Origin of the sequence: Leptospira saintgironsiae, from assembly GCF_002811765.1 — a bacterium.
GTDB lineage: Bacteria > Spirochaetota > Leptospiria > Leptospirales > Leptospiraceae > Leptospira_B > Leptospira_B saintgironsiae.
This window is the reverse complement of the sequence record NZ_NPDR01000009.1, coordinates 1-57,671: the sequence shown is the minus strand read 5'-3', so window position 1 is coordinate 57,671 and position 57,671 is coordinate 1. Positions and strand designations below refer to the sequence as shown.

The 57,671-nt window shown below is 39.7% G+C and carries 55 protein-coding genes (1 of these 55 running past the window's edge); 31 read left to right on the top strand and 24 right to left on the bottom strand.

Annotated elements, in window-relative coordinates:
* Together CH362_RS16670 and CH362_RS16665 are read right to left on the bottom strand one after the other, a co-directional pair.
* On the bottom strand, positions 1–152 hold the start of the coding sequence (locus CH362_RS16670) for a DUF3015 family protein (protein ID WP_100711451.1). The gene continues 328 nt to the left of window position 1, outside the view; only the first 152 of its 480 coding nucleotides appear in the window; its start codon is at positions 150–152; the stop codon falls past the left edge of the window.
* 12 nt (positions 153–164) lie between these two features.
* Positions 165–659 (bottom strand): DUF3015 family protein, encoded by a 495-nt coding sequence (locus tag CH362_RS16665; RefSeq protein ID WP_100711450.1) that lies wholly within the window; start codon positions 657–659, stop codon positions 165–167.
* Positions 660–1,253: 594 nt separating this feature from the next.
* On the opposite strand from CH362_RS16665, the gene CH362_RS16660 reads away from it, so the two are divergent.
* Positions 1,254–1,685 carry a YbjQ family protein gene (locus tag CH362_RS16660; protein WP_100711449.1) on the top strand — a complete coding sequence of 144 codons (432 nt, stop codon included), beginning with the start codon at positions 1,254–1,256 and terminating at the stop codon, positions 1,683–1,685.
* Between the two features lie 48 nt (positions 1,686–1,733).
* A complete protein-coding gene (locus CH362_RS16655) occupies positions 1,734–2,858 on the top strand; it encodes a hypothetical protein (RefSeq protein ID WP_125169735.1) in 1,125 nt (374 codons plus the stop codon).
* A 28-nt stretch (positions 2,859–2,886) separates the two neighbouring features.
* On the opposite strand, the gene CH362_RS16650 is transcribed toward CH362_RS16655, so the two are convergent.
* The gene (locus CH362_RS16650; RefSeq protein WP_100711447.1) at positions 2,887–4,068 is read right to left on the bottom strand and encodes a hypothetical protein; all 1,182 of its coding nucleotides are present in this window, start codon (positions 4,066–4,068) and stop codon (positions 2,887–2,889) included.
* 101 nt (positions 4,069–4,169) lie between these two features.
* Here CH362_RS16650 and CH362_RS16645 point away from each other — a divergent pair, with 101 nt between their 5' ends.
* Complete coding sequence (locus CH362_RS16645) at positions 4,170–6,284, top strand: sodium-translocating pyrophosphatase (protein ID WP_100711446.1); 2,115 nt, start codon at positions 4,170–4,172, stop codon at positions 6,282–6,284.
* A 215-nt stretch (positions 6,285–6,499) separates the two neighbouring features.
* On the opposite strand, the gene CH362_RS16640 is transcribed toward CH362_RS16645, so the two are convergent.
* Complete coding sequence (locus tag CH362_RS16640) at positions 6,500–6,982, bottom strand: GNAT family N-acetyltransferase (RefSeq protein ID WP_165780285.1); 483 nt, start codon at positions 6,980–6,982, stop codon at positions 6,500–6,502.
* A gap of 129 nt (positions 6,983–7,111) precedes the next feature.
* Between CH362_RS16640 and CH362_RS16635 the strand changes: the two genes are divergently transcribed.
* Positions 7,112–7,930, top strand: coding sequence for a hypothetical protein (locus CH362_RS16635; RefSeq protein ID WP_100711444.1), 819 nt, complete (start codon positions 7,112–7,114; stop codon positions 7,928–7,930).
* Here the strand turns inward: CH362_RS16635 and CH362_RS16630 are convergent, their stop codons facing one another.
* Positions 7,931–9,328, bottom strand: a complete 1,398-nt coding sequence (locus CH362_RS16630) for a glycine--tRNA ligase (protein ID WP_100711505.1) — start codon at positions 9,326–9,328, stop codon at positions 7,931–7,933.
* Positions 9,329–9,442: 114 nt separating this feature from the next.
* On the opposite strand from CH362_RS16630, the gene CH362_RS16625 reads away from it, so the two are divergent.
* Genes CH362_RS16625 through CH362_RS16610 form a run of 4 tightly spaced genes read left to right on the top strand, consistent with a single transcriptional unit; the run spans position 9,443 to position 13,874 of the window.
* Positions 9,443–11,122: a TonB C-terminal domain-containing protein gene (locus CH362_RS16625; RefSeq protein WP_100711504.1), complete on the top strand. Its 1,680-nt coding sequence runs from the start codon at positions 9,443–9,445 to the stop codon at positions 11,120–11,122.
* Positions 11,119–11,937 (top strand): PrsW family glutamic-type intramembrane protease, encoded by an 819-nt coding sequence (locus CH362_RS16620; protein ID WP_100711443.1) that lies wholly within the window; start codon positions 11,119–11,121, stop codon positions 11,935–11,937. Before CH362_RS16625 ends, CH362_RS16620 begins: the two co-directional genes overlap by 4 nt.
* Positions 11,934–12,842, top strand: coding sequence for a 50S ribosomal protein L11 methyltransferase (locus tag CH362_RS16615; RefSeq protein ID WP_100711442.1), 909 nt, complete (start codon positions 11,934–11,936; stop codon positions 12,840–12,842). Before CH362_RS16620 ends, CH362_RS16615 begins: the two co-directional genes overlap by 4 nt.
* A 36-nt stretch (positions 12,843–12,878) precedes the next feature.
* A complete protein-coding gene (locus CH362_RS16610; RefSeq protein ID WP_100711441.1) occupies positions 12,879–13,874 on the top strand; it encodes an adenosine kinase in 996 nt (331 codons plus the stop codon).
* Here the strand turns inward: CH362_RS16610 and CH362_RS16605 are convergent.
* Genes CH362_RS16605 through CH362_RS16590 form a run of 4 tightly spaced genes read right to left on the bottom strand, consistent with a single transcriptional unit; the run spans position 13,871 to position 17,718 of the window.
* Positions 13,871–15,136, bottom strand: a complete 1,266-nt coding sequence (locus CH362_RS16605; RefSeq protein ID WP_100711440.1) for an LIC11270 family surface protein — start codon at positions 15,134–15,136, stop codon at positions 13,871–13,873. The genes CH362_RS16610 and CH362_RS16605 overlap by 4 nt on opposite strands.
* Entirely contained in the window at positions 15,133–15,954 is an 822-nt protein-coding gene (locus tag CH362_RS16600) for a hypothetical protein (RefSeq protein ID WP_100711439.1), read from the bottom strand. The genes CH362_RS16605 and CH362_RS16600 overlap by 4 nt, the downstream gene beginning before the upstream one ends.
* Positions 15,951–16,778: a tRNA pseudouridine(38-40) synthase TruA gene (truA, locus tag CH362_RS16595; protein ID WP_100711438.1), complete on the bottom strand. Its 828-nt coding sequence runs from the start codon at positions 16,776–16,778 to the stop codon at positions 15,951–15,953. Before truA ends, CH362_RS16600 begins: the two co-directional genes overlap by 4 nt.
* Before the next feature lie 58 nt (positions 16,779–16,836).
* Positions 16,837–17,718: a DUF2225 domain-containing protein gene (locus CH362_RS16590; RefSeq protein WP_100711437.1), complete on the bottom strand. Its 882-nt coding sequence runs from the start codon at positions 17,716–17,718 to the stop codon at positions 16,837–16,839.
* A gap of 134 nt (positions 17,719–17,852) precedes the next feature.
* On the opposite strand from CH362_RS16590, the gene CH362_RS16585 reads away from it, so the two are divergent.
* The 8 genes from CH362_RS16585 (at position 17,853) to lsa25 (CH362_RS16550) (ending at position 26,802) form a co-directional block, all read left to right on the top strand.
* A complete protein-coding gene (locus tag CH362_RS16585; protein WP_100711436.1) occupies positions 17,853–18,962 on the top strand; it encodes an LIC11274 family protein in 1,110 nt (369 codons plus the stop codon).
* 196 nt (positions 18,963–19,158) lie between these two features.
* A complete protein-coding gene (locus CH362_RS16580; RefSeq protein ID WP_100711435.1) occupies positions 19,159–19,956 on the top strand; it encodes a lysophospholipid acyltransferase family protein in 798 nt (265 codons plus the stop codon).
* Positions 19,953–21,428 carry an acetyl-CoA carboxylase biotin carboxylase subunit gene (locus tag CH362_RS16575; protein WP_100711434.1) on the top strand — a complete coding sequence of 492 codons (1,476 nt, stop codon included), beginning with the start codon at positions 19,953–19,955 and terminating at the stop codon, positions 21,426–21,428. The genes CH362_RS16580 and CH362_RS16575 overlap by 4 nt, the downstream gene beginning before the upstream one ends.
* Positions 21,425–21,904 (top strand): acyl-CoA carboxylase biotin carboxyl carrier protein subunit, encoded by a 480-nt coding sequence (locus tag CH362_RS16570; protein WP_100711503.1) that lies wholly within the window; start codon positions 21,425–21,427, stop codon positions 21,902–21,904. Before CH362_RS16575 ends, CH362_RS16570 begins: the two co-directional genes overlap by 4 nt.
* Before the next feature lie 225 nt (positions 21,905–22,129).
* Complete coding sequence (omp85, locus tag CH362_RS16565) at positions 22,130–23,653, top strand: Omp85 family outer membrane protein (protein ID WP_100711433.1); 1,524 nt, start codon at positions 22,130–22,132, stop codon at positions 23,651–23,653.
* 10 nt (positions 23,654–23,663) lie between these two features.
* Complete coding sequence (gene lsa25, locus CH362_RS16560) at positions 23,664–24,350, top strand: surface adhesin Lsa25 (protein ID WP_100711432.1); 687 nt, start codon at positions 23,664–23,666, stop codon at positions 24,348–24,350.
* A 240-nt stretch (positions 24,351–24,590) separates the two neighbouring features.
* Entirely contained in the window at positions 24,591–26,105 is a 1,515-nt protein-coding gene (gene omp85, locus CH362_RS16555; RefSeq protein WP_100711431.1) for an Omp85 family outer membrane protein, read from the top strand.
* Positions 26,106–26,115: 10 nt separating this feature from the next.
* A complete protein-coding gene (gene lsa25, locus CH362_RS16550; protein ID WP_100711430.1) occupies positions 26,116–26,802 on the top strand; it encodes a surface adhesin Lsa25 in 687 nt (228 codons plus the stop codon).
* Here the strand turns inward: lsa25 (CH362_RS16550) and nadB are convergent, their stop codons facing one another.
* Positions 26,803–28,419 carry an L-aspartate oxidase gene (gene nadB / locus CH362_RS16545; protein WP_100711429.1) on the bottom strand — a complete coding sequence of 539 codons (1,617 nt, stop codon included), beginning with the start codon at positions 28,417–28,419 and terminating at the stop codon, positions 26,803–26,805.
* Between the two features lie 39 nt (positions 28,420–28,458).
* The gene (locus tag CH362_RS16540; RefSeq protein ID WP_100711428.1) at positions 28,459–30,279 is read right to left on the bottom strand and encodes a S41 family peptidase; all 1,821 of its coding nucleotides are present in this window, start codon (positions 30,277–30,279) and stop codon (positions 28,459–28,461) included.
* 133 nt (positions 30,280–30,412) lie between these two features.
* On the opposite strand from CH362_RS16540, the gene CH362_RS16535 reads away from it, so the two are divergent.
* Entirely contained in the window at positions 30,413–31,291 is an 879-nt protein-coding gene (locus CH362_RS16535; RefSeq protein WP_100711502.1) for a hypothetical protein, read from the top strand.
* Positions 31,292–31,443: 152 nt separating this feature from the next.
* Here the strand turns inward: CH362_RS16535 and CH362_RS16530 are convergent, their stop codons facing one another.
* On the bottom strand, positions 31,444–32,190 hold the full coding sequence (locus CH362_RS16530; protein WP_100711427.1) for a pyridoxine 5'-phosphate synthase: 747 nt from the start codon (positions 32,188–32,190) through the stop codon (positions 31,444–31,446).
* Between the two features lie 113 nt (positions 32,191–32,303).
* On the opposite strand from CH362_RS16530, the gene CH362_RS16525 reads away from it, so the two are divergent.
* From CH362_RS16525 to CH362_RS16490, 8 genes are all read left to right on the top strand, one after another.
* Entirely contained in the window at positions 32,304–32,747 is a 444-nt protein-coding gene (locus tag CH362_RS16525; protein WP_100711426.1) for a TIGR02300 family protein, read from the top strand.
* A gap of 20 nt (positions 32,748–32,767) precedes the next feature.
* On the top strand, positions 32,768–33,640 hold the full coding sequence (gene miaA, locus CH362_RS16520; protein WP_165780286.1) for a tRNA (adenosine(37)-N6)-dimethylallyltransferase MiaA: 873 nt from the start codon (positions 32,768–32,770) through the stop codon (positions 33,638–33,640).
* Between the two features lie 14 nt (positions 33,641–33,654).
* The gene (gene hfq, locus CH362_RS16515; RefSeq protein WP_100707730.1) at positions 33,655–33,906 is read left to right on the top strand and encodes an RNA chaperone Hfq; all 252 of its coding nucleotides are present in this window, start codon (positions 33,655–33,657) and stop codon (positions 33,904–33,906) included.
* Entirely contained in the window at positions 33,907–34,782 is an 876-nt protein-coding gene (locus CH362_RS16510; protein ID WP_100711424.1) for a hypothetical protein, read from the top strand. It begins immediately after the preceding gene.
* The gene (locus CH362_RS16505) at positions 34,783–35,844 is read left to right on the top strand and encodes a mannose-1-phosphate guanylyltransferase (protein ID WP_100711423.1); all 1,062 of its coding nucleotides are present in this window, start codon (positions 34,783–34,785) and stop codon (positions 35,842–35,844) included. It begins immediately after the preceding gene.
* 281 nt (positions 35,845–36,125) lie between these two features.
* Positions 36,126–36,857 (top strand): hypothetical protein, encoded by a 732-nt coding sequence (locus CH362_RS16500; protein ID WP_100711422.1) that lies wholly within the window; start codon positions 36,126–36,128, stop codon positions 36,855–36,857.
* A gap of 10 nt (positions 36,858–36,867) precedes the next feature.
* Positions 36,868–37,332: a chemotaxis protein CheW gene (locus tag CH362_RS16495; RefSeq protein WP_100711421.1), complete on the top strand. Its 465-nt coding sequence runs from the start codon at positions 36,868–36,870 to the stop codon at positions 37,330–37,332.
* Positions 37,329–39,275, top strand: coding sequence for a hypothetical protein (locus CH362_RS16490; protein WP_100711420.1), 1,947 nt, complete (start codon positions 37,329–37,331; stop codon positions 39,273–39,275). The genes CH362_RS16495 and CH362_RS16490 overlap by 4 nt, the downstream gene beginning before the upstream one ends.
* Here CH362_RS16490 and CH362_RS16485 read toward each other — a convergent pair.
* The 3 genes from CH362_RS16485 to CH362_RS16480 form a co-directional block, all read right to left on the bottom strand.
* On the bottom strand, positions 39,269–39,784 hold the full coding sequence (locus CH362_RS16485; RefSeq protein WP_100711419.1) for an LIC_12238 family plasminogen-binding lipoprotein: 516 nt from the start codon (positions 39,782–39,784) through the stop codon (positions 39,269–39,271). The two genes, CH362_RS16490 and CH362_RS16485, sit on opposite strands and share 7 nt — an antisense overlap.
* Entirely contained in the window at positions 39,781–39,957 is a 177-nt protein-coding gene (locus CH362_RS19280) for a hypothetical protein (protein WP_165780284.1), read from the bottom strand. Before CH362_RS19280 ends, CH362_RS16485 begins: the two co-directional genes overlap by 4 nt.
* A 244-nt stretch (positions 39,958–40,201) precedes the next feature.
* Positions 40,202–40,642 (bottom strand): CBS domain-containing protein, encoded by a 441-nt coding sequence (locus CH362_RS16480; protein ID WP_100711418.1) that lies wholly within the window; start codon positions 40,640–40,642, stop codon positions 40,202–40,204.
* A 349-nt stretch (positions 40,643–40,991) separates the two neighbouring features.
* Between CH362_RS16480 and CH362_RS16475 the strand changes: the two genes are divergently transcribed.
* The 3 genes from CH362_RS16475 (at position 40,992) to CH362_RS16465 (ending at position 44,782) form a co-directional block, all read left to right on the top strand.
* Entirely contained in the window at positions 40,992–42,485 is a 1,494-nt protein-coding gene (locus tag CH362_RS16475; RefSeq protein ID WP_100711417.1) for an ATP-binding response regulator, read from the top strand.
* Between the two features lie 115 nt (positions 42,486–42,600).
* Positions 42,601–43,656, top strand: a complete 1,056-nt coding sequence (locus CH362_RS16470) for a class I fructose-bisphosphate aldolase (RefSeq protein WP_100711501.1) — start codon at positions 42,601–42,603, stop codon at positions 43,654–43,656.
* A gap of 145 nt (positions 43,657–43,801) precedes the next feature.
* Positions 43,802–44,782, top strand: a complete 981-nt coding sequence (locus tag CH362_RS16465) for a cysteine synthase A (protein ID WP_100711416.1) — start codon at positions 43,802–43,804, stop codon at positions 44,780–44,782.
* Here the strand turns inward: CH362_RS16465 and CH362_RS16460 are convergent.
* Complete coding sequence (locus tag CH362_RS16460; RefSeq protein ID WP_100711415.1) at positions 44,779–45,777, bottom strand: LA_0442/LA_0875 N-terminal domain-containing protein; 999 nt, start codon at positions 45,775–45,777, stop codon at positions 44,779–44,781. The two genes, CH362_RS16465 and CH362_RS16460, sit on opposite strands and share 4 nt — an antisense overlap.
* A gap of 142 nt (positions 45,778–45,919) precedes the next feature.
* Between CH362_RS16460 and CH362_RS16455 the strand changes: the two genes are divergently transcribed.
* The gene (locus tag CH362_RS16455) at positions 45,920–46,204 is read left to right on the top strand and encodes an LIC_11321 family protein (RefSeq protein ID WP_165780283.1); all 285 of its coding nucleotides are present in this window, start codon (positions 45,920–45,922) and stop codon (positions 46,202–46,204) included.
* Between the two features lie 61 nt (positions 46,205–46,265).
* Here CH362_RS16455 and CH362_RS16450 read toward each other — a convergent pair whose 3' ends face one another.
* From CH362_RS16450 to CH362_RS16420, 7 genes are all read right to left on the bottom strand, one after another.
* Complete coding sequence (locus tag CH362_RS16450; RefSeq protein WP_100711413.1) at positions 46,266–47,297, bottom strand: LIC11086 family outer membrane transporter; 1,032 nt, start codon at positions 47,295–47,297, stop codon at positions 46,266–46,268.
* Positions 47,288–48,157 carry a hypothetical protein gene (locus tag CH362_RS16445; protein ID WP_244280622.1) on the bottom strand — a complete coding sequence of 290 codons (870 nt, stop codon included), beginning with the start codon at positions 48,155–48,157 and terminating at the stop codon, positions 47,288–47,290. Before CH362_RS16445 ends, CH362_RS16450 begins: the two co-directional genes overlap by 10 nt.
* A 14-nt stretch (positions 48,158–48,171) precedes the next feature.
* Positions 48,172–49,320 (bottom strand): methanobactin export MATE transporter MbnM, encoded by a 1,149-nt coding sequence (locus CH362_RS16440; protein WP_100711411.1) that lies wholly within the window; start codon positions 49,318–49,320, stop codon positions 48,172–48,174.
* A gap of 48 nt (positions 49,321–49,368) precedes the next feature.
* Entirely contained in the window at positions 49,369–50,286 is a 918-nt protein-coding gene (locus CH362_RS16435; protein ID WP_100711410.1) for an MbnP family copper-binding protein, read from the bottom strand.
* Positions 50,287–50,385: 99 nt separating this feature from the next.
* Positions 50,386–50,832, bottom strand: a complete 447-nt coding sequence (locus CH362_RS16430; protein WP_100711409.1) for an LIC_11090 family protein — start codon at positions 50,830–50,832, stop codon at positions 50,386–50,388.
* Entirely contained in the window at positions 50,829–51,140 is a 312-nt protein-coding gene (locus CH362_RS16425; protein WP_100711408.1) for a hypothetical protein, read from the bottom strand. The genes CH362_RS16430 and CH362_RS16425 overlap by 4 nt, the downstream gene beginning before the upstream one ends.
* Before the next feature lie 82 nt (positions 51,141–51,222).
* On the bottom strand, positions 51,223–54,591 hold the full coding sequence (locus tag CH362_RS16420) for a methylmalonyl-CoA mutase family protein (RefSeq protein ID WP_100711407.1): 3,369 nt from the start codon (positions 54,589–54,591) through the stop codon (positions 51,223–51,225).
* A gap of 199 nt (positions 54,592–54,790) precedes the next feature.
* Between CH362_RS16420 and CH362_RS16415 the strand changes: the two genes are divergently transcribed.
* Both CH362_RS16415 and CH362_RS16410 read left to right on the top strand, forming a co-directional pair.
* On the top strand, positions 54,791–55,795 hold the full coding sequence (locus tag CH362_RS16415) for a phosphatase PAP2 family protein (protein WP_100711500.1): 1,005 nt from the start codon (positions 54,791–54,793) through the stop codon (positions 55,793–55,795).
* A 4-nt stretch (positions 55,796–55,799) separates the two neighbouring features.
* The gene (locus CH362_RS16410; protein ID WP_100711406.1) at positions 55,800–57,101 is read left to right on the top strand and encodes an oligosaccharide flippase family protein; all 1,302 of its coding nucleotides are present in this window, start codon (positions 55,800–55,802) and stop codon (positions 57,099–57,101) included.
* A 56-nt stretch (positions 57,102–57,157) separates the two neighbouring features.
* On the opposite strand, the gene CH362_RS16405 is transcribed toward CH362_RS16410, so the two are convergent.
* Positions 57,158–57,671, bottom strand: a 514-nt coding sequence (locus tag CH362_RS16405) for an ATP-binding protein (protein ID WP_133124480.1), incomplete at its 5' end; no start/stop codon positions are given.

Here is a 57,671-nt window from a genome sequence, read left to right as displayed (position 1 = left end):
ACAGTAGCTGCGATCACTTGGTGAACTTTTTTGTTCTCTGTGATTACGATTGAACCCAAACCACATCCTGCAGCGCCGTGTTTAGCGGAAGCAACGTAAAGTGGAGAAGCTACTAAAGCGAGAAATAGAGATACTGCTAATATTCTTTTCATGAAGTTTTCTCCTTAAATTTTGCAGCTCTTAGAGAGCACTGCGTCTTTTCTGATCCCGTCTTTTACCGCGCTGAGTAAAGAAGAAGGAGTGGTTTCTTGGGTATACAATACATCGAAATTTGACTTAGTATATTCTCCTAGTTGTGCAATTCCATTTGTGGAACATCCTAGGAGTCCTGAAAGAGCTTCTAATTTTTCTCCTTTTCCTTGAGCCATTTCAGCTTCCAAAGAATTGAAGTTAAGGGAAACAAATACTTCTTGTACTTTCTCTTTTTGGACTAATCCATCGGTTGCGCATCCCAAAGTTCCGGTTGAAATTCCGAAAGTTTGGCTGCCCGAAGTACCATTTGTAGTAGCAGCCAAAATTTGATGACCACCTTTGTTTTCTTTAAAAACCAGAGACCCGAATCCGCAACCAGCTACACCGTAATCTGCGGCAGAGACTGAAATTCCCGAGGATAAGCAGAGTAATCCGACTAATCCTATCGATAGAAGTTCCTTTTTCATAAATGAACCTCTCCTTCCTTTTTTAATCGGAAAATATATGATTCCCCTAAATGGGATATGTCAACTAGAATACCCTTTACTTGTGTTGTTCTAAAAAAGTTTTTTCCTGGATTTTCATTGAGGCAGGAGTATTTTGTATGAATTATATTTTTGCTGACGCAATATTTCAGAAAGCCTATGGTCTTTTTTACTACGCAAAAAAGATTAGTGAAGATGAATTCATCAGTGTAATTTTCAAATTTTTATTTAATCGGAAATAGTTTATTAAGTTTTCTGCATGAACGGATGAGTTTTTTTTGATTCATGCAAATTATAATTTCGTCTATATAGTTTTAATATAGAATTTCGAATTTTAATGTTTTATTTATTACGGAATTATTTCGAAAAATGAAGGTTAATTGCCTGTGCTCCTGGTTATCTCATTTGGGATAATGTAATTTCGGTTATTCTATATCCGGTCGAAGAGAAAATTCAGACATCTTTTTTAATAAAAAAATCATGTTTTTACGCTACTTTTCTTGGCATAATATCGGTTGACGTATTCTGCCGAAATGACTAATTAGTTCCTACTAAAAAATTTGAGGAAATTTCTTCATGAAAAAATCACTAGTACTAGTGTTAGCAATGGTTGCAGCGTTCTCTATGAACTGTCTTTACAACTATCACGTTAAACACCCTACTTCTATTTTGGTGACTACTGGGAACAACGTTGGTCCTTATACAAGCCAAGGAACTTTCGTAATCCAAGAAACTGGTCTTGGATCTGCAACTTTCGGTTTCTCTGCTTACGGAGCTGCTCCTGAAGGAGTTGGAGCTCGTTTTCCTGAAACAGAAGAGTTAGCAAAAGAATTAAACGAAAAATTAGTAGCTAAAGCAAGAGAATTAGGTTCTAACGCAGTTATCAATGTGCGTTACGGATATGCAAAAAGTCCAATTTTAATTCCTTTTTTGGGACCACTAGCAATCACTAGCTTTGCAGTAACTGGCGAAGCTGTTACTCTCGGCGGAACTGCTCCTAAGAAGTAATTTTTTTTATTCCCAAACAGGAGTTTCTTCTGTTTGGGAATACCTACCTTGAATTTTCCTATAAAACAGTGTAATATGAGTAAATCCTATCTATTTAGGTATATCGTTTTATTTTTAATTAGTTTATCATTTTGTTTTTGTGCTAACGAAGCTTTTGTAGAATTTAAACCTGTTCTTTCACATTCCCCATGCAATAAGTCTTGGAAAAATTTAGAAAATTTATGTGAAGAAGATATTGAAGATCTTTCGTCTAACTTTTCTTTTTGGAAGGATGTAGATCCTGAAAAAATAAGTGCTGAACAACTTACAACCTTGCTTAGGACTGGGAACTCGATTGATTCTCTAAGTATTGCATATTTTCAAACCTGGGCAAATTTACCACGTTCTTCGAAAATTTTAGAATTCTTAAAAGATAGAAAAAAACTTAAAAGGGATTCTATCTTAGAAAGAAGAAAATATTTTATCGCGATTATTCCTGGAATGTTTTACAAAGATAATCCTATTACAGGCGCAGATGGAGCCCCAGTTCGGAATATTTTAGATTCACAAGGTATTCCTAATGGAAATATCCAGATTGATCAAGTTGGTTCTCTGGAAGAAAATTCAGAACAAATATGTAATTTTATTAAAAGTTATAACCGATCAGAACATTTAATTCTTTATTCTACAAGCAAAGGAGGAAGCGATTTTAAATACGCGATTTCCAAATGTGGAAATAAAGATTATTTTTCAAAAGTAAAAGCCTGGTTGAATGTTGCAGGTCTATTAAAGGGAACTCCCTTGATGACTCATAGATCTGATTCATTGATCAAACGTCTTATTTTAAGAATTGGGATTCCAATATATGGTTATAGATTTGATTCCCTTTACGAATTGCGAAAGACAGAAGATTCTCCGCTCTCTCAGGATATAGAATCTCCATCATCAATGTATGTTCTGAATGTTTTAGGGATACCTATGGCTCGGCATATTTCTTTCAGAGGGTTCCCAAATTATTCAGAATTAGCAGTATATGGACCGAATGATGGTCTTACTTTACTTCCTGATGCAATCCAATCTGGAGGAGACGTGCTTCCTCTTTGGGCGAATGATCATTATTTTCTAAAATTTAGAGATCCTTCTTTGTTCTTAGGAGTTTTGGATTGGGTTATTCAGAATATTAAGAAAAAGTGAACGAGAAAAATTGTTCTGAGTAAAAGCCTCACTCTATTTCAGCGAGAGAGTAACCTGTTTCTAAATAGAATTGAAAAGTTTTGTCTAGACTATAAGGTCCTGCATATCTGGAAAGGTCCTTCTCCAATTCCCCGACTTTTAGATTTTTATACATGTCTTTCCATTCTTTGGAAATTATGAGTGCAGATTCTTCTGGTTCTGTTTCTGAGACCGATCTAAGTGCAAATGCTAATACTTCCCAACTGAAAGAAGAATGTTTGAGTAGTACGTTCCATTCTTCAATGCTTGGACTTTTTTTGGTACGAATGATCTCTTCTAAAAGTTCTGTTCCTAAAATTCCTGAATCAGATCCTATTTGAATATAATATCTTCTTAAAGGAAGAAGGTAATCTTTATCCGGAAAAAGATTTTTTCTGAGAGAAAGTAAAAGCGCTCTTCTTGCGAGAGCTGCAGATTCTATAAACCTTCTCTGGTCCAAATATTCCATACTTAAGATATGATGAAAGATTGGTTCGTCTCTAAAGATATTTGCCCTTTGTAACAAACCTTCTTCATATAAATTGGAATCTTTGGATTTATAAGATAAGACACAAAGTCTATGCAAACTTTTGTTTCGAGGAAAGAAGGGTAGGAATCTTTTGCATCTTGCGATGGAATCTTCTATTTTTCCTGCTTTTTGGAAACCGGAGATCTCATCTAATAGAGCTTGTTCTTCTGCTAAGTATGGATTGGAAGATTCTAAGTCTTTTAAAGTGGCTTTATAATATTCGATGTCTCCTATACGAGAAGACCAAAGTAATGCTTTGTATCTGAGGTTTCTATTTTCTGGATCTCTGGATAATATTACCCGAGCAGTGTTCAGAGCCTTATCTGGAAATCTAAGTGAATCGTACAGATCCGTCATTTCTTCCAATAATTTTGTTTGGTCCGGATTTAATCTCAGGCTTGTTTCGTAACTTTTGAGTGCTTCTAATTCTTCTCCCTTTCCTTTTTGGGATTTTCCTAAAATCCAATAGTAACGGAAGTCTCTGGGCTCTCCTGTTTCGTCAGCGATCTGTAATTTTTCTAACGCTTGTTGGTATCTGCCTCTTAGAGCTTCTTCTGCTGCCTGCTGGATCAGCTCTTCCCAAGAAAAGGTTGAACTCAAGGCCAGGACCGATTTTATAGTGCAAATAACTAAAAAGAACCAAATGGAAAGTGTACGTCTCATCAGTGGTAGCCCTCTACGGTCTTCTCCTTAGCTTTGGCAAACACAGTTCCCATCTTTTTAATCCATCGGAAATTTTAAAAAAAAACAAGAGGTTTCCCTGAATGAATTCGGTAACCATTATTCTGGCTTTTGCCGTCCTGGCTATTTTGACCGCCGTTGTTTACGCATTAAAGGTCACCAGGATCCAAATCGGAACTGAGGGCGGAAAAGACCAAGAATCCAAGAAATTAATCGAAATTTCTTCCGCAATCTCCGAAGGAGCTATGGCGTTTCTCATAAGAGAATACAAGACCATCTCTCTTTTTATCGCCTTTATGGCAGTTCTGATCTTCTTCCTTTTGGACAATCCGGAAACTCCGGATTTTAACGACGGGTTGTTTACTGCGATCGCTTTCGTGTCAGGAGCGCTTATCTCCTGTCTTTCCGGTTTTATCGGAATGAAGATCGCGACCATCGGAAACGTTCGTACTGCTCAAGCAGCTAAAACTTCCATGACCAAGGCTTTCAGAGTCGCTTTTGATTCTGGCGCGGTGATGGGATTTGGTCTGGTTGGTCTTGCAGTTTCCGGTATGATCGGGCTTTTCCAACTTTATACTCATTTATTCCAAAACGTAGGAACTCTTTTCCTTATGGAAGCTCTGGCTGGTTTCGGTCTAGGTGGTTCTGCTGTGGCTCTTTTCGGAAGAGTGGGCGGCGGGATTTACACTAAGGCTGCTGACGTTGGTGCTGACTTAGTAGGTAAAGTAGAGAAGGGAATCCCTGAGGATGATCCTAGAAACCCTGCGACTATCGCTGATAACGTGGGAGATAACGTAGGTGACGTTGCTGGTATGGGTGCTGACCTTTTTGGTTCCTGTGCTGAGGCTACTTGTGCTGCTCTTGTGATCGGTGCAACTGCGACTGCTCTTTCTGGAAATACTGACGCTCTATTATACCCACTTTTGATCTCTGCTTTCGGGATCCCTGCTTCTCTTTTAACTTCCTTCATCGCTTCTGTGAAAGAAGGAGGAAATGTGGAGAAGGTACTAAAGATCCAACTTTGGGTTTCTACTCTAATCGTTGGTGCGATCATGTATTTTGTAACTGATAAATACATGGTAGATTCATTCGAGATCGCTGGTAAAACAATCGGTAAATGGAATGTATACATTTCATTGCTCGTGGGTCTGTTCTCCGGAATGTTCATCGGTTTGGTCACTGAGTATTATACTTCTCATTCTTATAAACCAGTAAGAGAAGTTGTAGACGCTTCTAAAACTGGAGCTGCTACAAACATCATCTACGGACTTGCATTAGGTTACCAAAGTTCTGTGGTTCCTGTGATCCTTCTTGTTATCACAATCGTTACTGCGAATATTTTGGCGGGAATGTACGGGATCGCAATTGCTGCTCTCGGAATGATCTCCACAATCGCTATCGGTTTGACTATCGACGCTTACGGCCCAGTTTCAGATAACGCGGGTGGTATCGCTGAGATGGCAGAACTCGGAAAAGAAGTTCGTAATCGTACAGATACCTTGGACGCAGCTGGTAACACTACTGCTGCTATCGGAAAAGGATTTGCGATCGGATCTGCTGCATTAACTTCCTTAGCATTATTTGCTGCTTTCATCACCAGAACTAAAACTACTGGTCTGGACATCTTAGACGCAGAAGTTTTCGGCGGATTACTTTTCGGAGCAATGCTTCCATTCGTTTTCACTGCAATGACTATGAAATCAGTAGGTAAAGCTGCTGTAGATATGGTAGAAGAAGTTAGAAAACAATTCCGTGAGATCCCTGGGATCATGGAAGGAAAAGCAAAACCTGATTACAAAAGATGTGTGGATATTTCCACCACTGCGGCTTTAAGAGAAATGATCCTTCCTGGACTTTTAGTTCTTTTAACTCCGATCGTAGTAGGTTACTTATTCGGAATTAAGTCTTTATCTGGCGTTTTAGCTGGAGCATTGGTAGCAGGTGTGGTTCTTGCAATCTCTTCTGCAAACTCCGGTGGTGGCTGGGACAACGCTAAAAAATATATCGAAAAAGCTGCTGGTGGAAAAGGTTCAGACCAACACAAGGCTGCAGTTGTGGGAGATACCGTAGGAGATCCTTTAAAAGATACTTCTGGTCCTTCTATCAATATTTTGATTAAATTGATGGCGATTACAAGCTTAGTGTTTGCTGAATTCTTCGTTCAACACGGCGGATTGTTACTTCGCATATTCCAATAAGAATTTTCTAAAATTCTAATATTGAAAAAGGGATCCGAAAGGATCCCTTTTTTATTTGAGTGTATCGCATGTTGGAATTCCTACACTGATTCTGAAGAGGAGGATTTTATTGACAGAAGAAGGATTTTGTGATAAGGAGAACGCGCTCTCCCACGAGCCACTCCCCCCAAGCCCAATGCAGGGTGGGGGTTATCTTTACTTCCATGTTGGAATTCCTACACTGATTTTCGAAATCTTACATAGAACGGATCGAATCCCATCTTCTTCCAAAATTCTACGGCAGCTTCATTTTCAGAAATGGCTCTTAATTCTATAGCTAAGATCCCTTTTTCTCTCGCATATCGAAACGTTTCGTTTACGAGAGGTTTCATATATCCAGACTTTCTTTTACCTTGTTTGGTAATAGCCAAGTCTATGAATAAGTTCTTCTCCTCAATGAGATATGGTTTTTCTTCCACTCTTGCAATTAGAAGTGAGACAAGCTCTTCTTCTATGAACCCACCGATAAATAATACTTTGTCTGTGGCCCTGAGTTTTAAGTAGATATCCACCATTTTGGCAGCGGCTCTAGGACGGATCTTAAAAATCCCATCTAAAGGTAGCTTATTGACCATTCTAAAAAATTGATTTATCAATTCAATGGCGGCCTCCCTATTTTGGGGGAGGATTGGTCTTATCTCCAAAAGTTTCTCAGACATTAAAATAAAACTTTGCAAATGACCGGAGTTTGTGGAGTATTTTTTATCGTTGAGGAGATAAGTTTCTCTTCTTTTTGCAAATAAATAAAAAAAGAAACGATTCCGGTTGTTGATTAATACGAAGGCAAAATGATCTTTCGAGCACTTATAATTCTATCCTTTTTCACACTTATCAATTGCGAAAACGGTAAATCTGAACTACCACCTGCAGTTTTGGGATATATCACTTTAGATTATCTTATTTTGACAGATCCGGATCGTTCTTCTGTTTATTTTTCTACAGTAAGATCTCTTGATTTAGAAGTTGCTTATGAAACTGATGCGGAACCCTTTACTGGGAATTATACAGTTGGCAATTCTAATATTTGGAATGTGACTGATAGTAATCTGCAGGATGTTTTTGCAGACAGAGGTTATTCTGTTGCAGTTACTGTGCCTAACGATCTTTCTGAGATGAATGAGATCCCGAATCAGAATAGATCAACTTGGAGTGTGAACCAACTTTTAGATTTAGTTCCTAAATACAGAAAGAAGTCTTCTGATTTTCAATCTACTAGTTTCTTTATCGTATATATAAGAGGAGAGTTGGCGGATGCACCTGGTGTGATTGCTGTTACAATTTCAGGTGTTTTAGGAATTGGGCCTCCGGTGATTTTTGTATTTAAGGATATGATAGATCAGTTTGATTCTGTTATTTCGCCTGATAAAGCAAGTAAGGCTGAGCAGATGACAGTGACCCATGAGCTTGGACATGCACTTGGACTCGTGAACGCAGGGATCCCATTATATTCTTCTCACCAAGACAAAGAACATGGAAATCATTGTACTAATTCATCTTGCGGAATGTTCTGGGCTTTAAGCGACACTAAGGTCGAAACTTTCAGCCCAGCAAGTCCTTTGATCTTTGGACAAGAATGTAGAGATGATATTAGAAACTACAATCCTTGATTAAAGTAACTTATCCGCAAAGTAAGACTTCAAAGAATCTATAGAAATTCTTTCTTGGGACATACTGTCTCTTTCTCTTACAGTAACCGATTTATCTGTTAAAGAATCATAATCTACTGTGATACAATAAGGAGTTCCGATTTCGTCCTGTCTGCGGTATCTTTTTCCGATAGCGCCGCCTTCATCGTATTCTAAATTTCCTAAAGAAGATAAATTTGCATAAATCGATTTTGCAAGTTCAGGAAGTCCGTCTTTTTTCATTAGAGGGAAAATCCCGATCTTCACAGGAGCTACCTGAGGAGCAAAACGAAGAACTGTTCTTGTTTCTCCATCTGGAAGTTTTTCTTCTGCGTAAGCGTCTGAAACAACTGCTAAGAATAAACGGTTTAATCCGAGTGCAGGTTCTACTACATATGGAATATACTTTTTATTAGCAGCCTGGTCTTGGTATTTCAGATCTTCTCCGGAGAATTTTTCATGTTGAGAAAGATCGTAATCGGTTCTAGAAGCGATACCCCAAAGTTCTCCCCATCCGAATCCGTATTTGTATTCGATATCGGAAGTGGCTTCACTATAAAAAGAAAGTTCTTCCTTCTCATGTTCTCTGATTTTCAAGTTTTCTTTCTTTAATCCAAGATGATCTGTTAAGAATTTAACACAATAATCCACCCAATGGGAGAACCATTCTTTTTGAGTTCCTGGTTCGCAGAAAAATTCCATCTCCATTTGTTCGAATTCCCTTGTGCGGAATACGAACTGTCTTGCCATGATCTCATTCCGGAATGATTTACCTATCTGAGCAATACCGAATGGGATCTTGTTTCTGGTAGTTGAGATAACGTTCTTAAAATTGATAAAAATACCTTGGGCAGTTTCCGGGCGAAGATAAATATCTTGTGAATCTTCTGCGGAAGCTCCATGAGAAGTTTTGAACATTAAGTTGAAGTCTCTTGCTTCTGTGAATGTTCCTCTATTACCGCAATTCGGGCATGCAAAGTTTCCGGCCTTGATGACCTCGTTCATTTTCTCCAGGTTCAGTCCTGTTGCGGCTCCTTCTCCCTTTTGGTCTTCCAGAAATTTGTCTGCTCTAATGCGAGTCTTACAATTTTTGCAATCGATGAGTGGATCGTTAAAATTAGAAACGTGTCCGGATGCTTCCCATACTTTTGGATTGAGAAGGATAGAAGAATCCAATCCTACAACGTCTTCTCTCAAGTGGACAAAATGTTTCCACCAGAGTCTTTTTAAGTTATGGAGAAGTTCGGCTCCGTAAGGGCCATAGTCGAAGGTATTGGAAAGTCCTCCGTAAATTTCAGATCCGGGATAAACAAATCCTCTTCTTTTACAAACGGATACAATATCCTTGAGAGAGGAATCTAGGGTTTCTTTTTTCTCCATAGGTCCAAGGATTCTCGAATAGGATTCATGATAAAGTATTAAATTCGTAGGAATTCCTTCAATTCTTGTTTGCTTCCGGAACAAGCTAGGGTCCAATGGACAAGGATATTCGGAATGAAAAAGGAAATTTCGCAGAAGGAAAAACTAGTCTATTGGGGGATCAATTTTCTCTCTTGGACATCTCCCATTTCTATGATTGGCTTCGGGATCTTTTTTCCTCTGGGAGTGATCTTCCTATTTCCTAAAGAGGATAGGGTCCTTAGACCAGCATTCCATTCCGTTTTTCTACAAGTAGTCCTGGGGTTATTTTTATTTTCTCTAGAACTTCTATTTTTAATTTTTCCAAAAGCAGAAGAGATATTTTCCGTATTTGTTTTACTCAGTTCGGAAGAGCCAAGCTCGTCTGGATTCCTTGTTCTAACTCTAATGTTTTTCTTTGGTCTGGCAGTATTTTTCCTACAGGCAAAACATGTTCGAAAAAGTTTAAAACCGGAAGATCCAAGACCTCTTATCTTAAATCCAGTTTTAGTCTTTCTGACCGTTGGCTGTTTAATATTATTTACTCATTATTTAACATACTCTGATCCATTCCGAGCTAAGATGGCAACCTTTGCCGTTTTCTCTGAAAGTGTATGGATCTTCTTTTTTACTGCAGTCGGACTTGCGGAACTTCTATCAGGTAAAAGGCCATTTTTCTTATTTCGCAGACCCTGGGCTTGGTTCGTAAGACAGACTAGAGATTCATTTGCGGATGAAGAGGGTGATCTGCCTGCTTCTGCCAGAAAACGTAAGAATGCAAAAGTGAGAGATGCTATCTTAGCTGGTTGGGGTCATATCTATACGGGACGTTTATGGAAAGGATTTCCGATCCTATTCGTATATCTTCTAGGATTATTATTATTTGCTACATTCTTCTTCTCTTGGTGGGAGCCTGCTTTGGGGATCCGCTTCCTCGCAAGTTTAGGTTTAAAACCTGGGCTTTCCGATAAAAAGTTTTTTGAAGTAGCTTCTTCCTTTTGGATTTGGTCTGCGATCTTAACTGTATTAGTTTTAGTGAATGTGTTTTCTGGGTGGTTATTGCGAAGATCCTTCCAATCAAAAACACCTCTTTTGGGTTTGAGTCCAGGTTTCGAAAACAATCTTGGACTGAGTGTTCTTGTTCACTTAATAGTGATCTGTCTCATTCTACTTATGCCTACCACAATCGCTTTCCAGAAAGAAAGTAAGTCTCGTCCTACGGATCATTTTACACCAGAGAATCACGCTGAATTTTATTTTATAGATCCGAATCTTCCGGACGAAGTGAAAGGATTGAATGGTGGTGTTATCACTGGAACGGATACACCTAATAGCAATCAAGGTGAGAAAATCCCTGAGGAAAAACCTTCGGACGAGGGTAGAGTAAAGGGAGAAGTAAAGAAGATCAAAGGAAAAAAACTTCCTCCTACTTATTCAAATTATATCTCCGCAAAGATGAGAACATTTGAATCCTTTATGGATTATTGGAGAAGTGCTCCTCGAAATTATTCATGCGTTGTAGCTTATACAATCACTCCAGATGGCGAAGTTGTAGATGTGGAACTTGTACAAAATTCTTCTTATCCTGAACAAGACCAGAGAACTTTAGAATTGATAGAGAACTTATCGCCCATGATGCCTCCTCCTGGGACCAAAGGTTATATACGGGTCACTGAACTTTTCTGGAATGGCCCTTTGGACGCTAAGGCAATGCCAACACCTTTGCAGCAGGAACTCGTGAATATGTTCGACGGTCGTTATATGGAGGAATTATGAATTTAGAAGTAATCCTTCTTGCGATTGGAAGTATTTTTCCTTGGGGATTTTATCTCATCTATACTCAACCTAATACTGGCAGAGAGAAACGTTTCTTTTTTATAATATTCTTCGCATTACTTTTGGGTTGGATCTCTACTGAATTAGTTCTTAGAGCAAGCGCTTTGATCTGGCCTGAAACTGAGATCAATACCAAAGTAGCAAAATCAATTCTATCTCAAACTGCATTTCTCGCATTCGTAAAAGCGGGAATGATGGAAGAATTATGTAAATCCATTCTGATCGTAGTATTATCGCTTACATTAGCATATGATTGGAAGAAGAAGGAATTCCTGCCTGAGACATTTTTAGTGGGTGGATTTGTCGCATTAGGTTTTGCAGGAATAGAAAATTACCATTATATTCTAACTGCAAAAGAAGATGATAGGATCCATACTTTCATTTTAAGAACATTAAAATCTTCGAATGCCCATTTGCTTATAAATCTATGCTTTGCACTCTGTCTCATCAAAAGTAATAAAAGACAATTCCCTGATAAATATTGGTATATTCTTTCTGGATTCTTGCTCGCTGTGATCCAGCATGGATTATTCGATTTTTTTGTGATCCCAATTGGAAGATTCGGACATTGGGCAGCGACAGCACTCTTCGTAGGGATCTGGGTCTGGATCGTGAAAGACAGAAGAGTATATATGAAAGAAGAAGATCATAAAATAGAGAAAGAAAAATCTTCCGAAGAAGAAATTTATAATATGCCAAATGAAAAACCTAAAAGGGAAAAAATCTCCCGATCGGTTCCAGAGATAATCCGTTGAAATACAAAGAGATCAGAGTTTCCATTCCGAAAGATTTTGCGGAAGAATTTTCCGCGTACTTGGACGAATGGCAGGTAGCAGGATATTACGAAATCCTATTTGATAGAGAAGAACCCAGAAGACCAGACCAAGAAATTATCGCAGATAATACTCCTATCAGAGTGTATTTGGCAGAAGATGATGTGCAATCAGAAGCCAAAATTTGGATCTACTTACAAACGGTAGCTCCAGAAGATTCTTTTGCAGAATCCAGATGGATAGAAACAAAAGAATACGAAGAAGCTTATAAAGAATTTTATAAACCATTTTCAGTCGGAGTTTTTTGGGTAGTGCCTACCTGGGAAAAGGAAGATTGGGAAAAAAACAAAAAGTCCGAACAAAAAGATTCACTTCCCGTTTATATCAACCCAGGACTTGCATTCGGAACAGGACATCATGAAACCACTCGTTTGGTTTTATCCAGACTTGGCTCAATTGATCTAAAAGGAAAGAAGGTCGCAGATATTGGTGCTGGTTCAGGAATTTTATCTGTAGCAGCAGCAAAATTAGACGCATCTAAAATTATAGCAGTGGATATAGATCCAAATGCAGTTCGGTCTTCTACATTTAATAGGGACGAAAATGGGATCTCTGACCAAGTTTTAGTAGTGGAAGAAGGTGGATTCGATCATCCGCAAGTTTCTTCCGAACAATTTGATCTATGCGTGGCAAATATTACATTCGCAGTTTTAAAGGCGAATATGGAAAAGATCGCAGGACTTCATACGGATCATTTTCTTTTTAGCGGTGTGATAACAGAAAGAAAGGAAGAATTTCTGGAACTTCTATCTTCCCAGGTGGGAGGCAAATCAGTATATGAGACCTCCTGGAATGGATGGGAACTGATAGAATGGACCCGCAAGTAGTATAACGTTTTACTAATATTTAATATCGGAGAAAAAATGAAACATTACGACGTATTCGGAATAGGGAATGCACTTGTGGATATTCTGATCCCTACCGAAGATTCTTTTTTACAAAAAATGGGCTGGAACAAGGGAATTATGACCTTGGTGGATGCAGAAGTACAGGGTGGAGTTCTTACCGCTTTGGACGGACATAAAAAAGAATTAAGATCTGGCGGAAGTGCTGCAAATACAATGATCGCTCTTGCGAATTCTGGCGGTACTGGAACTTATACCGGGAAAGTAAGCGAAGACACTTACGGAGAATTTTACAAACAGGATATGGAGAAGGCAGGGATTTTATTCGAAGTTCCTCCTTCCAAAGAAGGACATACTGGAACCTGTGTGATCCTGACCACTCCTGATGCAGAAAGAACCATGCTCACTCACTTGGGGATTTCGTCTACATTGACCAAACAAGATTTGGATCTGGAAAAACTGAAAGCGTCTTCTTATAGTTATATAGAAGGATATCTTTGGGATGGACCGTCTACCAAGGAAGCTTGTCTTCTTGCAATGGAAGAATCCAAAAAAGCTGGAGTAAAGGTAGCATTTACTTTTAGCGATCCATTCTGTGTAAATCGTTCCAGAGAAGATTTTTTAAAACTCACTAAAGAATATTGTGATTTAGTTTTTTGTAATGCAGAAGAAGCGAAGGCACTCGCTGCAACTGAATCCAAAGAAGATGCTTTAAAATTCATCTCTTCACTTTGCAAAAATGTGATGATGACGGATGGTTCTAATGGAGCATTCGCTTCTGTAAATGGAACGATTAGTCATATAGGTGGATTTCCAGTTCAAGAGCTATTGGATACTACTGGAGCTGGAGATAGTTTTGCTGCGGGTGTGCTTTATGGACTTACCCATAGATTTTCACCTGAGAATGCAGCAAGATGGGGAAATTACGTTGCTTCCAGGATCGTCCAAGAGATTGGGCCTAGACTTTCTGTCAGACTTATGGGAAGACAGGAAGAAATATTAGGAAAAGTTTAAGGACAAGAATAAGACAAAGACATCGTGCTCATATTTCCGTTCTCCGGAACGGAAAATGTGAGCGGAGTTCCTACGATCGTATCTGGAAAACCATCCAGGTTTCCTGTATCAGCTAAACAATACAGTTTATGAGTTCCAGAATTGATGTATTTGATCTTTACTGTTCCATTTCTTGCAGGAGTGGCAGCTAAAGGAAGTTTGCTTAGAACATTGGTTTCATTCTCTCTGAAAACTGCAAAGTAATGAGTCAGGTTCCCAGAACCACCAGTGATAGCTAAAGAGGAAGCTCCGCTCGGATAAATTGTCCTGGATCTGGACAAAATCCCACCACCCATATCAGTTTGACCTGAATGATTCACTTTCCAATCACTGATAGAGATTAAAGTAGCAGCGGTACTTCCGTCAGCAGCTTTGATTGAGTGAACCATTAAGTTTTCTTTAAGGTTCATTCTTACTTCAAAAATATAAGGCTCGTATCCAGGTTTAAAATCCATATCCGCTTCTCCAGGTTGAACCGAATATAGAAGAGGGAATACTAATGGATAACCTGATTTGTCAGTAGTTCCTGCAGGATAAGCAAGTCTTGGAACTATATTAAATCCATAAACACCATAGTTATCAAAGAAAGTTACCTTTGTTAGGTCTACTCCTGGTGAATTTCCCCAACCAGTAACCAAAGAACGGATATAAGTTCCTGTATAATAATACTGGCTTGCGAGCCCGGTATTGGTTCCCGATGTAGGATCATTAGAAGGGAATTCTGCTCCCTCTCCATTTAAGAATTGGATCATTTTGAATTCACCGTTTAGGGAACGGCAGGTATTTGCATTCAATGTATAAGGTTGGGTGCAATACACTTCTCTGTTAGGAGCAACGTTATCCCAGAAAGCTTTTGCAGCTGCAACAGTTCTGATCTGAGAAAGATTGTTTAGACCATCTTGGTATTTGGAAGAAATACGGATCTCACCTATATCAATATAGATGGGAAGATTTGCCATTTTAGGAAGAGCACCTAAATTAAATGTAGGGTCTCCAGAGGCATCTTCATATACATTTCCAGTTCCGTTATTGTATTCTGAAAATTCTAAAGGACTATCAGTGGCATAAGTACCTTTCATTAGAAGTAACATTCTGTTATTGAAAAGAGTACTAACTACCGGATTGTCTGTTGCGTTTCCTTCCCAATGCCCTACCTTACAATCTGAAAAGAATGCTAATAAGAAGGAAAAAAGGCAGAGAATACGATTCGCTTTGGAAATCATAAGAATACGCTCACCATTAAACCGAAATGGAAAAATTCCGTATCCACTTTATTGTAATAATACGGGTTATTCAACCTGGAATCTACAGTAGGACCTACATAAGGATACTTTGTTTCCGCAGGCGAATTTAAATCTGATTCATAAATTTTATTATAATCCAGTCGGATACCGATCCGGAGCTTCTTCCCCGCAACGAAACTTGCCTCGAATCCTGCGTATAGGGTATCGTTCCAGCGAGAAGTGTTTGCGGGTCTTGCAACCACATAGGTTTCTCCAAACCCTGCCTTTACCATAAATGTGATCGGAAGTTCGAATGGAAGTTTATAACATAGGGCAGAATATACCGGGATTGTAGTAAGAGCTCTTTCCGATCTGGACAAATAGTTAGAGTAGGAAGCTCCTACTTCTACATAAAAGATCCAAGGCCAAGGAACTCTGTAAAAAAATCCACCGCCCAAAGTGGTATCTAAATATTTCTGAGCTTCTGATCCAGGAAATGGGTTAGAGGCACCAACCCAGGCGCCGATTTCCTGTTTTCTATTATCATAGAATGAAGGAAGTTCTTCCTCTAATTCTTCGTCGTCTGAGCCTTCTTTTTTATCAGAGCGAGTAAGTCCGGAAGAAGGTAGATTTCCACTTGCTTGTGCCAGGATCAATTCTCCATTCTTAAAACTGTTTCCGATTTTATTAAAATCCATAGGAGGAGAAACAGGGTTTCCTCCCAGGTATTTTACAGTTTTATTATCCAGTTGGTCTGGATAAGCGAATGTTTGCGCCCATGGAAAAAGTAAAAATGCAATCGGCAGTAGTTTTTTCATCTAGGAACCCCGCCGAATTCTTTCCTGTTTTGGTACATACGATCTATCTCAGGAAAAGAATCGTAGTATGCTTTTAGAAAATACAATCCGTAAGGGGGGAGAGTGATCCCTGCTATGGTTCTATCTTTGGAAGAAAGTATTTTCAATATATTCGTCTCTTTGCGCTTCTCTATCGCTATTTCAAAAAGTGTTCCGGTCAGGATCCTGACCATATTATGGAGGAAACCGTTTGCCTTGATCCGTAAACGAAGAAGTCCGGGCTCTTCTTCACTTTCTATAAGGTTAGCATCATAAATGACCCGATTAGTTGTCCTACGGTTCCGCATCGAAGTCGCTTTTGCCAGGCTTCGAAAGTCATGCTCTCCCTTTAGTAGTTCCAGTTCTTCTCTTAAGCGGGAAACGTCAATCCGATGTTGGTACCAGAATGCTCTGTTTTTCCAAACTGGTCTTGGGAACCTTGCGTTTACCAAAAGGTATTCGTATTCTCTTGCTGTACAGGAAAACTGAGAATTGAAGTTTAACGGAACTTCTGTGATCTCATGGATAGCCAGACCTCGGTCGGTGAGTGCATTCATTCCAAGTAGGAACTTCGACAGGTTAGGAATAGGGGAATCCGTCTTAAAGTTTACAATCATTCCCCTGGCGTGGACACCAGTGTCTGTTCTTCCCGCACCCCAGATCCTGGTTTGTTTTTTTAGAAGTATTTCCAGAGCCTTCTCTATTTCTTCCTGAACTGTGGGGGATTGTTTTTGGCTTTGGTATCCGAAAAAACATCCACCATCGAATTCGATCAGTAGGGCATAGTTTCTAGGATCTTCAGTCATAGTCGGGAACAAGAGTGGGATGGAATAAGACTATGGGGAGAAGGGAGAGACAATTATCTTATTTTTCTCCGCCCATTTCCTCTATGATCTTATTATATTCATCATAGAGTTCTTTGGCCATATCAATGATCACGGAAGGTTTGGACTTAGAAGCCTTACCTGAACCGTATAATCTAGAAAGAGTTCTTTTGGCACGGATTAGAAGGTTCAGTTTAGAAGCAGCGTCCGATGCAAGTTCTTCCTTGAACTTCATTGTGAGATATGCGGAAAGATAAATAACTCCGTCAAATCCCCAGTTTTTATCTGTATCAGGTCCGAGTAGGTAGGAAGCAGCATCTACTGGTTCTGAACCGGATTGCATGATTTCCATTGTGTCCGTATACCAGCCCGCAGACTTTTGGTATAGAAGGTCCCGGATCTTATCATAGCCCAAACCTGGAAATTCGGTGTTCACATCATCGAAGTACCAAGCACCTCGAACAGCGCAGACTGCTTTTTTAGGTGTAGGAGCTACTGTCACTTTTCTGGATTGGTAACATTCTATCGCTAATAGATAAGATGCGGCTCCCAGGATCAGATTTCGTTCTTGGTAAAAGTCAGTAGGTCCCATGATGGACTCTATGTTTTTACGCCTGATCTCTGCAGATTCTCTCAATTTTGCGAGCTCATCCGCATCTAGGCTTGACCAGTCCTTAGGAAATGCAGTATAAAGGCAACGTGGGCATACGTTTAGAACGTAATCGTTCGGGGAAACCCTGCCGAACTTTTTGTTTTTTTCGTATAAGCGACGTAATTCCTGGGTGAGTTTGCCTGCGATTAGCCTTCCTCCCCCTTGGAACATACTTTCCCTTTGGTGGACCTCGCTACAGATAGGGCATACCGTATCTTCTTTATTACGAAACGAGATTTTTTTGCCTTGGGCTAATGCAGTTGCTGTCATACGAAGAATTTCCGGAAAAATCGAGCCGGAAGCGTCAATTCTCACCGTATTCTAACCGATAGACTAAGAAGAAAAGCACGATTTTCGGGTTGAACCCGGTCTTCTCAGGAAGATAGTAAGGAAAAGGTCCTACAATGAAAAAACTTCTCGTTTTCATGATTGCGATGTTAGTCGCCCCAGTTCTATTACACGGCGAAGCCGTTTCTATGAAATCGTATAAGAAGAGAATAGAGCTCTTAACATATTTGAGAGCGATAGAGCCGGTCGTAAAAAATTATCCGGGAGAGGTAAAATCCTCCGGAACGGGTCAGGCCCAGGCAGATGGGGAGAGACTCGCGAAGTATAAAGAACTAAAAAGATTGTACCAAGAGGGTCTTCTGTATTTCTTCGAAGGGAATTTCGTAAATTCTTATCGTAGATTTTTGGAATCCCAACTTGGAATGGAACTTCTTCTGGAAGAACTTTCACAAGCTTATGTGGAAAGAACAGAAGAGATCCTAAAAACTGCGATCGAAAAGAAAAATCCAAACAATCCTATGGATAGAGCACTTGTGGATATTTCCGTAGAATATGGAAAAACAAGTTATATCCGCGCGGACATCAAGGAGAATAGAGAAGCTCCTAGTACCCGCAGGATGTACAACCCGAGAGAATTCCATTACGTGGTGAATAAATACACTATTGAAAAAAATATGGAGTTAGGTTATCAATTCTTGGGAGAAGCCAAAGAAGCTAGGAATAACGCACTTAAGATAGAAAAACATTTGGAGAAACACCAAAAACTCCAACCTGAGCATAGAAAACATCGTATCGAAATGTATTTGGGAGCGATCAATCTTTGCAGGGACGCAAGATCTAATGCGATGAATATTTTCAAACTCAAGTATCCTTATGATAATTATTATCTACAAAGATCAGACGCTAAGACTGAAGAGACTCGTAACGAGATCGGTGAGATCACTCCAGGCGAAGTTGTTTCTGTAGAAGGAGTTACTTATGACTTCTCTACAAATCCTTTGGTTCGTGCAGATAATAGAATGAGTCCTGTATTCGATAAAAGAATCCCGGATGATTATCGTAGAGACGCTGTAGATATTTTAGGTAGAGTTTATGACGACGAGATCGACAATAAACTGTATCTTCGTTGGGATGCTGAAACTCGTAAAAAACTTCTGGGAGATAAAATTCCTCCAGGAGCTGCGAAAAGAAAACAAGCAGCAGCTGCAAGCCAACCTAATAAATAAGATCTTTCCATTCTTCTGAAAAATGAAAAGGCCTGTTTCCGAAAGGAGCAGGCTTTTTTATTTCTATAATTCCATTCTACTTAAAGCGAACATTGTAAGTTATGTCCAAGAAGAATTGTTTCATTCTGGTTTCTCGTTTTGAATACTTCTAAGAATTTGCTTTCCTTGTTCAGTGATGTACTAAAGCATAGTTCGCATGAATCCACTCAAGTTTATGGAAAGCCGTTTGGGCAGGTTTTCCCCGAAGTATCGTAAACTGGTATTACGCACCTATGTCGTAACCTTAAGATTGGTACTTACGGTAGCATTTCCGAATATGGTTGCCGGGATTTTTTATGCGATCATAGGTAATAGAGAAAAGCAGTACGTTTCTTTTTTAAAGGGTTCTAAAACTTGGGGAACCGCAGTCATCAAAATGACCAAAACGGATCTCATGATTAAGAATGAAATGCAGATCCCTGAAAGGGGTCATATGATCTTCTTAAATCACGTCAACGAAATAGATTTTCCTTATGATTGCCTAGTAGTGAACAAACCTTATTTAGCAAACCAAGTGATTAAAAAAACTTTAGTGGCTTATTGGTGGATGAAGGCAATGGGATCTCAGGTTTTCGAAACTTCCAAGGCGGCAACGATCGCAGTATCCGTTCGTAATTTGATAAAAGGACTTTCTACTACTTCTTATATAGTATATCCGGAAGGTCATAATTCTTATTCTGAAATTATCCAACCTATGCAAAAAGGGATGATCAAACTCGCGTATGAGAATAAGATTCCTGTAGTAGTGGTCTTAAAATCAGGGATCACCACTTACCAAACAGAACCTATGTTTGCTAAAGTAGCATACAAGTTTATAGGAAGATACGAACCCTGGACTTACGCTAGCTGGGAGAGTTTTAGGGATTTCTTGTACGAAACCATGAGCAAGGAAAAGATCGCATTAGACTCCGAGATCGGAACAGTGCGCGAACCTGTCTCTTCTAAATCCAAGTGATCAAAAGACTACTCATTGCAAACAGAGGAGAGATCTCTCTCCGTATCCAAAAAACCTGCAAAAGATTGGGCATCGAAACTGTAGCTGTATATTCAGATGCGGATAAGGATGCTCCATTTGTAAAAGCAGCGGATTTTTCTTTTTATTTAGGAGAGTCAGAACCTTCTAAATCTTATTTAGTAATTCCTAATATACTTAAGGCCATCAAAGAAACAGGAGCAGATTCTGTTCACCCTGGTTATGGGTTTTTATCCGAGAAGGCTGAATTTGCAAGAGAACTTTCTAAAGCAGGAATCTCTTTTTTAGGACCTAAACCTGAAACTGTGGACCTAATGGGAGACAAGATCCGTTCTCGTGCTGCCATGGAGAAGGCTCGCGTTCCAGTTGTTCCTGGATACGAAGGCGATTCCCAAGAACATTCTGTTTTACTAAAAGAAGCAGAAAGGATAGGATTTCCTGTCATGATCAAGGCGAGTGCAGGCGGCGGCGGAAAAGGGATGAAACGTGTCTTTTCCAAAGAAGAATTTTTGCCTGCATTAGAATCCGCCCAAAGAGAGGCGGGAAACGCTTTTGGGGATGCGAGAGTATTTTTAGAAAAGTATATTATAAATCCTAGACATATAGAAGTTCAGGTATTCGGAGATTCTTCCGGAAAAGTGATCCATCTTTTCGAAAGAGAATGTTCCATTCAGAGAAGGCATCAGAAAGTAGTGGAGGAATCTCCCGCACCTAATTTGCCTTCTGAACTGAAACAAAAAATATGTGATGTAGCTGTTAAGGCCGCTTCTTCCATTGGTTATATTGGTGCTGGAACAGTTGAATTCATTTTGGGAGAAGATGGAGCATTCTACTTCTTGGAAATGAATACAAGATTACAGGTAGAACATCCAGTTACTGAATCTGTAACCGGGTTTGATTTGGTAGAATGGCAGATCAGAATTGCAGAAGGTGTGAGTATTGAAAAACTCACCGAAGGAAAATCTCCTTCTCAGAGTGGGCATGCGATTGAGGTTCGATTATATGCGGAGGACCCTGAGAATGAGTTCTTACCTTCTATCGGAAAGATAGAACTCGCCAGATTCCCAGAGGTCCAAAACTTAAGAGTGGATTCTGGTGTAGTGACTGGTTCCGAAGTTTCCCTCTATTATGATCCGATGCTTGCAAAAGTAATTGGGATCGGAAAAACAAGAGAAGAAGCGCGTAAAAATCTGATCGCAGGTCTCGAAGACACAATTGTATTTGGGCCGATCACAAATCTGAATTATCTAAAAGCAATCTTGGAACATTCTGAATTCGTAAATGGAAACACCAATACTCATTTTTTAGAAAAACATAAAATAGTTTGGGAAGAATCCGGAGAAGAAAAAGAGGCACTCATGAGAACTGCTTCTTTCCTTGCAAACCGTACAGTGAAAACTTCCTCCGTATGGGAAGCCGTCGGGCCGAACGGAGTTTGGGGAGAAATATCTTGAACCGTTTGTTCAGACTCCAATGGAAAGAAAAAGAATATGTATTAGATCTGGGAGATTTTTCCTCCAGACTATTCGGTCCTGAAAAAAAATGGGAGTCCCTTCTTACTCATTATTCTTGGACTAAAGAAGAGGATGGCTCTTATTCTTTGCCTGATGGAAGTGTTGCATTACTTAAAAGTGGAAAACTTTTCATCCATACTAAAGGAAAAACATTCCAATTTGCGATTAAAGGTAGAGAAGTTTCAGATGCACAAGCCGCTTCTTTAGAGATCAAAAGTCCAATGCCTGGAAAGATCATCAAAGTAGAAGTGAAGTCTGGTGATTCAGTTAAAAAAGGACAGACACTTGCAGTTGTGGAAGCAATGAAGATGGAGCATGCATTAAAAGCCGGGGTAGATGCAAAAGTACAAGAGGTACTCGCTCATCCAGGTGATATAGTTTCCCAAGACCAGTTGCTTATTAAATTAGGCGAATAATAAATTTCCCTCACGCACATACTGAAATGTTTTCTAAGAATGAAACATTTCAGTATTGTTAAAAATTAAATTCTTATTTCGAACAAACGGTATGACAATTTTAGAATACGGTTCGATTCGACGCCCCTGACCCTAGATCAAAAGAAAAGGTTCCAGGAATAAATTTGACATCGGGTCAGACACTATTATACATTGCGAATTCCATAAAAATTTTCAGGTTACTGCATGAAGCATTTCCTTACTCGCATAGGCATAATTGCTATATTGGCCTTTGTTTCGACTCAAAGTATCTCCGCTGATCCGGGGCTCTTAGATGGTTGTGAAAAACCACCTGAAAGAACGGATCTACCATTCTTTATTAGTCCGAAAAGACAACTTTGTAAAAAGGATCTAGAAAAGAAGAAAGAAGGTTGGTTTCCGACTGGACTTCCTCTTTTAAATTCAGATCCGAATACAGGGATTGGTTACGGTATTCGTGTATTCGCATATAATAATGGAAAGAAAGAAGATCCGTTTTTCGAATATACTCCTTATAAATTCAGGATTTACGCTCAGTACTTCAACACCACAAAACAACGTCAGTATCAGGATATCGCTTTCGATGCTCCTTATGTGTTTGGAACACAATGGCGTTTGAGAGGAGAAGGTGTTTATGATGCCAATCCGAATACTTTATTCTTTGGTATTGGTGAATCTTCTCTCCAAACCTTAAGTTATACTGACAGGAATCAAGATGGTGGCGCGGTTCATACCAACTCAACTTTTGCTGACCAACAAAGAAACTTGGCCTATACTAGACCGGGTGGACCTGGAGATCCGGTAGATATCAACGGTTCGGTATACAATGGATTTCCGGCGCAAAACGGATTTAGAGTGACAGACACTCAGTATAACCGCTATAATTTGATCTCTCCTACAGCAATGCTAAGTGGAGAAAGATCTTATGTCGGTGGAACTGTCCGACTCGTTGCAGGACTTCGTATGTCCCAGAATATTGTAAGAGCATTTGACGGAACTCTTGCGAATGGAACAGATCCTTACTTAGATGGATTCGGGATCAATTCCGGTGGAAAGGCGATTAACGGTACTACTAAAATTACCGAAGATTATAATTCCGGAAAGATCTTAGGTTATCATGGTGGTATGGTAAACACACTTCGCTTAGGAGTTGTTTATGATACAAGAGACTTGGAGCCGGATCCTAACCAAGGTGTGTTCTTAGAAGCAACCTACGAAAGATCTGCAAAAACTTTCGGATCTAATTTCGATTATTCCAAATACTTTGCTCAAGGAAAATTCTTCTGGAGTCCGTTCCCAAGAGTTTTCGACAAATTGGTTCTCGCAGGACGAGGTGGTTTCTCTGTTACAGAAGGTGACGCACCATTCTTCGAATACCGTAATATGTGGGGAACAGAAGGTGTGATCTCCGGACTAGGTGGACGTACTACATTAAGAGGTTATAAACAAGACCGCTTCGTGGGACGTGCAATGGGTTGGGGTAATATCGAACTTCGTTGGAAGTTTGGATCTCTTTCTGTGGCGGGACAACACTTTGCATTTAACTTAGTTCCATTTATGGACTTCGGCCGAGTTTGGGACGACGAACATAAGGTTGGAACCAAGGATTATAAATATTCTCGAGGTATCGGACTTAGGATCGCTTGGAACCAAACAACGATCATCATGTTCGACTACGCTGTTTCCAAAGAAGATAAACAGTTATTCGTAAACTTCAACCACGCGTTCTAAGGAAAAAGAAATGAGAAAAGTATATTATATAATAAGATCATTATTCACCTTATTCGCGTTTAGTATGCTCGCGATGGGTTGCGAAGAGAAATTAGATCGTAGTCCTTACGGCTTCCGAGAAGAGGATGATAGCGACTTAATAGCAGGAGCGATCTTCTTCCAAAGTTTCACAAACAATGGAGATGGAACAACATCAGATTCGACAAGCGGTTTGATGTGGAAGACTTGTAGCCAAGGTCAAGTATTCAGTGGAGATGCAACTAATTTCAGTTGTAGAGGAGCAAACGGAACTTTATCAAATCCAAGTTCTTTCGGAGCAAAAGAATTACAATATTGTAGTGTTGATCTGAATTCTTGTAACACATTAGGAATTCCTCAAACTCTTACAAATGTATCTCCGATTGGGATTCCCGGAAATTCAGAAGCCTTTGACTCATGTGCAAATGATAACACAGGTGGTCATACGGATTGGAGAGTGGCTAGTTTCTTAGAGTTAAAATATTTAAGCTCTAATAGTCGTAACTTCATGCTATTGAAATTCCCAGATACAATAGAGTCTTTCTATTGGAGTTCCACAGCTAATGAGCAAGATGTGGCTGGTAAAACTTCTAGAGCAGTATCTTTCACCAGAGATAGATTTGGGGAAGATGAATCCTTTAGTAAGACTTCCCGTTACTTTATTCGCTGCGTAAGATAGTTTACAAATTTATAATGCCCTTGTTTGACTGAGCAAGGGCCACTTATATATCTCTTATATCTGGGGCGAAATCGTGTTTTTCTAATGTATGGCCGCTAATTTTTTTATATCCCCTGTGATGAAAGGGAACTTTTGCGTGATGAATGGGGTCATCAAAACCTTAATTCGAAATTTTCAATTGACATAAGCTCTTATAACTTCAATAACTAACGAACTTAAAATCTTAAATCCGGAGTATACATGAGGATTAAAGAAATTAAATCGTTGGTGCTAACGATTTGTTTTGTAGCAAGTTTCAACATAGAAGCCCAAGATTTTATCCCTGAACCGGGATGCGAGAAGCCTCCTGCGCGCAAAAATATGCCGTTTCATATGGATTCTTCTAAACAGCTTTGTTCAAAAGACTTAGCCGTAAAAAGAGAAGGCTGGTATCCTACCGGACTTCCATTAATCAATTCAGATCCACTTGAAGGCGTTGGGTTTGGTGTTCGTGCGTATGCATATAATAACGGTCTAAAATCAGATCCGTTATTCGATTATACTCCTTATAGAGTAAGATTTTTCGCTCAGTATTTTAATACTAGTAAGAACGCTCAATACCATCAGCTCAGTTTAGATATGCCGTTTATTGCGAATACGCAATGGCGTCTTCGTGCAGATGCGTTTCTAACAATTACGCCTACCACTCTTTACTTTGGAATAGGCGAAGGATCTCTTAAGACTCTTAGTTATTTCGATCGTAACCAGCCTGGTGGTGATTATGTTAATAACGCTACTTTCGCTGATCAAAGTAAAAATTTCAGTTATTATAGACCTGGAGGTCCTCAGGACCCAGTTTCCTTCGGCGGAAATACTTATTACGGAGTTCCAAGCCAGCCAGGTTTCGTTGTTACTAACAAAATGTATAACGGATATATCATAGAAACTCCTATGGTCAACCTGAGTACTGAAAGATCTTTCTTTGGTGGAACAGTTCGTTTGGTCGCCGGGATTAAAGCGTCTGAAAATATTATCAGAACCTTTGACGGAAGAAAGGCACCGGGTTACGATCCAGTTCTTGGTATGGATTATGGAGCGAATGTACCTAACGCTAAAACACGTCTGACTGAAGATGCAGAAGCAGGCAAAATTTTAGGTTATCACGGTGGTTACGTAAACGCAGTTCGTCTCGCATTAGTATATGATACGCGAGACTTCGAGCCAGATCCGAATAGTGGTGTTTTCTTAGAAGGAACTTTCGAGAAAAACAGCAAGGCATTCGGTTCCGATTTCAATTTCCAAAAATACTTTGCTCAAGGAAAATTCTTCTGGAGTCCGTTTCCTAAAGTTTTCGACAAACTCGTTATCGCTTCCCGTTTTGGAGCAGGCTTGTCAGAAGGAGATGTTCCATTCTTCGAATACCGTAACATGTGGGGAACGGAAGGTTTGATCGGAGGACTCGGAGGAATTCGTACGATCCGTGGTTATAAACAAGACCGTTTCGTAGGAAGAATGATGGGTTGGGGTAATATCGAAGTTCGTTGGAAATTCGGTTCCCTACGTGTAGGTGACGAATACTTCGCATTTAACTTAGTTCCATTTATGGACTTCGGCCGAGTTTGGGACGACGAACATAAGGTCGGAACCAAGGATTATAAATATTCACATGGTCTCGGACTTCGGATCGCATGGAACCAAGCTACGATCATCATGATCGATTGGGCAAAGTCTAGAGAAGACGAACAATTATTCGTAAACTTCAGCCACGCGTTCTAAGGAAAAAGAAATGAGAAAAGTATATTATATAATAAGATCATTATTCACCTTATTCGCGTTTAGCATGCTCGCGATGGGTTGCGAAGAGAAATTAGATCGTAGTCCTTACGGCTTCCGAGAAGAAGATGATAGTGACTTAATAGCAGGAGCGATCTTCTTCCAAAGTTTCACAAACAATGGAGATGGAACAACATCAGATTCCACTAGTGGTTTGATGTGGAAGACTTGTAGCCAAGGTCAAGTATTCAGTGGGGATGCCACTAATTTCAGTTGTAGAGGAGCGAACGGAACTTTATCAAATCCAAGTTCTTTCGGAGCAAAAGAATTACAATATTGTAGTGTTGATCTGAATTCTTGTAACACATTAGGAATTCCTCAAACTCTTACAAATGTATCTCCGATTGGGATTCCCGGAAATTCAGAAGCCTTAGACTCATGTGCAAATGATAACACAGGTGGTCATACGAATTGGAGAGTAGCTAGTTTCTTAGAGTTAAAATATTTAAGCTCTAATAGTCGTAACTTCATGCTTTTGAAATTCCCGGATACGATAGAGTCTTTCTATTGGAGTTCCACAGCTAATGAGCAAGATGTGGGGGGTAAAACTTCTAGAGCAGTATCTTTCACCAGAGATAGATTTGGGGAAGATGAATCCTTTAGTAAGACTTCCCGTTACTTTATTCGCTGCGTAAGATAATTAAAGAGGCGCTTGCAGGTCCCCATGGACCAGGTCATTGATCAGAATTGTATCATGTCTGGATGGGGATCTGTTTTCCGGATAATCAGTAGAATAATGAAGTCCTCTACTTTCGTGTCGGGCAAGTGCAGAACGGATAATCAACTCGGCCACCAATACTAAATTACGAAGTTCTAATAGAGGATTTGTAACTATTGTCCTGTTATAATAGTCTCTAACTTCTGCATAGATCAGATCCATTCTTCTTTTTGCTCTTTCTAAACGTAGATTAGAGCGAACAATTCCCACATAATTGGACATTGTATTTTTGATCTCTGAAAGATCATGGGAGATCAATACCCATTCTTCCGTATTGACTAGACCTTCTTTATCCCAAGAAGGAATTTGTTCATGCTCAGGTAAGAAGTTTGGCGGATTTTTGCGGATCTCTTCTGCGATACGATTGGAGAATACAAGACATTCTAATAAACTATTAGATGCCAGACGGTTTCCACCATGTACTCCAGTGCAGGAAGCTTCTCCTGCTGCGAATAAATTTTCTATTCTGGTTTTTCCCCATAGGTCTGTTGCAATCCCCCCACACATGAAATGGGCTGCGGGAACAACTGGAATTGGATCAGTAGTGATATCGATTCCTAACTCAAGACATTTTGCATAAATAGAAGGGAAGGATTCTTTGATCTCGGCCGCTGGTTTATGCGAGATATCCAACCAAACGTGAGGATCTCCCGACTTCTTCATTTCTGCGTCTATGGCTCTTGCTACTATATCTCTTGTCGCAAGATCAGCCATCGGGTGATATTTTTTCATGAACGGTTCTCCGTCCATTCCAAGCAATACCGCACCTTTTCCTCTAACTGCTTCAGAGATTAAAAACGAATCTCCTTTTTCGTGATAGAGAGAAGTAGGGTGGAATTGATAAAATTCCATATTTCTGATCTCAGCACCTGCACGATATGCACAAGCAACTCCATCACCGGTTGCAATCTTAGGATTTGTAGTATGAGAATAAACCTGTCCGGATCCACCACTTGCTATAATTGTTTTTTTGGCAAGGATCGGAATTACTTCGCCGGTTTGATTGGAGAGAACATATGCACCGAAACAGATCAGTCCCTTCTTTTTGAGATGGTGAGGAGTGATCAGATCTACCACAGTATGGTATTCTAATATTCTAATATTTGGGTTTTGTTTTACGATCTGAAGGAGAGTTTTTTCGATCTCGTGGCCTGTTCTGTCATGAGCATGGACGATTCGATTTGTTCCATGTCCACCTTCTCTATGAAGATCAAATTCGCCCTCTTGGTTCAGGTTGAATGGGACACCATATTCTAAAAGTTCTTTGACTAGAGGAGGGCCTTCTTCTACCAAAACTCGGACTGCTTCCGGATCACAGAGCCCAGCTCCGGATTCCAGAGTATCTTTTACATGATCCTCGAATTTGTCTCCCTGCGCAAAAACGGAGGCGATCCCACCCTGGGCGTAATTGGTATTAGACTCGTAATCGGACTTCTTGGTCACGATCACAGTCTCGCCTACATTAGAAAGTTTTAATGCTTGGAAAAGACCGGTAATACCGCTCCCAATAACTAAAAAATCGGTTTTAATTCTTGGCATTTCTACAGAGTCGGCGGCTATCACACCGCCGAGATTAGATTACTTACGTTTTGCGCCGGTATTTAAAAGGGCTTCTACGTAATCTATGGAACGGATCAATTGGAAATCAGGCTTGATCGGATCGTTCTTATGTTCTTGTATGAACTTCTCCGCTTGTCCGTTTGATTTCACCCAGCCTTCCAATTTTTTCACATCAAAATGGCTTTTTTCCTCAGCAGAAGAAGGTAATTCAGGAAGGTGATTCCACATATTTTCTTCGCGATAATGGAATGGGAAACTGCCGTCTTCTTCAGAAGAAACATCCACATCAGGTTTAACTCCGACTACTTGGATCGTATTTCCAGAAGGTGCATAATATCTAGATTGAGTAAGTTTGATATAATAAGCTCCGTTTCCTCTTAACTCTTGCAGTTTTTGAACGGTTGCTTTTCCGAAAGATCTCTCTCCCAAAATCAAACCACGACCATGATGTTTAAGTGCAGAAGCTACAATTTCAGAAGCAGAAGCAGACTTTGCATTGATTAGAACTGCAACTGGCAGATCAGTTAGATCTTTTTTGCCAGCATTAGAATCTTCCGGGCTTCTGTTCGGACTTTTTACGGAAACGATTAGTCCGTTAGTTACAAACATATCTGCAAGATCAATTGCCAGATCCAAATAACCGCCTGGGTTATTTCTTAGATCTAGAACCAATGCTTTAAGTTTGGTTCCTTTACTAGTAGATTGTTTTTCTAATTCTTTAAAATGTTGAACGAATTCTTTATCAACAGAAGGATCTGATTTTACGAAACCAGTCAGTTTGATATATCCAATATAAGGATGATTGTCTATCAACTTGCTTGTGATATTCCTGATCTCGATTGTGTCTCGGATCACTTCGATCGCTAATGTTCCTGCCACTCCTTTTCTGCGGATGGTCAGTGTTACTTTGGATCCTTTTTTTCCTTTGATCCTCTCAACTACTTTGTCGAGTAACATTCCTTTTGTGGATTTTCCATCTACTGCAAGGATTACATCTCCAGCGCGAACACCAGCAGTAACCGCAGGTCTTCCTTCTAATGGGTTTTCTACGATAACTTCTTTGTTACCACCACCACTTAAGATTGCTCCAATTCCTTCGAAACTTCCATCTTCGATTTTTGCCATGGATTCTTCCCAGGCAGCTTTAAGGAATACTTGGCTATGCGGATCTAAGGAAGAAAGATAGCCGTTCGCAGCAGCTAGATATACATCCTTGATGCTGAATGGTTCTTTATCTTTAGTATCCTCTTCTCCAAACGGATCTTTGAGCGGAGGGGTAGTATAGTTTTGCAGATTTTTTTCGAGGTAAGCAAGAACTCTATCAAAGTCTTTTTTGGAGAAGTTGGTCTGCTCCCATTTGGCGGTGAGCACTTTTTTACGGACCTTCTCCCTTTCGACTAACTTGAGAACCTCGTCATTTGAAAGTTTAGGTTTGTTGGACTCTTCTTTTAGTTTTCTGTCTCGGATCTTTTCTACTTCTTTATAATCCGGATCGAATAGAACAAATTTGTCCTCCGGAGAAAGTTTGAAAGATTTGCCCGGGAAAATATCATCCGACTCTTCGTATTTTTCTCGATCGGTAAAATAACTTTCCGGATACAGATAGAGGCCATGAGGCAAAGATAGAAGTGCAAAAACTGCTGCGTCCTTATAAGCGCGGTTTTTATCTATATTTTTATCTATATAGTTTCCCTCAACGGTCTTGACTACGCTGTCAAAATCTTTGAGAGTGAAATCTGCCGTGGTCTTGGAATTTCCGGAAGAAGGTTGGCAGAAGAAGATGCTCGTACATAAGATAACTGAAAGAAAGGATAAGGAGAGGGATCTCAAGCTTTTCAAATCGGGTCCTCTTTTTGTAAGGTTGATTTTCGATCATTTTCCACCTGGAACAAGCATTGTCAATCTATTCCCCCGAAATCTCTTACTCTATAAAGCTTTGGAAAAGTTCTGTATTCTTGGTTTTTTCTGCTTCGTGGGAACTTTTTACTGCACTTCTGTTTCCGTCCCTGGAGGAGGAAGGTTCGGGTCGGAACTCATACAAGAGCAGGCAATTCTAGATTTTTACGGAACAGAAGAAGAAAGAAAATCTTCTTTAGATTTATTAAAATCTTCCTGTCGATCCTTGAGAAAAGATAGGGGACTCGCTTGTTATAATTTGTCCATTTTATATGATTCTTTGGGAGAAAATCAATCTGCTTGGGAATATGCGGTCAGAGCAAAAAATTCTGATCCAAATGATCCTCTTTACCAAGAACTTGCATTCTCTTCTTCTTTAAAATTGGAATCGGAAAAATCAGCACTTGCAGACCAGGAAGAAGTTTTGTATAAAACTGCAATTTCAGCATGCAAAAAAGGGAATATTGCAGAAGCTTCCGAATCAGTTTCCAAACTCATAGAAATGCAGTCCATTTCCAAAGAATCCTTAACGAAGGGAATATTTGCAGAATGTGGGTTGGATAAGGAATTGGTCTCAAAAGCAAAACCGAATACTATCAAACCTTCTTCCGAATATTATAAATTTCTGGAGAAGAACCATCCTTATAAGAAGGTTTGGGACCTGAGCGGAGAATTCGGCAGGACTCCCAAGGATCTGGTTTCAGGAAATAAGGCCACACAATCCTGGAAAGAACTCAAAAAAGCGGTTTCCACAAAGGATCAGGTTTCTGCCAAAAAACACCTTTTAAGTTTTAAATCGAGTCTGGAAGAATTGGCTAAAACGAACTCGGAGGCATCTTTACTTTCCGCAAATTTAAAAAAAGCGGCCTTTTTATTACTCTCTGAAGATTCGAATTATTCCTCTTTTAAGGAACTCGCAAAAGAACTTTCGGATCTTGAGACACAAAGGAAATAGAGTCACAAAGAAAGTAAGAGGCACAGGGTGGTTTCGCACAGAGTCACAGAGACACTGAGTTTTTTGGCTTACTATTTGCAAAATCACCCCTCCGTGACTTTGTGCCTCTGTGTGAAAAAATCCCTGCGTCTCTTTTTAACTCTGTGTCTCTTTTAACTTAGTGCCTTTAGATACTCTTTCACTGAGGCTTCTAAACCAACATCAAGTGCATAAGACATTAGTCTGTGGCCGATAGAAACTTCTTCCAAGCCCGGAAGACGAGCGAATAGGGGAAGATTAAAATGATCTAGGTCATGTCCTGCGTTAATCCCTATTTTTTGAGCCTGAAGGAACTCCGCCGCTTTTTTGAAAGATTCGAAAGCAGCTTTACCTTCTTCCGGAGAATGATCAAAAGCTTGGGCATAAGGACCTGTATAGAATTCTACACGATCTGCGCCGGTATCCTTTACTAATTTAAGATTCTCTAAATTCGTTTCCATAAAGATGGAAACCCGGATACCTGCATCTTGGATCCTTCGGATATACGTTTTCAGTTCTGAGGAGTCCTTCTTCAAATCGAAACCATGATCAGAAGTGATCTCTCCTGGAGTAACTGGGACTAACGTTGCCTGGTCCGGTTTTGCTTCCAGAACAAGATCTAAAAATCGAGGAGAAGGTTCTCCTTCCATATTATATTCTATCTTCTTCTTTTTATCCCTATTGTAGAGCGTGAGGAACTCCCGCAGATCGAATACGTCATTTTTCTTTATATGTCTTTCGTCTTCTCTGGGATGAACTGTAATTCCATGAGCGCCAGAATCCAAAATCAATTTGGATAGGTTGATCAGATCCGGATGATTTCCACCTCTGGAATTTCTCAAAGTTGCAATTTTGTTTACATTTACGCTCAGATGGACCATAAACCTCGTATTCCGAATCCAATTCTTAGAAAATACAAATTAGCGGAAACTAGATTTCTGACCGCTTTTTCTGCTTGAATCGGAATAAGTGTCTTCCAGCATGGTCAATTCCGATGGCAACAGCTAAGAAAACGGCTAAGAAAAAAGCTGCACCGAAGTCCAAAGCTCCGGTGAAAAAAAGCGCCCCCCCTAAGAAAAAAACTCCTCCGGCAAAGAAGAAGGAAGTTGCTGCTAGCGCAGGCAAGCCTGCAGGGACGACTAAAAAGTCTTCTGCATCCAAATCTTCCCTCAATCCTCTGGGTAAAAAATTCACCTGTCATACTTGTGGAACTAAATTCTACGATCTAAACAAAGAAGTAAAAATCTGCCCTAAATGCGGAGCCGATCAAAGTAAACGTCCTCCTTCTAAATCAAGGACCCGTGCGGCCAGAGTGGAAGAAGAAGAGTTTCCAGAAGAAAACTTAGACTACGATTCCGAAGCAGGTTTCGAAGAAGAAGAAGGTATTGTGGAAGAACCTCTTGAAGAGGAAGAAGACGAGGAAGAGGAGGAGGAATAATTCCCCTTTCCAATTCCATTCTGATCATCACCGCTCCCACCGGGGCCGGAAAAACGGCTCTGGTGAGAGAATTAGATCCTTCCCGTTTTGAAATTATTTCCTTCGATTCCAGACAGATCTACAAAGAGTTAAGCATAGGAACTGCAGCCCCAAGCCAGGAAGACTGCGAAAAAATCCCCCACCATCTAGTTTCATTTCTTTCGCCTTCCGAGTCTATAGACGCTGCAAAATTTGTGACAATGGCAGAAGAAGCCCTGGATGATATACTTTCTAGAGGCAAAATCCCAGTTTTAACAGCAGGAACAGGGTTTTATTTAAATGCTTTTTTGTACGGAATGTTTCCCGTTCCGAAAATCACTGAAGAAATAAAACTTAAAGTAGAATCCTTAAGTATGGAAGAAAGGATCCAAGAGCTCCAAATATTGGACCCTAAAGCTCTCCAAAAAATCTTTCCAAACGATAACTACAGATACGGAAGAGCCTTAGAAGTAAATTGGATGGGAACTCTTTGGTCCGAACTAAAAGTGGAAGAGGGGAAGGGCGCCCTAATTTCCAAAAATTTGAATATACTCGGGGCCTTCTTTTTAGATCTGGATCGAAAAGAATTATATGAAAGGATCGATTCCAGGGCCAAAAAAATGATAGAATCTGGAATGGCTGAAGAAGCAAAAAGGGTCTCCGATAAATACGGTGAAGATTGTCCCGGTCTTCAGTCCTTAGGTTATAATTTCGCGCTTGAAAATATTAAAGGAACGTCCAATCTTGAGACATTCTTTGGGAATTTAAGCCAGTCTCATCGGAATTACGCCAAACGTCAGATTACTTGGTTTCGAAAGCAAAAGATCTTGGAACCGATCCATCCGAGTGAAGCGTATAAAAAGATAAAAATATAAACGGATAAAAATCTATGTCTGCTAAAAATAATATACAGGACCAACTGCTCAATACGGCTAGAAAAGAAAAACTAGAATTGACCATCTATCTTCTTAACGGAGTTCCTTTAAAAGGGAAAGTGGTAAGTTTTGATAATTTTACTATAGTCCTTGAGCAAGAGAATAAGCAGAGTTTGGTGTACAAACACGCGATCTCCACTATCATTCCTGCCAAAGTAATCAAACTTTATACAGAAGAAGCAGCAAAAGAAGCTCCTTCCGCCTAAATGTTCCGAAAGATAGGCCGGGCACTTTTCATTCTATTTATATTAGCGGGGATCCTACTGGCATCCTATCCGCTTTTTTTTATAAAGGAAGGAGAAGCCCTGCTTGTCTGGGAGCAAGATTCTAAGTTAGTTTCCTTTGTTCGTGGTCCGGGCTTTGCCTATGAACCGGCAGTGATCCAGTTCTGGGATAAGTCTGTTCGTAAAGAATCCTTAAACTCATTGGCTTTAGAGTTAGAGATCCATCACGATCTTTCTTCCGGATTATTCTCCGAAAAATCGGAAGAAGGTAAGATCAGAGCTAAACTGGATCTATCCTTTCATCTAGAGGAAGAAGGATCTAAAAAGTTTTTTCTCTCCGGAGGAAAAACAGACCAAGGAAGAGCAAAATATCTCTCTAATATTTTTCAGTCCAAACTTAGGGCGGGGATAGAAGACGAGAAAAATATCAATTTAAACAAAGATTCTATCTCTGCTTTCCTAAGAAACGATATCCTGAGAATTCTCTCGAATGATATTCCTTGGCTTAAGATAGAATCGGTTCGCATTATCAGTCTGGATATTCCTGATCCGATACTCATCGCGAATATATTCCGTAATCCTAACTATATTTTGGCTAAAAAGTTAGAAAGAATAGAAGCCTTAAAAAAGGCGGAATCTTACTCTATACAAGAAGAAGCAAAACTTGCAGTTTCCAAAAAGAAATGGGAACAATATAAGGATTTTCTAAAGAAGAATCCAGATATGAAAGAGTTCCTACTATACGATAATATCGGAGAGAATGTTGATGTTCTACTTCTTCCTTCTGATACCGTTTTTGGAGATCCTAAATCTTTGAGTAAGAAAAAGTCCGCCCCCAAACCTAAAGAGGTGGAATAAATGACACAAGACAAACCCGTAGTACTCATTATGGCGGGAGGAAAGGGAGAAAGATTCTGGCCAAGATCCAGAGTTTCTACTCCTAAACAACTCCAGAAAGTATACTCTAAAAACACTCTTTTGAAAGAGACTTTGAATCGTGCTTATACTATCACAAGTCCTGATAGAGTTTTTATTGGAACAAACGCTACTTTAAAAAAAGCGATCCTCGCTCAGGAAAGAACTTTCCCAGAAAATAATTTTATCATAGAGCCTGAAGGAAAAAACACTGCACCCATCATTGCTCTTGCTTCTTTATATTTTAAGGAGAAGTTTGGAGATCCAGTTCAGGTTGTACTTTCCGCAGATGCTTGGGTAAATTCTGACAAAGAATTTGCAAAAAGTATCCAAAAGGCTTTGAAAGAAGCAGACGAACATTTGGTTTTACTAGGTATCAAACCGAATCGTCCTGAAGTAGGTTATGGTTATATCGCTTCTGGAAAACCGACTAAACATGGATTCGAAGTGAAATCATTCTTCGAAAAGCCGGATGTAAAAACTGCTCTCAAGTATATTAAAAAAGCAAACTTCTATTGGAATCCGGGGATCTTTCTTTGGAAGACAAGTTTGATCTTGGATGAGTTTGAAAAACATTCTCCTAAAATTTTAAAACCTCTTAAAGACAGATTTCCATTCAAGAAGATGGGAGATTTGGGAGAAGCATTCAAACTTCTTCCTTCCGAGCCAGTTGATATCGCCATCATGGAAAAGAGTGCTCGTATTAGAATGGTAGAAGCAAGTTTCTCTTGGGACGATGTTGGCTCTTGGCTTTCATTGGAAAGAGTATTGCCTGGAGATAACCAAGGCAATCGTCATATCGGTAAAGAAATTCTATTTTATAAATCCGGAAACAACGTCACTCAGACTAGAAAAGAATTCACTGCATTACTAGGAGTGCAGGATATCGTAGTAGTTGAAGAGGAAGACGTTCTCTTCATCGCTTCTAAAGAAGGAATAGGTGATATTAAGAATATGGTTGCTGAAATCCGTAAAAATAAAGGTTTACAAAAGTACACCGAATAATTTCCTGGCAGGTTAGGAACAGAATCAGGAGAACCGAATGCCTTCCGGTAAAAAAAGAAAGCGAAGAAAGATCGCGACTCATAAGAGGAAGAAAAAAAGAAGACAGAATCGTCATAAGAAGAAAGGCAAATAAGATATTCTTATAATATCTAAAGACCGGGAAATCGAATCGAAGACCCGGTCTTTTTCGCCCGCCATCCTCATCGGGAACTCTCCCGACTCGAAATTAGCAACTATCAAAGCCTAAAGCAAAATTCAAAATTGGCCGATCATGTTGCTGTATGGGATCCTTCCAGGACTATTCTCTTTTAAGACGTTGGTGGAAACCCGAGTTTCCCCCAGCTAAAGGATATACAAAATCCTACCAAGCTAAAACTCCAGATGGAGATATTCTCCAGGCCGACTTTCATTTTCATGATCGTAAGATCAGACTTACTTTGGAAGCCGCCGGGGAGAATGGCCGCATTTATGTTTCCACTATTCGAGATGGATCCATCCTAAAAGAGACCGACCTAACCACAGGTAGATCTTATCCTCTTTATTCCAGATTTGCACCATTTAGGGACTTATTATCTTCTCTTCCTGATAAGGACGCTCTGCAGATTTTGGGTGGGGCATACGGAGTTTCTCCTGAACCATTGGGAGGACCGGAGAGAAGGACTCTTAAACCTTGGGAAATTTCTACCAAGTACGATCATATTTTTGGAATCGATCGTAACCCTAGATCCTGGAAAAGATTTTTTCAAAGAGAGAAAAAAGAGCCCTTATGGACCAGGATCAAAAGAAGGATCTGGGGAGATCTACAGGACTATTCCTTAGGCCTTGCGTCTGCTCTAGGGATCTGGTATGCATACATGGATTTTTATTTACTCGGATTTTCGCTCGCCGTTTTCGGTTTGCTTTTTGGCGGATTGGACTGGATACTGAGGAAACGCGATCCGCTTTTCTCAAAAGTTGTAATTTTTTTAGGTTCTGGATCGTATTTTTATTACTACGGATTCACCCGTTTCTAAAGGAGGGGGAATGTCCGCCGAAATCGAACACCAGTACATTCTATTTAGCTTGGGAGAGGAAGAATACGCTCTTCCAATCGTTCTTGTGGATGAGATCATCAAGATCCATAACCTGGTAAAGGTTCCCAGATCCAAAAATTACTTCGCTGGTATCATGGATATCCGTGGCAAAGTAGTTAAGATGGTGGACCTAGGTGTGAAACTTAGTATTCCCCATACCCACGAGCAAGGTTATGATCGTGCAATCGTGGTAAAAATTGGCGGAGAATCCGTCGGTATCATCGTAGACAAGGTAGCTAACGTAGCATTGTTCCCTCCGGAAACAATCAATCCTCCTCCTCCTTCTATCAAAGGAATTTCCTCCCGTTATATCACGGGTGTCGGTAAAAAGGACGATAGATTCATCATCCTGATCGATATCGAAAAAATTCTAGGATCTGAAGAATTAGCGGAGTTGGGTGCTGGGGCGAAATGAAACAAGCCCGCCTGAAACTGGGCGTTATACTCCTGATCATCTTTGGGTTAGGAGTAGGCGTCCGAACTGAGGCGGATGAGCAGGACCAAAGATTAGATCCTGCAGGTATTTATAAACTTCCCCATGAGGTAATCCCTCCAGCTACTCTCCGAACATTAAAGGAGAATCTACTCAACTCTTCCGACACAGAAACTGCTTCTGATCCGATCACAATGATCCGTCAAGTTTTAGATCCGTACTATGCTCAATTCGTGGATCCAAAAAGAACGGAAGAAGAAAGAAGACTAGGTCGTATCTTCACAGAAAAAACAGACCGAAATACTCTTCGCCTTTTGATCTTAAAAATGTTAGGTAAGATCACGGGGGGACAACAACTTAGAGATTCTCCTATTTTATTCGAACTACATTGGTTACTCAGCCAAGAACATGCTAAGAAGAAGCAAAACTTCAAAGCATTGGAAGAAGCTTTGGCCGCTCTCAGATACAGAGATTTTTCCCATACGGAAGAATCATTTCCAAAGGAAGAAAGACTGAGAGAATTATACGATACAAACGAAATTGATAGAGCAAGACAACATGCAAAGGTCAAAAGAGAATTAGAAAAAGCGACTTTAGATCTGGAAAATGCAAAGGATAGAGTCCATCTTTTAGAAGCTGCTTCTGCAAGGGAGAAGGATCTGATCTTTGAATCTAATCCTCCTAGAAATGCACGGAAGGTGACTTCAAATGATATCAGTCTTGCAAAACAGAATGTAAAAAATGCGGATGATTCATTAAAAAGAGCGGCCAGTGCTTATAAAGATTCATTCGAGAATAATTATTATCCATTTTTCAAAAGAAAATCAAGAGAAGACGCGGATACAATTTTTACCTTAGCAAAACTCGTAAAAGATTCGGAAAATGAAAACAAAGAAAGACTAAAAGTGGTGAATAAAACCTCTGTGAGCGGGCAGGGGATCTTTGTTTTATTCGATTATAAAAGAAATACAGACTTCTTCGCTTATGCTGCACTGCTCGAACTGGCATTTCGTTTAGATCCAGAACATTCACAAGTAGTTTTAGCTTTGGCAGAAGAGCTAAAGGCCTCAGGTAAAAAAGCAAAGTCTCTAGACTTCTTCTTAAAATTTCTGGCACTTGCATTAAAAGAAAATAAAACTCCAGCAGAGATAGCGTATGTATATCGTGCGATTGCTTCTTTGCATACTGAACTCAAACAGTATGTTTTAGCTGCAGAGTTTTATGAAAAATATTATCTTTCAGAGCCTGATCCAAAGAAAAAAGGGATCTATGCATTTGAACTTGGGAATTTTTTCGAAAGCAAATTAGGTAATTTAGAATCTGGAAAAAAATATTACGAAGACTGGCTGCAGATTAGGGAGCAGGAAAAAGCGACTGCTTCTGATCTATCTTTTACGGACTCACAGGAAAGAATTCGAATGGAGGTCCTTGCGTATTTAGGGATCTCAAAATTATATCGATACGAGAAAAAACCTCCTAAAGAAAAAGAAGAACTTATCAGATCGATCCAGGCATACGATCGACTCAGAGAAAATCTAAGATTAGAAGAAGAGAAATATTCCTTGGGCAAAAAGGAATTATTGCGGATCAAAAAAGGTCTCTTGGAAAGAACAAACGACCAAGATATGGCACAATACAGACTTAAAAGTTTAGAGATGGAAGAATCCAAAGAAAAAATGGATATTATTCGCACTAAGCTAGATACTTCTCCAGGCCCAAGAGCGATGCAAAGATTATCCGTATTATATGAATTCGAAAAGGATTATGGACAATCCAAAAAAATGAATGAAGAGATCCTGAAAGTAGGAAATCAAACTGAGATCAATCTTGCTTTGAAAAACATAGAAAGGATCAATAAAATTTTAGAAGATGGAATGCAAAGAGATCCTTATCCAAGGGATCCACTTTCGGGCGACACTTACTGATTTAAAGTTTTTTTAGCCTTAGTATATTTATCTATATCGTCGCCGGATTCTTTTTCCTCTTCTCTTTCTTCTGGTTCTATTACTCTGAATTCTACCTGATCGATCACTTCTCCCTCATAGGAGACCTTGACTAAATATTTGCCTGCGATCAATTCTTGGAAATGTCCTGTGATACTGGAGCTAGAAATTTCAGGTCTTTTCCGTCTTACTTCTATCTCGTTAAAGCCTACTTGGAATCTACTTAGACTCACATAAATTTCTGCTTCCGGATTAGGAGTTCTGGAAAATTTATAAAGATATACCAATGTTTTGTTTGTAGGGAAGATCAACTTTTCCCTAGTAAGAGTGAACTCTTGGGTAGTGGTGAATTTTTTCTCCAGTAAAGTTTGTTTAGTCTCATCCACCAAAGCCCAGCCGAATTCTCCGCTCATTCCCAAACAGGAAAAGGAGAAGAATGAATATAATAAAATTATAAAATAGGAAAACCGGACATTCATTCCTTGGATCATTCTCCCTTTTCTACTACTCTTCCCTTCGCGGAAATGTCTTTTTCTCTAGAAGAATATTCTCTGTCTGGGTACACCACTCTAAAACCGGCACCTTCGTTTCTCCCGGGAAACATGAGTCTTTGTAAAAAGCGATACGTTAAATATGCGAATAATATAATTAAAAGGAGTTTCATGTCTTTTAGTCCCGTTCTGGACAGCCGCCTTAGTCTATACTTGCCGGAAAAGTGATTCCGGCAACCCGATTTCCAAAAAACGGAGTTGCGAGTTTAGGTAATGATATTACTTTTTAGGAATTAACGGGAATACCCGAATGTGAGCCACTTGCCCCCTGGATATAGTCCAGGCGGGGCATTTTTCTATTACATTTCTCGAAGGTTCGATAATCGGGGAGTGTCCGAGCAGAAAGAATAAACAGGATCAGATAAATCCGGATTCACTATATATATAATTTTTTAAGTTTTTATTCTCTTCTTCTGTTTTCGCGATTTTTGCTTTTACAGCATCTCCGATAGAGACTATCCCCACCAATCTGTTCCCATCCAGAATTGGCATGTGCCGGATCCTTTTTTTTAGCATAATAGAAAGAACTTCATCCACTTGGTCGTTCGGTTGCATAGTAGTCAATGTAGTGGACATTAGATCTGCCACTGTTTTCTCGAATACTGCTTCCCGATCTGTGGAGGCAAAATGAAGTAAATCCCTTTCTGTAAATATACCGGCGAGTTTCCCTTCTTTCAGCACGATCACTGAACCTATATCATACTTGGTCATAAATCGGATCGCTTCCCAAACGGTGGTATTGGGTTCCACCGAGAGGATCTTTCGGTCCTTTTTTTCCAAGATATCTTTTACCAGCATGGCTACCTCTAGGCCCAAAGTGTAGTTTTGACGGAGCTTCGATTCAAGGACTTTTTTTGGAAAAAAGAGGTCGGAACTATGACAAGCTTTTGGTTCTTTTAGTCGGAAGAGCGGAAAAATGAGGACTAAAATTGGAAAAAAACAATAAAATAGGACTGTATATAAATTTCCAGAATTCAGTGATTTATTCCTGGATTCTAAAATGGTAAAATAGATCTAAGGAGAAGTTTTGAAAATTTTGCGGAAACAATTATATTCCTAAAAAAGGATTTCCCAATTCACTCCTAACGTGGGAGCATAACGGGAGAGCCGCAGTTTTTACCACTTCAGGAATATGTTATTATCGAACATGAGTTCTTCTTCAGAACAACCGAATATTCTAATCGTCGAAGACGAGTGGCTTCTATCTTTCAACCTCCAAAAGACTCTCCAAAATTTAGGTTATAAGGTTGCGGGAGTCGCTGCGAACGGTCAAGACGCTCAATCTATTTTTAAAGAAACAGATCCAGATCTAGTTCTTATGGATATCTCTATCGAAGGAGATATGGATGGGATACAAACTGCACAACATATCCAAAGGATCAAAGACGTTCCTATTGTTTTTATGACTGCCTATACTGACGACTCCACGTTTATGAGAGCGATGGATGCGGCTTCTACTTATGCTTATATAACTAAACCATTTCAGAATCACCAACTTAAGTCTTCTATAGAGATCGCACTTCGCCAGCAAAAACGTTTGGGAATTGTTAAGGAAAGTGGCAAAGAATTTAAGAATGTGATCCAAAGTATTTCGGAAGGTGCAGTCTCTCTGGACGGCGAGGGAAATATTATATTTCTAAATCATTCTGCAGAAGAGCTGACAGGCTGGACCCTGGAAGAGGCTCTCGGAAAACCCGGAGATGTGGTTCTTTCTTTTATCCAAACTCAAATCGGTTCAGGAGAACATCCTGATAATTTAGGTCATAATCTCAGATATATTCCAGCGGTCCTTGTTAGAAAGGATGATAGAAAGATCAGGGTAGGATTCAGAGTTTCGCCTATTAGAGATGAGGCAAATCGTATTGTAGGAAGTATCGTAACCTTCTCCGAATTGGACCTTCTATCCGTATCTGAAAAAAGGATCTCGGAAATGGAGAAGGTAATCCAATCCGAAAAAAGATTGGAGTCCATCCAGAAATTGGCGGCGGGTATCGCTCACGAGATCAATAATCCTCTTATGGGTGTGATCAATTACGGAAATATTATCCGTAATAAAAAGGACCTTCCTGCTGATATTCGAAATTACGCAAGAGTGATCATAGAGCAAGGAGAAAGGATCTCCGGTATTATCCGAAATCTGATCTTATTTTCTAGATCTGATAATGAAGAGCCTGTTTGGTGTAAGTTGGATGATATTCTCGCCGGGGTAGAAGGGATTATCTCCGAATTATTAAAATCTAAAAATCTTGAGATCTCAAAAAATATTCCAGCCGATATGCCGGATGTCTTCTTAAAGCAGAATCAAATTAAAGAAGTATTATATTATCTTTTATATTTTTATGCGGATGGTGTTGGCTCCGATCTGAAAGGAAGTACGATCCATTTTAACGCAGGGTTAGAAGATACTAAAACAGATTCAGGACCATATCTGGACATTCGACTTTCAGGAACCTTGAACGGAGAGTTAGACCCTGAGAATGCTTTCCAACCTTTTGAAAGGATACAATCAGATGACTCCAGGATAGGGATGGGGCTTTCCGTTTGTTACGGGATCATTCAATCCAATCATGGAAAACTGGATGTTCAAAAGTCCAGCTCGGGTACTGATTTCCATATCCGTCTTCCAGTCCAGATTAAATAAAGAACCTGCTTTAGACCTCTCTTAGCCTTAGGATTCCAGCCGAAAATCGATGGAAATTTTGGGCTTCGCCCCAAAACTAGTCACCAGATCGATAAAACCAATAGGTATAACTGGAATGTTAGATAAAATCAAGAGCGCATTAGGTGCGGAAGCGGATTCTCTCTTAAATCATGTCTCTAAAACCATCCCCAAGGAAACCCTGACCATCCCTGGTCCAAATTACATTGACGAAATTTTTGCTAAGACTGACAGAAATAACTCTGTACTTAAAAATTTCCAATCCATCTACAACACTGGACGTCTTGCAGGAACAGGATATCTTTCCATTCTTCCTGTGGACCAAGGGATTGAGCATAGCGCGGGTGCTTCTTTCGCTAAAAACCCTGCTTATTTCGATCCAGAAAATATCGTAAAACTTGCAATCGAAGGCGGATGTAACGCAGTTGCTTCCACTCTTGGAGTTTTAGGATTAGTATCTCGTCAGTACGCTCACAAGATTCCTTTTGTAGTTAAGATCAATCATAACGAACTTCTAAGCTATCCAAACAAATTCGACCAGATCCTCTTTGCAAATGTAGAGCAGGCATTCGATATGGGAGCAGCTGCCGTAGGAGCTACAATCTATTTCGGTTCTGACGAAAGTTCCAGACAGATCCAAGAGATCTCTGAAGCTTTCCACAGAGCTCATGAACTAGGACTCGTAACTATTCTTTGGGCTTATCTCAGAAATGATGGATTCAAAAACGATAAAGCTGATTATCATATCGCTACTGACCTTACTGGACAAGCAAACCATTTGGCTGCTACTATCCAGGCAGATATCGTAAAACAAAAATTGCCTGAAACTAACTTAGGTGGATTCAGAGATCTGAAATTCGGTAAAAAAGATGATAAGATGTATACTGATCTTTCTTCCGATCATCCGATCGATATGGCAAGATACCAAGTAGCAAATTGTTACATGGGTAAAATTGGTCTGATCAACTCTGGTGGACCTTCCGGTTCTAATGATCTTGGTGATGCGGTAAAAGCTGCAGTTATCAACAAAAGAGCTGGTGGAATGGGACTTATCTCCGGAAGAAAGGCGTTCCAAAAGCCTATGAAAGACGGGGTAGCCTTATTAAACGCGATCCAAGACGTATATCTTTCTAAAGACGTAACAATCGCTTAATTAACGGTTCGAAAACATAGATCATTTTTCCGGTACAAAAAACAAAATCGGAAAAATTCGAGGGGGAAAGCGGATTCACGAAAGTGGATTTGCTTTCCTTTTTTTATTTGCACTTACGTTAAAATATTATAATAAAGAGGCTCTTATGGAGATCAAAAAAGGTTTTGCAGATGCGATTGGGAATACTCCTCTCATCCGTTTAAATTATTATTCGGACCTAACAGGTTGTGAAATTTTAGGAAAAGCTGAATTCTTAAATCCTGGAGGTTCCGTAAAAGATAGGGCCGCATTATTTATCATTGAGGAAGCAGAGAAGAAGGGACTTTTAAAGCCAGGCGGAACAGTAGTCGAAGGCACTGCGGGAAATACTGGAATAGGGCTCGTACATATCTGTAATGCAAAAGGATATAAATGTTTGATCGTAATTCCGGACACTCAATCCAAAGAAAAGATAGATCTACTTAGAACACTTGGTGCAGAAGTAAGAACAGTTCCTGCAGTTCCTTATAAAGATCCGGGAAACTATGTAAAAGTTTCTGCTCGTATCGCAGAAGAAACTCCGAATGCCATCTGGGCAAATCAATTCGACAATGTGGCAAACCGTTTGGCACATTATCATACTACAGGACCTGAGATCTGGAGACAAACAGAGGGAAAAGTGGATGCTTGGCTTGCATCTTTAGGAACAGGAGGAACATTCAGCGGGACTGCGATGTTCTTAAAGGAAAAAAATCCTAAGATCAAAACAATCGCTGCAGAACCTTATGGATCAGCAATTTATAATTTTGTAAAAAAGGGTGAACTAAGCTCAGAAGGAAATTCTTTCACAGAAGGAATTGGTAACGGAAGAATTACTGAAAATATGAAAGATGCACCTTTTGATGATGCGATCCGAGTTACAGACGAAGAATGTTTAGAGTTTATTTATACACTTCTCCGCAAAGACGGATTGTTTGTAGGTGGATCTAGCGGGATCAATGTAGGTGCTGCAGTAAAACTTGCAAAAGAGCTGGGACCAGGAAAAACAATAGTCACAATACTTGCGGACAGTGGAGCAAGATACCAGTCCAGGTTATACGACCAGGACTGGTTGAAATCGAAAGGATATTCTATTCCAGAAGTTTAGAAAGAACTTACATATCTCAGGTCGGTGCGGTATTCCCAAAGATTACTCGCGCCACCTGCAGCAATAGGCATATAATTACTTTTGAAATTAAAACCTTCTTTCACAGCTTCTCCGGAAGGAGTTTGGATTATATTATGAGTGGCCCATTTTTGGCCTAAAAAATAACTCTGAGCTAATTGAATTAAATACAAACCAACACCCATATAAAGTCCTGTTCTGCTATAAGTCTCGTATTGGTTCTCTTTACTCTTAAAGGAATTATATTCTGAAATACTATCCGATTGCATTTTAGTTACTATAACTGAAGCTCCAGTAATACCTGAACCTTGGATCTGTGCATAAGTAACTGGATCTTCGAATAAAATTTTGCTCATACGATTCTCAGCTTTATTATGTTGTTCTGTTGCTGCTTGGCTTCCACCGATTGCAACGAGGAAAGAAAGACCGATTGCAATCTGATAAGCCCTTGCATAATTCTCATGTTTCATTGTAGAAAGTCCCCAACCCGGTAGGATTGCAGATTTCCAAACAGGCTCCCAAGGATTTCTGTTAGCAGAAATATATTCTTCCCAACTTGAATCTTGTTCGTCTATGTACTTCTCGATCAAGGCTAAACGCTTTTGGACCGCCTTATAACTGTTCTCCTTGATCATTTGTTCCAGAAGAATGGTGTCTAATTGTTCTTCTTTCTCAGGCTTCTTGCCGTCTTTGTTCAGCTTCTTTTTTTCAGCCTCGAATAATTTTGCAAGTTCCGTCTCGTCCTTGATATCTTTGAAGATGATCTTTAAGATCTGGGACTTAGCTAAGGTTTGTCTTTTGGTTTCTTTTAGAATTGTAACAGTGTCAGTAGATTGATCGATTACAGTTCCATAGGTTTTTTCACCGTTTTTTAAAAGGATCGTTTCCGCCGAAACTTGGCTGAATACGATCGTAAGGAATATAACGGAAGCTGATAAGGACTTAGGTCCTGGTAGAATTGAGCGGAGATTTTTCATTCGAATTCCTATTCGGTCTTTTGAACTTTTCTCCCTTTGTCACCTTCGCAAGGCCGCCGAGTCAACGTAAAAACTTAACTTCGGTTTTTGAATTCAGGGATTTTTCCTTGCCTTGTAAACTAATTCTGGAGATAAAATAGGTTTGATGAATTTTCGAACTTTGATCTTGGTTTTTGCCTTTAGTTATCTTTGTTCGATCGCGACTTCCGTCTTGGGGGTTTCTCCTGAGCCTACTAAGGATACCAAGAACCAAGAGTCAGCACCCAAAAAAGAAAAACCTTCCAAGACACAAGGATGTTGTAGGATCAAATACGAGGGTGGAGGAATAGATTATTTTCCTTCCACCGAGGAAGAATGTGTGGCCAAGTCGGGTTTCCAAAGTTTCGAAAAAAATTCAGCCCTATGTTTCCAATCTCTTTGGGATTGAATGGCCACGCCTCTCTGTTCAATATTCTTTGCGGTCTTGGCGCCTTTGCGTGAAAACCCAGCTATTTCTTCTCTAAATCTTCTTCCGATTCGAACTCATCTACTTCCTTCTCCGATTTTTTTGAAGAGTCTCTCCATTCGGGAAGTTCGAAAGAAATAGAAGTAGTGATCGCATAATCATAAAGCCTGATCTCGGGATCTCTAATCAAAGGAAGCCGGCCTGCAATCGTAAGATAAGTACCTTTAGTAAGAGTATAATTAAAACCTAAACTAGCTTCTTTGAAAGCTTTCGGGAATTTTTTCTGGGTTTCTGAATCTTCTTCTAAAAGACTACCACCACCGATCACGTTCACATAAGGAGTCCTGTATAAAAGTCCTCCGAAAACACTGAAATCTTTACTCCAAAAATAGGTAATATATGCAAACCACTGGGTGATCTTTTGGATCTCAGGATGAGTTTCTGTATTTTGAGTAGTAGAGCTTTGCGCCCAATAGGGAAGTCCAGATTGAGTGTCCAGATTCGCATGATCTTTAGAAAGAGGAAAAATCCCAGAACCCCTAAGAACAAATAAGAACTGTTTCCAAGTGGCGCCTAAGGTTAGGTTCGCAATACCTGAATAATAATCTCCACCTGCAAATTTATCTGTATCACCGCCAGAAGGAAAACCAAGTCTACCTTCTAAAATAATAAAGAATGGCCAGCCAGTATCTATCAAAGGATTCCATTTGGCTCCAACGAATGCTTTGCCGTAACGAGAAGCGTCACTTCTATCCTTCTGCTCATAATAAGTCCATGGAGCACTGAAGTTTGCGGCATATTTACCACCTGCAAAATTGAACTCTCCAAACACAGTGGTAGTGTAGAGATTAGAATTATCAATTGTACCTTTTTGAAAATCCTGGCTGATCAAAAGATAATCAGAAGGTTTCTCCCTTTTTCCTGTAAAAGGATCGATAAACCTTGTAGAAGAAGTCATATTCTGGCCTTCTCCTGCATGGTGGGCAAAAATTTCTCCGCCTAAAAAGATGAAGAATAGAAATGCAATAAGTTTTATGAAAATTAATAGATGATTTTTTTTGAATATTAGAAACATGGATATAATACCAAGACCTGGCCGCTTGTTTCCAGGTTCTCCAGGATTTCAGAGTATAGTGTAGTATTTTGAAAATCGTTGATTGTGATCTCTGAACCAGAAATTGCAAAGATCCCGTCCAAGATAGAAACAGAAGATCCAGCTCTCTGGGAGAGTAGGCCATCCGTCCTAAATCCAATCGAGAATGGAACATTCTTTTTATAAGGGATCTCTAAATCACAGGAAGCTTCTACTTGGAATTCTGCTTCTCTTAATTCTACATGAACCGTTTTGGTTGTTGATCCATTAAATATCTGGAATGTAAGCAGAAGGTCGGAAAATTCCCCATAAATATGTTGCAAGGTTCCGTATGGAACAGCAGGAAAAGGGGATAAACTTTGCCTTTTTACCGGTCCAGTTAAAGTGTTAAAATCAGAGGCAGAAATATCTCCTGCAGAAAAACTTCCCTTGATCCCGTATTTGTGGGAATAAGAGCCTGTTCCTGTTGTAGGAGTTTCTGAACCACCTGAATGAAACACATGGACCTTGCCATCTGTAGAGGAAGAGGAGACAGAAAAAGAATTTTCAGGCCCCTTGAATAGCATTGAAATACTTTCTAATACTACTTCGTTCCCGGTGAGTTGTATCTGATAAGTAGAACTCCCACTTAATGTAAAAGAACCTATATCAGAATCTCCTTGGTCATCCGAGTAGTATAACCAAGGAGAAATGATCGCTCTTCTTTCATCCATAATACGGAATAACGCCTGAAGTTCTGTGGATCTTTCTTCCGTGGAGTTCCCTAAGGTTCCATAGGCGCATGCTTGGAAGGACAATAAGAATAGTAAGATATATTCGAATTTTATTTTATTCTTCATCATATTTATCTAAAATTTCAGAACGGATCCTGGAATTTAGGATTGGTTGTAAATTCCGTGTCTGTTAGGCTTTTTAGGAATTCAACCAAATCCTGTTTTTCGGATTCACTTAAGGAGAAACTTCTTACAAAAACATCTCTATATGGATTTGTAGTTCCGTCTCCCGTTCCACCGTTTACATAATGATTCACTACAGATAATAGATCCGGAATTGAGCCATCATGCATATAGGGTGCAGTAAGTTCTACGTTACGCAGAGAAGGTGCTCTGAATTTTCCACGATCTTCTTCCTTAAATGTGAATTCATACAATCCGCCGTTCGGACTTACAAATCTGGAAGAATCTAATCCATTATTATGAAATGTAACTTCTTCGAAAACCGTTCCTGTGTGAAGGACTGTATCTGTAAAATTGAAACCACCATGGCAATGGAAACATTCTGCTTTTTCTCCAAAGAATAGGTTTTTACCTCGGATTGCAGAAGGGCTTAGGGCAGAAAAATCTCCAGCCTGGTATCGATCGTATGCAGAATTTCCGGAGATAAAGGTTCTTTGGAAACTGGATAAAGCTTTCGTAATATTTAATATACTGAAAGGATTTTGGTCGTTTGGAAAGGCGGATTTGAATTTAGAAACGTAGTCAGAATCGGTCGAAAGCCTTTCTAACAAAAGATCTTCTCTGTCTTTCATTCCTAATTCAACTGGATTGTCCCCGAACATAGGAACTCTTGCTTGGTCTTCTAATTTTTTTAAAACTGGATTTGCCCAAGTTTGCCTAAGATTATAGGCGACGTTAGAAAGATGTTGTGCATTTCTCGGATGAGACTGACCTGTAGAACCAACGGAAACAGTTAGCCCATCGGTAAACGCATTTTCTTGTTTATGGCAACTTCCACAGGATTGGGTTTCATTTTCAGATAATCTTGTATCATAAAATAAAAACCTTCCTAGATCTATTTTCTCCACGGTGATTGGATTATCACTTGGAACTTTCGGCGCAGGAAATCCCGCAGGAAGATCCCAGGTATATGGAGTTCCTTCGGAAGGAGAAGTTCCTAAAAGTAAAAGTATACTTTCTGATCCGGAACTTTTTTCTTTCGCCAGCCCCAATTGTGTACATTGAAAAAGTAGAAGGAAGAGTAAAGAAAACGTAATATATTTATTCATAAAATACTCCGGTTTCAGCCGAATTGACCGAAACCATCGTTATAATTCCTATTTGGAAATTATTCCAAATACTGTCTGTGTGGTGGACCCAGCATTGCCGGTAGAATAATCCAAACCGAAATTCGGATACACTAAGGAACAGGTCGCGCTATCCATGGCCCCCATAGAATGGCAACTTTTGCTTCCAGTGCTGATATCCCAACCTGTCACAGCTTTTTTAAGGTCGAATTGAACCTTTTGTGTGAATGGATTGAATCCTTCGGTAGGAGTTAGTTCAATCACAGTCCGGTTGGAATTGGTGCAGGTATAAACTCCAGCCGATTCGGAACAGCCGGCAGATCCTATATGTAGAACTGCTGCATTTCCAAGAGTTGCAGCATCATTAGAGAGAAATTCTCCTACGAAAAATCTATAACCCATGGTCCAGCTCCAAGCGAGTCCAGAAACATTTAATGGACTAGGAGCAACACTGTAATCGATATGATTTAAACTTTCTGGAACTCCCAAAGTGAATCTAAGAGTTTTGTAGGTTTTATTTTCTACAGAAGCTTGGACAAAATTGTTTGTTTCCGTAGTCCCGCTACAACTTCCTTTTCCGTTTTCAAAGTCAAGAAGTGCAACTCCACCGTACTGCCAAGCTCCAGTATTAGGAACATCTAAAGTGATTATATTATCGTTTTGATCTACAAGTTCAAATTCAGAAACATAAAATCTAAGATCTTTAAGTCCGATTGGCATAACTCCTGCCACATGTTGGATCGTTACAGAGCTAGAATGACTATCTCCATGCCCTGTAATATCTCCTCCGCAGCTGGCATCGCTATCTCCGACTACTGCTTTAAATTCAATTCCTGGTGGGCTCAGGGTAGCTAATGCTAAAAGAGCGGCGTTTGGGCTGGACGATCCGTCACAACCTATAAAAATTAATGAAGCGGCCGCGATTACGGATCTACATAATGATTTCATAATATTCTCCTGTGGAAAGTGTTTTACTTTCCGATTTTTCGTATTAGCGTAAGGATATAGGTATATCCTCCGCTTCCTCGTTCGAGGTTTAGAAAATGTTTAGGAGAATTGAGGGGGTCTTTCTAGATCGAAAGAAACAAACACTCCGCAACCTTCTTGAATACGGCTCAGAAGTTCTGAGCCAAGAGTTTCAGGAGCTATGTTTTCTAATTTGGAATAAGTGAAAAATTGAGTGCAGATAGTCCCGCTTAAATAAGAGGCCTTATCTTTTGCTTTTTTACAGGCACATTTATGTGCTTCACCCGATTTAGCGGAATGACAGTCGGGTAGGGAAGAAGGTTTTGAATTAGAATGATCTTCTCCGCTATCAGCGAGTTTGGAAGAGAATCTGGAATCTTCAGAATCTGAGTGTTTTTCTTTTTGGCTTCCGTGATTACAATGGCAAAGTTTGATCTCACCCGCGAGCATTCCACAGAACCAACCGCTTCCGAATACCAAACTTTGGAATAGGAAACATTGGGTCAGAATGATAGAAATCGTTTTCATTGTAGGGAGATTTTCAGTCGATTCAGAACAGTTTTGAGTCCTTCGCTGGTTTTGATTTCCACCGGGACTCCTTTGGACTTTAATTCCGCCAAAAGTTTTAAGATCCGATTCAGTATAAGAGAAGGGATTGCGACTACGTTTTCGAGATCTAGCTCTACAACGGTCGGCTGGATTTCTTGGATCTTTTGCAGGATTAGGCCGATTTCTTCGGTTTCGACAGAACATACGTTCCGCACAAAAACGACTCTAAACCGTTTTTTTTCAGCGTATACATGTGTCTCTGTAAACTGGATTGCAGAAGAAGTCATGGCCTTGGACCAAATTTTCTACCTTGAAACCCTAAGGGAAACAAAAAAAGGTCCTCTGAATTGATTTGTATCACTCGCTCGGTCACATACTTCTTCTATATTGGCCGCCCACTTCGTAAAGAGAATGGGTCATTTGTCCCAAAGAACAAACCTTTCCTGCTTCTACCAATGCTTCGAATCCGTTCTCTCCGGATAGGCAAGCGGCTTGTAAATTTTTCAGGGCCTCAGAAGATTCCTCTTTATTCCTGAATTGGAATGCCTCCAACTCTCTGATCTGCGCTTTTTTCTCATCTTCAGTGGAGCGGATTACTTCTTCTGGAAGAATTGTAGGAGATCCATCTTTTCCTAAGAAAGTATTCACACCTATTACTGGAATTTCTCCAGTATGTTTTCTGTGTTCATACTCCAGAGATTCTTCTTGGATCTTATTTCTTTGGTACATTCTTTCCATTGCACCTAGAACTCCGCCTCTTTCAGAGATACGTCTGAACTCAGACAAGATTGCCTCTTCTACTAGAGCAGAAAGATCATCAATGATAAAGGAACCTTGTAGAGGATTTTCGTTTTTAGCCAGACCCAATTCTCTATTGATGATGAGCTGGATTGCCATTGCTCTTCTTACAGATTCTTCTGTAGGAGTTGTGATTGCTTCATCATATGCATTCGTATGCAAACTATTACAATTATCATAGATTGCATATAAAGCTTGTAAGGTGGTTCGAATATCGTTGAATGCAATCTCTTGTGCGTGTAAAGAACGTCCAGAAGTTTGGATATGGTATTTTAACATCTGAGAACGTTCAGATCCGCTGTATTTATATTTCATACTCTTGGCCCAGATCTTACGCGCCACTCTTCCAATGACTGCATATTCAGGATCAATTCCATTGGAGAAGAAGAAGGAAAGATTCGGAGCAAAATCATCAATCTTCATTCCGCGTGAAAGATAATATTCCACAAATGTAAAACCATTTGCAAGAGTGAAGGCAACCTGAGTGATCGGATTTGCTCCTGCCTCTGCTATATGATATCCTGAAATAGAAACAGAATAAAAATTACGTATCTTATTCCAGATAAAATATTCCTGTATATCACCCATTAACTTCAGAGCAAATTCAGTGGAGAAGATACATGTATTCTGTGCCTGGTCTTCTTTTAAGATATCCGCCTGAACAGTTCCTCGAACAGAAGAAAGAGTTTCTTTCTTTATCTTTTCATAAACTTCCTTAGGAAGGATCTGATCACCGGTTGTTCCTAAAAGAAGAAGGCCTAGACCATCATTTCCTTTCGGGATCTCTCCTTTATAGTGAGGAACAGGAACACCTTTTTTAGAATAGATCTCCGCAAGTTTGGATTTTGCTTCTTCTACTTTTCCTTCTGCACGAATATATTTTTCGCAGGTTTGATCAATCGCGGTATTTAAGAAGAAGGATAGAAGCATCGGTGCCGGTCCGTTAATCGTCATGGACACAGAAGTGCTAGGGCTACAAAGATCAAAACCAGAGTAGAGTTTTTTAGCATCATCTAAGGTAGCGATGCTCACTCCGGAGTTTCCGATCTTACCATAAATATCTGGACGAAGTCCAGGATCTTCTCCATATAATGTAACAGAATCGAATGCAGTACTCAAACGATGAGCCGGCATTCCATGGCTAACGTAGTGGAATCTTGCGTTTGTTCTTTCTGGTCCGCCTTCTCCTGCGAACATACGAGTAGGATCTTCGCCGGTTCTTTTAAAAGGAAATACCCCAGCAGCAAATGGAAATTCTCCCGGGAAGTTTTCAGTATAAGACCATTTTACAATTTCGCCCCAGTTGCGGAATTTAGGAACGGAAACCTTAGGGATATTCAGATTACTTAAAGATTTTGTAAAATTCTCTACCTTGATCTCTTTGTCTCTGACTTTATAAGTGAAAAATTCTCCAGAATATTTTTCTAATTTAGAATCCCATTCTTTCAGGATCTTTTTAGTATCAGGATGAAGTCCTTCTTCTCTTTTGGAGTATTCTTCTTCCAAGTCAGAGACGTTTTTGCCTCTTTCTTTTAATACTTCTATCGTACCTTTGATCCTATATAAAACTTCTGCAGTTTCGGATTCTTTTTTGACGAAATTCTCGTATTTCTCGCATTCTTCCGCGATCTCAGCTAGATATCTTTGTCTATCTGGAGGGATGATATGGATCTTTTGGCTAGTCTCTGCGCTTGCAGCAAAATTAGATTTCCAATCCAGATTGAATTTTTTATTCAAAGAATCAATCAGTGCAACATATAGATTATTTGTGCCAGGATCATTAAATTGAGAAGCGATTGTGCCGAATACTGGCATCGTTTCAGGCCCTTGATCGAATAGTTTTCTGGATCTTTGGAATTGTTTTTGGACATCTCTGATTGCGTCTAATGCTCCTCTTTTGTCACATTTATTAACTGCAATCAAATCCGCATAATCGATCATATCAATTTTTTCTAATTGAGTGGCGGCTCCAAATTCAGGAGTCATCACGTATAGTGAAAGATCGGAAACTTCTGTGATCTCTGAATCACTTTGTCCAATCCCCGCTGTTTCTACGATCACTAAGTCGAATTCAGAACTTTTGAGAACATCCAGACTTTTTTTGACATTTCTGTTCAATGCGATATTTGCTTCTCTAGTTGCAAATGATCTCATATAAACTCTTGGATGAGAGATAGAGTTCATACGTATTCTATCTCCTAAAAGTGCTCCTCCTGTTTTTCTTTTGGAAGGGTCTACTGATATAATAGCAATTGTTTTGTCTTCGAAGTCATGGATAAATCTTCTGACTAATTCATCTGTAAGGGAAGATTTTCCTGCTCCTCCTGTTCCAGTAATTCCTAAAATCGGAATCGTCTTTTTGGAAAGTGGAAAATCCAATTTTCCAGGGTCTATTTTTTTAGGATCATTTTCAGAAGATTCCACTAAGGAGATTGATTCTGCGATTGCGATCGGATTTTTTTTGCGGATCTCTGCGAAAAGATTTCCATTAAATCTATGTGGTGGAATAAAATCAGATTTTTGTAATAGATCGTTGATCATTCCTTGTAATCCTAAGGAGCGACCATCATCTGGAGAATAAATTTTAGAAACTCCATAAGCTTCTAACTCTTGAATCTCGGAGGGAAGGATAGTTCCTCCACCTCCGCCGAATACTTTTATATGAGAACTTTCTTTTTCTTTCAGAAGATCTATCATATATTTGAAATATTCTACATGACCACCTTGGTAACTTGTGACTGCAATTCCTTGCACATCTTCTTGGATGGCACAGTCTACGATTTCTTGGACTGATCTATTATGACCAAGGTGAACTACTTCTGCTCCAGAAGATTGAAGTATTCTTCTCATGATATTGATAGAAGCATCATGTCCGTCAAAAAGTGAAGCGGCAGTCACAAATTTTAATTTATTATGGGGTGTATAAATTTCAGGTTCCATTATATTCTCCTAATGTTCTGGCCTTTAGTAAATTTTGACCGAACTTTGTTTGTTTTGTCGTTTGGAGAACGATCGTTCAATAAATTCCACTTATATATCTATCATGCAGTAGGAATACGAATCTAGCAACTGGATTTTGGCTTACAAAACGAATGTTCTAAAAACACCCAGAGGGCTAAGATCTAAGAAAGAATTCATTTTGCGTTTAAAACCGAAACTTTATATGCTCGTTTTTATGACGGATAGTTTCCTGTGGAAAGAGATCTTATTCTCTAACTCGCCTTTAGAGGCTCTTCATGTTTCTGCCTTAAAACCTGTGTTGGATCCTCTTACAATTGTGTTCCATTATTTGGGATCTTCTCTCTTTTTTATGGCTTTGGTCTCTCTTATCTATCTTTGTTTGGATCGAAAGATTGGACTCAGAATGACACTTGGTCTTTTGATAGCTAGTATTGTGAATGGAGCTTGTAAGGCGCTACTTACTATGCCAAGACCGATAGGTTTACCATTCCCTTCTGAGCTCGGACTCATGGAAGGTTCCTATGGATTTCCATCTGGACATGTGCAGACCGCAGTTGTGTTATACGGAACTTTATTTTTGCATGTAAGAATTCCTTGGGTGAGAATACTTACCGCGTTTTTGATCTTATTTATGCCAATTGCAAGAATGTACGCTGGACTTCACTTTTTGGGCGATACCCTCGGAGGTTTTGTTTTAGGATTACTTGTATTATTCGGATTGGAGTTCTGGTTCTCAAAAGACCCTGGAGTTTTGGAACCTGGTTTTACAGGACAGGTACCGGACCAGAAAAGACTGAAGTCACTTGTACTTTTTATTTTAGCTCTCACTGTGCCTAGCATTCTTCTTCATGACCCAAGCCAACCTGAGTCTACGAATAAATCCTGGGAGCAGGTGATCTCTTCAGCAGGAGCTCTTGCAGGTTTTGGGATCGGGATTTTGTATAATAAGAGGGCAGGATTGGATTGGAAATCAGTCGATTCTTGGATTGTATTTTTGATCCGAGTAGCCGTGATCATTCTTGGGATCTTGATCTTTTATTTGGCTCTCGGAAAAATTCTCTCCTCACTATTGGGGGAAAATCCGGTTGCCAGATACTTTAAGTATGGGATCGTGTGTTACTATATTGGCCATCTCGCTCCCATTCTTTTAAAAAGGATACGCGGAGGCGCCTATCTAACTTAACTTCATGCTTCGCCTTGGATCCTCTCTACAGTTCATTTCCGAAAGTATCGGAAAATTACGGACCTCCGGATTCATACGTAGCTTTTTTTCAGTAGGGTTTTCCAAGGTAATCGCCTCCCTACTGAATTTTATCTTTATGGTTTATTCCGTTCGTATCTTGAGTAAAAACGAGAACGGGATCTTCCAATACTATTCCGGATTTCTGCCTATACTTTTAGCTGTGGCAGAATTTGGATTACCCACCGCCTTAGTACGTTTCCTTTCTCCAATGACGGAAGACAAAAGAAAGATTGGAGTGCTTCTTGCATCTTCTCTCTGGGTCAAATGGGCTGCATTATTTCTATTGGTGCTTGTTACAAGTGTTGCTGTTTATTTTTTAAAGGAGAATGCGCTGGCTGCATTTCTTCTCGTATTCGGTAGCTTTGTTCTTTCTTTTAATTCTTATTTCGAAAGTATATTTGTTTCTTTTGGACAATATCATGCGCTTTCTATTTGGTATCCTCTTCCAAACTTGATCCGCATTTTGATTTTGTATTTAGCAGATCAATTTTCGGACCATGCGCTCGGACATTTGGATATACTTGGGATCTTCTCCGTAGCTCCAGTTTTCACGATTGTGTTATTCTTCCTATTATTCCCGAGAGGAAAATTGCATTGGGCAGGTGATAAGGAAGAAGTCCGACAACAAACCAGAGAACTCATCTCTTTCAATCGTTATGCATTTTTAGCTTCTTTATTTGCAATTGTATCAGATAGGATGGAGTTATTTTTCCTGAATAAATACCATTCGAATGAGGCTGTAGCGGCTTACGGGGTGGCTTTACAACCATTCAGTGGATTTGTGATCTTATTTTCTGTATTAAATTCAATGATCTATCCTAAACTTTCTAGGCTAACGGAAAATAAGGAATTCACTAGTTATTTGGGCAAATCTATCTTAGTGGCTGTGGTATTTGCTCTGGCTTTAGGGCCTTGGGTGTTTTTAGGAGATTGGGTCTTCTCCGCATTATTCTCAGGAAAATATCCTGAATCAGTTCCTATATTCCATTTATTATATCCTAATTATCTATTCCAATTGGTATTTTCTCCACTCGGAATGGCATTATTTGCATTAGGACAACCTAGGTTACTTGCGATACTTGCTTTAGTTAGATTGGTCTTCGGCTTAGTTTTGGATAATCTTTTAATCCCTGAGTATGGAACGATGGGAGCAGCAGGAGCATTTTTCTTGGGACAAATTCCTTCTTGGTTCTTGCTTAGTGGTTATTTTTTAGCGTATTACAAACCTTCTTCCAAACAATCTTAGTATATATTCATATATTCTTAAAATAGAATATTCTACCTTTCTGTTGGGTTGTTAATTTAAGCCTGTTTCACTTCTGCTTTTTGAAGTTTCTTTACAAATGTGACTTGGTTTCCCTTATCATTATAAGAAAGGGAATCCACATTCATACGCACTAAGAAGATACCTCTTCCTGAAAGTTGACTTGCATTCGGATCTTGTACAGGATCTGGAACTCTTGCAGGATCGAAACCTTCTCCACCATCTTCCAGGATAACAGTCACTCTTGTATCATCATAGTCTACTTCTACCTGGATCCATTCTTCTTTGGATTCACAGATCTTGTCCACATAAGAGAAGTAATCATTCTCTTGGAACATCAACTCTTGTTTTTGGTGATAGGTGATTCGAGCGCAACCGTGTTCAATCGCGTTTCCGATCAATTCGTATAATGCGACTTTTAAGGAGAGTTGGTCCTCGTTATGCAGATTTGGAAGATGAGATAGGGACCTTAAGATCAAATGAACATATTGGTTTAAATTCCCGAGCCTAGGAAGAAGTCCAAACTTTTGTCTGGATTCCCGGACCTGGAAC

Bases quoted from the DNA above. Each gene is read 5' to 3' on its own strand.
- CH362_RS16665 (WP_100711450.1), bottom strand. From the start codon at position 659: ATGAAAAAGGAACTTCTATCGATAGGATTAGTCGGATTACTCTGCTTA.
- CH362_RS16660 (WP_100711449.1), top strand. From the start codon at position 1,254: ATGAAAAAATCACTAGTACTAGTGTTAGCAATGGTTGCAGCGTTCTCT.
- CH362_RS16650 (WP_100711447.1), bottom strand. From the start codon at position 4,068: ATGAGACGTACACTTTCCATTTGGTTCTTTTTAGTTATTTGCACTATA.
- CH362_RS16645 (WP_100711446.1), top strand. From the start codon at position 4,170: ATGAATTCGGTAACCATTATTCTGGCTTTTGCCGTCCTGGCTATTTTG.
- CH362_RS16640 (WP_165780285.1), bottom strand. From the start codon at position 6,982: ATGTCTGAGAAACTTTTGGAGATAAGACCAATCCTCCCCCAAAATAGG.
- CH362_RS16635 (WP_100711444.1), top strand. From the start codon at position 7,112: ATGATCTTTCGAGCACTTATAATTCTATCCTTTTTCACACTTATCAAT.
- CH362_RS16630 (WP_100711505.1), bottom strand. From the start codon at position 9,328: ATGGAGAAAAAAGAAACCCTAGATTCCTCTCTCAAGGATATTGTATCC.
- CH362_RS16625 (WP_100711504.1), top strand. From the start codon at position 9,443: ATGAAAAAGGAAATTTCGCAGAAGGAAAAACTAGTCTATTGGGGGATC.
- CH362_RS16620 (WP_100711443.1), top strand. From the start codon at position 11,119: ATGAATTTAGAAGTAATCCTTCTTGCGATTGGAAGTATTTTTCCTTGG.
- CH362_RS16610 (WP_100711441.1), top strand. From the start codon at position 12,879: ATGAAACATTACGACGTATTCGGAATAGGGAATGCACTTGTGGATATT.
- CH362_RS16605 (WP_100711440.1), bottom strand. From the start codon at position 15,136: ATGATTTCCAAAGCGAATCGTATTCTCTGCCTTTTTTCCTTCTTATTA.
- CH362_RS16600 (WP_100711439.1), bottom strand. From the start codon at position 15,954: ATGAAAAAACTACTGCCGATTGCATTTTTACTTTTTCCATGGGCGCAA.
- truA (WP_100711438.1), bottom strand. From the start codon at position 16,778: ATGACTGAAGATCCTAGAAACTATGCCCTACTGATCGAATTCGATGGT.
- CH362_RS16590 (WP_100711437.1), bottom strand. From the start codon at position 17,718: ATGACAGCAACTGCATTAGCCCAAGGCAAAAAAATCTCGTTTCGTAAT.
- CH362_RS16585 (WP_100711436.1), top strand. From the start codon at position 17,853: ATGAAAAAACTTCTCGTTTTCATGATTGCGATGTTAGTCGCCCCAGTT.
- CH362_RS16580 (WP_100711435.1), top strand. From the start codon at position 19,159: ATGAATCCACTCAAGTTTATGGAAAGCCGTTTGGGCAGGTTTTCCCCG.
- omp85 (WP_100711433.1), top strand. From the start codon at position 22,130: ATGAAGCATTTCCTTACTCGCATAGGCATAATTGCTATATTGGCCTTT.
- lsa25 (WP_100711432.1), top strand. From the start codon at position 23,664: ATGAGAAAAGTATATTATATAATAAGATCATTATTCACCTTATTCGCG.
- omp85 (WP_100711431.1), top strand. From the start codon at position 24,591: ATGAGGATTAAAGAAATTAAATCGTTGGTGCTAACGATTTGTTTTGTA.
- lsa25 (WP_100711430.1), top strand. From the start codon at position 26,116: ATGAGAAAAGTATATTATATAATAAGATCATTATTCACCTTATTCGCG.
- nadB (WP_100711429.1), bottom strand. From the start codon at position 28,419: ATGCCAAGAATTAAAACCGATTTTTTAGTTATTGGGAGCGGTATTACC.
- CH362_RS16530 (WP_100711427.1), bottom strand. From the start codon at position 32,190: ATGGTCCATCTGAGCGTAAATGTAAACAAAATTGCAACTTTGAGAAAT.
- CH362_RS16525 (WP_100711426.1), top strand. From the start codon at position 32,304: ATGGCAACAGCTAAGAAAACGGCTAAGAAAAAAGCTGCACCGAAGTCC.
- hfq (WP_100707730.1), top strand. From the start codon at position 33,655: ATGTCTGCTAAAAATAATATACAGGACCAACTGCTCAATACGGCTAGA.
- CH362_RS16510 (WP_100711424.1), top strand. From the start codon at position 33,907: ATGTTCCGAAAGATAGGCCGGGCACTTTTCATTCTATTTATATTAGCG.
- CH362_RS16505 (WP_100711423.1), top strand. From the start codon at position 34,783: ATGACACAAGACAAACCCGTAGTACTCATTATGGCGGGAGGAAAGGGA.
- CH362_RS16500 (WP_100711422.1), top strand. From the start codon at position 36,126: ATGGGATCCTTCCAGGACTATTCTCTTTTAAGACGTTGGTGGAAACCC.
- CH362_RS16495 (WP_100711421.1), top strand. From the start codon at position 36,868: ATGTCCGCCGAAATCGAACACCAGTACATTCTATTTAGCTTGGGAGAG.
- CH362_RS16490 (WP_100711420.1), top strand. From the start codon at position 37,329: ATGAAACAAGCCCGCCTGAAACTGGGCGTTATACTCCTGATCATCTTT.
- CH362_RS16485 (WP_100711419.1), bottom strand. From the start codon at position 39,784: ATGATCCAAGGAATGAATGTCCGGTTTTCCTATTTTATAATTTTATTA.
- CH362_RS19280 (WP_165780284.1), bottom strand. From the start codon at position 39,957: ATGAAACTCCTTTTAATTATATTATTCGCATATTTAACGTATCGCTTT.
- CH362_RS16480 (WP_100711418.1), bottom strand. From the start codon at position 40,642: ATGCTGGTAAAAGATATCTTGGAAAAAAAGGACCGAAAGATCCTCTCG.
- CH362_RS16475 (WP_100711417.1), top strand. From the start codon at position 40,992: ATGAGTTCTTCTTCAGAACAACCGAATATTCTAATCGTCGAAGACGAG.
- CH362_RS16470 (WP_100711501.1), top strand. From the start codon at position 42,601: ATGTTAGATAAAATCAAGAGCGCATTAGGTGCGGAAGCGGATTCTCTC.
- CH362_RS16465 (WP_100711416.1), top strand. From the start codon at position 43,802: ATGGAGATCAAAAAAGGTTTTGCAGATGCGATTGGGAATACTCCTCTC.
- CH362_RS16460 (WP_100711415.1), bottom strand. From the start codon at position 45,777: ATGAAAAATCTCCGCTCAATTCTACCAGGACCTAAGTCCTTATCAGCT.
- CH362_RS16450 (WP_100711413.1), bottom strand. From the start codon at position 47,297: ATGTTTCTAATATTCAAAAAAAATCATCTATTAATTTTCATAAAACTT.
- CH362_RS16445 (WP_244280622.1), bottom strand. From the start codon at position 48,157: ATGATGAAGAATAAAATAAAATTCGAATATATCTTACTATTCTTATTG.
- CH362_RS16440 (WP_100711411.1), bottom strand. From the start codon at position 49,320: ATGAATAAATATATTACGTTTTCTTTACTCTTCCTTCTACTTTTTCAA.
- CH362_RS16435 (WP_100711410.1), bottom strand. From the start codon at position 50,286: ATGAAATCATTATGTAGATCCGTAATCGCGGCCGCTTCATTAATTTTT.
- CH362_RS16430 (WP_100711409.1), bottom strand. From the start codon at position 50,832: ATGAAAACGATTTCTATCATTCTGACCCAATGTTTCCTATTCCAAAGT.
- CH362_RS16425 (WP_100711408.1), bottom strand. From the start codon at position 51,140: ATGACTTCTTCTGCAATCCAGTTTACAGAGACACATGTATACGCTGAA.
- CH362_RS16420 (WP_100711407.1), bottom strand. From the start codon at position 54,591: ATGGAACCTGAAATTTATACACCCCATAATAAATTAAAATTTGTGACT.
- CH362_RS16410 (WP_100711406.1), top strand. From the start codon at position 55,800: ATGCTTCGCCTTGGATCCTCTCTACAGTTCATTTCCGAAAGTATCGGA.